This window comes from Pontibacter sp. HSC-14F20 (assembly GCF_019599265.1).
Classification (GTDB): Bacteria; Bacteroidota; Bacteroidia; order Cytophagales; family Hymenobacteraceae; genus Pontibacter.
Map to the genome: position 1 here is coordinate 1 of NZ_JAHZTC010000028.1, position 45,495 is coordinate 45,495.

A 45,495-nucleotide genomic window follows, 5' to 3' on the forward strand; every position below is an offset into this window, starting at 1 on the left:
ATACAAGTGATCGTTCGGTTGGCCAGCACGACTTCTGATAATAAGAGAAGCGATCAGGTAAAAACATGGTTTTACCTGATCGCTTCTAAGGGTTGCTCCTAAATGAGGGACTTTTTCAGTGCCCTCCACAGGGCACGGGGGCTCTTTCAGGAAAAGCAGGCAGTCAGAGTGCCTGCCCCTTCCGACGGGACTGTCGCTTTTCAGCGTCCTCCCGTAAAGCAGTAGCTTTCTCCTTCACCTGGCGCCTCCCTGGTAATTCTTGCTGCTCCTGTCGCTGAATCGACTCCCGCATCACCGCGTGGCGCTGCTCATTGTAGACATTGATGGTCTTGAACTGGGGGCTGGCCTCCACATAGCGCCTGACCTCCTGCCCGTTTTCCAGGGCCGTGACCAGGTGCTGGTTTCCCTTGCGGAGGGAGTGGAGCAGCATCTCTTTTTGCTGCGGGTCCTGCAGTTCCCTGATGTGAAACCGCTGCAGGGTCTTTTCCATGTCAAAACCGTAGTTGTCGTGGTACTGCTTCAACTTATAGTTGCCCGACGGTTCCCGCGTCTTCAGGTCCAGCTGTACCCAGGCTTTATAGGGCTGTTCTTCGGCATTGAGCAGTTCTTTGTAAACGGAGCGGCCCTGCAGGAGATTATAAGCCTCTTTGGTGGTGATGGTGCCGTTGCGATTGATGTAGAAGGTGTGGCTTCGGTCCTGGTCCAGGTCAGGCGACCGCAGGACCGCCTCATACTTGTTGAAAAAGTACCTGTCCGTCTGGTCGGAGCGGCGAAAGAGCAGGGTATGGTCTACCGTGCTGTTGTGATAAGAGAGCTGCAGCTGGAGCTGGAACTGCGGGTCCTGCTGCCGGAGGTGCTGCTCCAAGGCGCTGTAGAGTTGCTGGCCAAAGCCCGTGTACTTGAGCTCGTCTTTCAGGTAATCGAGGTTTTTTGTGTTCATACGAGTAATTGGGTTAAACTATGGAAAATGAAAGGAAACACGACCGCTACTCCAAGAGCAGGGAACAGGCCCGGGCCAGGTGCCTGTCCCGCAGCCGGAGCGTGAGATGCCGGGAGCCGTTGCGCTCATAGAGCTCGATGACCTGCTCTTTCCCGCGGCCAAGGGGGAAGCGTTCCAGGGCAAAGAAGAAGACCCTGGCTGTGGCGGCTTCCGTAAGGGTTTCATTTGGGTCCGGGGCATAGTATGGCAGCAGTTCGACCTCCTGGGAGGCCGTGCGCCGGGCCTGCCGCCTGTCCCGCGTGGCAAAGCGCACGGTCTCCGGTTCGAAGGGAAGGGAGGAGGCATTGTGGAGCACGAGCCGGTAAAAGAGCGTGTTCCCGTTCGTGTAGAGCCCTGCCAGGGTGAGGCGCATGCCACCTGCCTTATCCTGGATACCGTGGTAAAACCGATCGTCACCGGCCAGTTGGCGGGCGATGTTGTCCAGTTGCGCTTCGTTCAGCCGGCCTCCCGGCAGCAGCACCGGCGTCCCGCCAGCGGCAGGCGTGTCCAGGGAGAGCAGGAGCGCGGCCGGAGCGGCGGCATAGCCTACCGGGAAACTGTAGAGTCTGCCGTTTGTGGTGATCACGGTCAGGTTGGTGCGGGGGAAGTGCTCGCGCGCCCCTTTGACCTGAAGCACATTGGCTGTCTGCTCGGGCACCTGCGCCAGGATATCACCGCTGCCCCGGTCCACGCTCAGGATGGGGTAAGGAAAGACCAGGCTGGTGGTCTGGCGAACACTGAGCTCCAGCAGGGGCTGCGTGCCGGTCTGGGCAGAAAGGGGCGCCTGCAGCAGCAGGCACAGGAGGAAAAGGAAGCTGTTTTTTTTCATGGTAGGATCTGTTTAGAAGTGGGGAAAAGTTTAGCTGCTTGGTTAGCGGTTGCGCAACAGCAGGCGGTGGCCGGCTTTCACCGTCACTTTCGCCTGCCGGGTCTGGCGGCGGAGCATATCCCTGGCCGCGGCAATGCCGGCGCTGGTCGCCTGACCGCCCAGCGATGGGGAAAGGGTGGGGAACTGCAGGTTTTGCTGCAGCGCGCGGCCTGCTTCCTGCCGGGCCGCCTCCTGCACATGGGGCCCCGGCAGGTAAAGCCCTTCCTGCCCGTCCAGGTCGTAGGCAGACAGGGCAACGGCCAGGCTTGCCTTGCCGGATAGAACCGAACTGATCTCAATGGCAAGACGCTCCCCGCGCAGGCGGCAGGTGCCGTACACGAAGCTGCCCCGGGGGATGCGCCCGCCCTCCAGTTGCAGATCCTCGAGCAGGCGCAGCCTGACAAGAGCGCCCGGCTGCAGCGTTTGCGTGGTGGGAATCACGGCTTCGACCATGTTGCCGCCGGCCACAAGCGGGGACTGCAGGGGCTGCAGCGGGTGAAAGCCGGTTGCTGTCCCCGCGTGCCCAGTTGCCTCGGCTGGCTGCACGCGGGCATAGGGCGGAGGCGGTTCCAGCAAGGTGACGGCCTCCTGCCGGTCGCTTCCCTGCAGCAGGGTGGAAGGGGGGGGCAGTGGCGCAGGCTCCTGGCTTTGTCCTCTCACACGCTCGGGGTGCTGAATGTCGAGGATGCGCTCGAGCAGGGCTTCCATCTGCTGCATTTCCGGGCTTGGGGCGGCGGGGCTGCCCATGCGCTGCATCATTGCCTCCAGCCGGCTCACATCCTCGCTGAAACGGCTTTCCGGTTGGGCGGAAGGCGCAGCAGCAGGAAGGGGGCGAAGTGACGGGTCTGGTGTTGTTCCGGCTGCCAGCGCGGAGAGCTGCGCGAGCCGCTGGTTTATTTCCGCTTCTTTTGGATCAGCGGGAAGCAGGCCACTTTCGGCCGCTGGGCCATCCGGTAGCGCGGCCGTATGGCCCAGGGGATCGGGTGTCGCCAGGGCATGCGGTTCCGGGGCAGTTGCCGGTGCCTCGCCCTCTGGGGCGGTGGCCGGTTTTGAAAGGCCGCGACGGGCCTGCTCGTAGAGGCTGAGCTTGTCCATCGCCTTTACCTTCCGGAACTGCGGGTCCGGCAGCGTCAGGCTGAGCCCGCTGCTGCCGGTTGCGGCAGGAAGGGCAAAAGGGGTGCCCCGGCCGCCTCCGAGTGCCCAGAAGGCCAGGGTCAGGAAAGGAAGCACGAGCAGGGGCAGCACCAGGAAGAATTTCCGTTGGCGGAGCGTCGTGTCGGTTGGTGTGTGCATGGTTTACTATGTTTAAGGTGGATGATCGTGACAGGAGGCTTCCGGTACCGGGTTTCCGCTGCGTTAGCGCGGTTTTGTGTGCAGGTGCTTGTTTTCCAGGGTGGTCCAGCGCTCAATCAGAAAGCCGTGGGGGTTGTTGTCGGAGCGGGACACCGGGCGCAGGAAGCCTTCGGTGATGAGGTTGCGCGTCATCACCGAGGTGGTGCGCACCAGCTTTTGGTGGGCATAGCAGCGGAAGCGGTAGGGCGTTTGCCCCGTGTCCACCCGCACGCTGTCAATGGTGATCTCCTGGCTGATGTTGGCCGTGATCAGGTTATAAAAGTAGCCGCTCTCCCGCAGGTTGTCATACACCTGCTTGGCCGAGTGGTCTGCCAGGTACAGGGCCCGCGCCACCGTCGCCTCAATGGCCTTGTCATCAGGCGCCAGCGTGAAAAAGTGCTGGTGGAACTGGCGCACGTGTTCCCGCGCCTCTACCGGCCGGTTCTCTCTTCCGCCGGCGGCGAACGCCTCCAGGGCTTTTCCGCCCGCCAGGATGTAGACGCGTTCCTGCGCGTGCCGGACCTGCCGGTAACTGTAGTAAAGGGACAGGCCGCTGACGGCGGCGCAGACGAGCACCAGCACAAGGCTGAAAGTGCGGATGTGGCGAAAGGCGGTGTCGATGTGCTGGAATTTTCTAAACATGGTGCTGGTAGTTAGGGGTTGGATTTTCCGGAAAGCCGATCCTGCTGGTAACTGCCGGGCATGGGGTTACCGGACGGGGCCGTGCCGGGCTGGCCGGGACCATAGAAGCCGGCGATGCCCTGGGCCAGGTGCCTGGTTCCGGCCGCGAGCGTACCGGCCGCATAGCCGGTTGCTGTGCCGCCGGCCGAGACGGTGGTGTGGCTGGTGCTGCTCAGCAGGTGGGTGACTTTGTAGAGCAGGGTATTGCCGCCGCCGGCATGGACGATGTAGTTGGCCACGTTGGGCACGGTGAAATAGCCCACGATGCCCATGAGCAGGAAAATGAGGTAGGCCGTGTCCGTAGCGCTGAAGAAGGTGTCGCCACTCGCCTCCACCTGGCTGATGTCGAGCAGGAGCATGTGCTCCTGTATCTTGCCGATGATGGCGCCGAAAAGGTTGGCTATCGGGAGCCACAGAAAGACATTGATGTAGCGGGCAATCCACACGGTGAGAGTGTGGTGGAGCCCGTCAAAGACGGAGAGGCCGAACACCAGGGGGCCGAGCACCGCGAGCACCACCAGGTAAAAGGTGCGGATGGTGTTGATGCACAGGGCGGCCGCCTGGAAGAGGACCTCGAGCACCTCGGACATCCACTGCTTGATGGAGTGGCGGAAGCTGAAGGAGGCCCGGGCCATGGCAAACTTCATGTCATTGCCGATACTCTCAAGCAGGCCTTCCCCTTCCCCGAGCGGATCCTCGGGGTGCGCATAGCGGTACCACTCGGCCCGGTCGCCTGCCCCGTCCAGGCCCACATACATGTGCCAGGCATCGGATTGCTGCATGGCGGCCTGTTTTTGCTGCAGGAGACGGGCAATGGCCTGGTCCGAATCGGCCACCATGGCGCCGGTCGCCTGGACGGTGGGTTGCAGTACCCCGTTGAGCACTGCCAGCACGGAAGGAAAGAGCAGGATGGCCAGTCCCAGGGCAAAGGGGCGGAGCAGGGGGTAGAACTCCACCGGCTCGGCATGGGCCAGGTGGCGCCAGACGCGGGAGGCGATGTACCACAGGGCGGCAAAGCCGGCCAGGCCGCGCCCGACGCCGATGAGCTGCTCGCAGAGGGGCAGCATCTCTTCGTGGAGCTGGGCCAGCACCTGGTGCAGGGACTGCATCCGGTCCGGGAGTCCCTGCGCCCGGGAGAGGGTGGGTCGGAGCAGGCCCAGGACCAGCATCAAGGAAAGGGAGAGGAATTTTTTCATATGCTTTGAAAGGTTAGGGGCTTGGGAGCAGCAGGCGCTGCACTGTCTGCACGTCGTTTCGTTCCCGGGCCCGTTGAAGGGCCAGCCGGGAGGTCTGGCGGTTAAAGTGCCGGAGGAAGGCCAGCTTGTCGGTTGTCGCTTCATAGAGGCGGTCAATGGCTTCCAGCCGCTCGGCCTCGGCCATGCGCAGTTCCCCTGAAGTGAGGACAAGCACCAGTTCCTCCAGGTGCCGGAGGCTCTCGGCCAGGAGCTGGTCGTAGACGGCGGACAGGTAGGCCAGTTCCCCCGGCGTGAACGTGCCGGCCTCCCGGAAGCGGCGGTAGGCGCTGCGGTATTCGGCGACCAGGCGCTGCTGCAGGGCGATCGTTTCACCCACGCGCCGGTAGTGGCGGACGGTCGGGCTCACTTCCAGGAGGCCTGCCAGAAAGGCGTCGTGCAGGCTGAAGCTCCCTTCGGAGATGTCGCGGACAGTGCCGTACCCCCGGTGGAGGATGTCATAGCCCTGTTTCATATCGGTGAGGATGCTTTTCAGCTGCCGGAGCTTTTCCACGTTGAGCAGCAGCTGCTGGATCTCGTCCGCCTGCGCCTTGGCGCGCTGCGGCAGTCCGGCTCCCAGGAACAGGAGCAGCAGGGTGGCGTACAGGTATTTCATTATCTTTTCGTTGAGGGTAAACCATGTGTCTGGCGCAGCCGCGCAGCCTCAGCTTCCTGCCGCGCGCGCAGCAGGGCCAGTTGCCGCACCTCCGCCAGGAAGGCCTGCGCGAAGGCAACCTTTTCGCGGGTGCCGGCCTGCAGGCGGTGGATCCTTTCCAGCCGCGCCGCATCGCTGAGTTCCTGCTCACCGGCCGTGAGCGTTTGGAGGATGGCTTCCAGATCTGCTGCAAGCCCTGTCAGCACGGTGGCGCGCACCTGCTCGAGGTAGGCACGCTCGCCGGCCTGCAGCAGGGGCAGGGAGCGCGCCTGGGTAAAGGCCTTTTCCACCAGCAGCTGCCCGGCCGCCAGGTCCTGTAGCTCCGGTACCCGGGCCAGGGCGGGATTCACTGTCTGGAGAGATAAAAAGAAGGCCTGGTGCAGGCCAAGGTCGCCCGTTTTGATCGTGTGCACGGTCTGGAGTCCCTCGCGCACAAGTGCATAGCCTTGCTGCAGGGTACCGGCGTAAGCCTGTAAGGCGGCGATCTGCTGCACCAGGTATTCTTTCTGGGTCTTTTTCTGGCGGAACCACTCCTCAAAGGTCTGTGCCCGGAGCGTGTGGCCTGCCAGCAGGAGCAGGGGGAGGAGGAGGAGCTGCTTCATGTCAGTTGTTTGTGATGATGCCGTATAGTCGCTGCACCGCCTCCAGGTCCCCCTGCTCCCGGGCGCGCTGCAGGCACAGCTGGAGCTGGCCGGCATTGAAGCGCCGCAGGTCGCTGTAGTGCTGCCGGATGCCCGCAGCGGCGGCCTCCAGGCGCGAAAGGCGCTCGCCATCGCTCATCTGCGTGGCAAAGGAGCTGGTCACCAGCAGGGCCTGGTCCAGGTGCTGGATGCTCTCGGACAGGATACCGGCGTACACGCGGTAGAGGTACTCCAGCTCAGCCGGGGAGAGGTGGCCGTCCTGGCGGAACAGTCCGTAGGCCCGCCTGTACTCGGAGACCAGCGCCGCCTGCAGGGTGATGATCTCCCGGACCTGGCGGTAGGTGGCGATGGCCTGCTTGACCTGCCAGAGCTCATCGTAGTAGTCGGCGTACAGGCGGCGCTGCCGCTCGCTCCACTCCGATATTTCGGTGAGGCGGAGCTCGGAGAGCTTGTTCTCGAGCACCTTCTGGGCGTTCTGCAGCCAGATGGTCTCGTTCTGGATGCGTTGGACCTGCAGGTCGAGCGCCACGATCACCTTCTTGACGCCGGCCTTGATGGCCTCGGCGACAGGATCCTGTGCGTAGGCCGGTTTCAGGCCGGCGGCGGTGCTGAGCAATAGGGTCAGCAGGAGGACGCTATGGGATGCTTTCATGGGAGGATTCTTTTTGGGTTCGGATGTGTTGGGCCAGCTCCGCAATGCCCTTGGCGATGTCCCCGCCCCAGCGGGCGGCGTAGGCCTGCACCTGCAGCTTCTCCTTTTCCTCCGTGGTGTAGGCCAGGTACTCTTCCAGGGATACTTCGGTGCGGTAGACCTTGGAGAGGATGCCCCCTAGACTGATGAAGACCTCCTTGTAGGTGCGCAGTGGGTCGTTGGCTCTGTTAACGGAGAGCACCAGCGCCTTTTCCTTCTCGGTGAGGCCCAGCAGCTGCTGGATGCCCTCGAACTGCTGCAGGTACTTGCGCTGGTCGAGCAGGATCTTGCAGTCGGAGTTGTTGATGATCGCCTGCTTGACGATGGGAGAGGAGATGATGTCCTCCACCTCCTGGGTGACGACGATGGCCTCGCCGTAGAACTTGCGCACCGTCTTGAATAGGTAGCGGATGTACTCGGCCATGCCTTCGCGGGCAATGGCCTTCCAGGCCTCTTCGATCAGGATCACCTTGCGCACGCCCTGGAGCTTGCGCATCTTGGAGATAAAGACTTCCATGATGATGATGGTGACCACCGGGAAGAGGATGGGGTGGTCCTTGATGTTGTCGAGCTCAAAGACGATGAAGCGCTCCTGCAGCAGCTCCAGGTGCTGGCGCGCGTTGAGCAGGAAGTCAAACTCGCCTCCGCGGTAGTAGGGACGGAGCACGTACAGGAAGTTGTCCAGGTCAAAGTCCTTCTCCTTCACGCCGTCTGCCAGCAGTTGTGCCCGGAAGCTGTCCCGGACAAAGTCATAAAAGGTGTCGAAGCAGGGAAACAGCGCCGGCTGCGCTGCCAGCTGCCGGTAGTAGAGTTCCAGGGCGTTGGACAGGGCCACGTACTCGGCACGTGTGAAGGTTTCGCTGTCTTTCTTCCACAGTGCCAGTAGCAGGGTTTTGATGCTTTCCTTTTTCTCGGTGTCGGGCACGGCCTCCTCTCCCAGGTAAAAGGGGTTGAAGCGGAGCGGGTGCCGGGCATCGTAGGTGAAGTAATAGCCGCCGACCAGCTCACACAGGCCCTTGTAGGAGTGCCCCACGTCCACCAGCACGATGTGGGATCCCTGCTCGTGGTAGCTGCGCACCAGGTGGTTGGTGAAAAAGGACTTGCCGCTGCCCGAGGGGCCCAGGATGAACTTGTTGCGATTGGTGCAGACACCCTGCTTCACGGGCTCGTCGGAGATGTCCACGTGCACGGGCCGGCCGGTGAGGCGGTCCCCCAGGCGCAGGCCGACCGGGCTGCGGGAGGAGCGGTAGGCCGTCTCCAGGTTCAGAAAGCAGCAGGCCTGCTCGAGGAACGTGTCAAAGGTCTCGTTCAGGGGAAAGTCACCGGCATTGCCGGGCAGGCCGGCCCAGAAGAGCTGCGGGGCTCCTTCCGTCTCCAGCCGGGGGGTGGCGTCCAGCTGGGCGATGGCCGAGGAGACCATGTTACGCAGTTCTTTCCGCCTGCCGGCCTCTTCTGTCCAGGCCAGGATGTTGAAGTGCGCCTTCACCGGCAGCCGTTGCTGGCCGACGGCCTCCTGCAAAAACTCCTGGGCCGCCTCGCAGGCCAGCGCATTCCCGCGGGAATAGGCTGCCAGGGACTGCAGCCGCAGCCGCTTGCTTTCCAGGCGCTCAAGTGTCCTGGGGGCGTCCCCCAGGAAGATGTACTGGTTGAACAGGTGGTTGCAGGGCAGCAGCTGCCCCAGCGGGGAGGCAAAGCCCGTGCTGCACCGGGAGCGCTCGGTGGAGTAGCGGTCGTAGTTGACCCGGGACCCGCACAGGGCCGGCAGGTCGGCCGCGTCCGCCAGCGAGAAGAGCTGGCAATGCTTGTCTCCGATGCGGAGGCCTTCTCGGAAGTGTATGTCCTGCAGCAGGGGGGCACTGCCGGCGGGAAGCAGCCCGCAATAGCGCTCGAGCAGGCCCGCCCGCTCCGAAGTGCCGGCCAGCTCGTCATCCGGCAGGCGGCGGAGCGAGACGAACCCGCTGTCCTCGAGCACCCGCACAAACTGCCCTGCCTGGTCCACAAACTCCTGGTAGAGCTGGGGCTGCAGGGTCTGCTGCGGGGCGAGTGACCGGCGGAGCAGGCTGGAGAGCAGCGAGGAGGAGGGTTTGACGTCCTCGGGCAGTTTGGTGAGCAGCATATAGCAGCGGTGCTCGAAGAAAGGACGCTCGTGAAAGAAACGCTCGCTCGCCCGGGAAAGAAAGCCCAGTCCTTCCTGCTGGAAGTCCGCTTGGTAGGCGCTCTCCACAAACCAGTCCTGTTTGTGCAGCACGCAGTGGCGCGGCAGCAGGCGAATCGCTTTGACCAGGGTCTGGTGAAAAGCCTCATACTCCTGGTCCGAGAGGGTGAAGATCTCCGGCAGGGTGAGCTCAAAGGCCAGGGTGGTGTCTCCCCGGCGGGAGAGGATGCTGTCTCGCTCTACCCCGTAGATCGGCAGCAGGCGCTCCAGGTCAGTGGCGGTGGCCATGGCGGGGCTCCTTTCTGCTGAGGTGGAGGAAGAGGGCGCGCGAGCGCAGGCGCAAAAAGTCCGGGATGCGGCGGCGGGCAAGCCGCTTGCCGAGCCCGTGCTCTCCGAACGTTTTGTTCAGGTGGTAGACGCCTGCAAACAGCGCGCCTCCCAGGAGCAGAATGACCGGCAGGCAAACCAGCAGGGGCGTTCCCAGCAGGTAGAGCAACGTGAAGAGCAGCAGCAGCCCGACCAGCCCCACGGCCAGGTAGGCGATGTACTGGGCGCGCAGCCCCCTGAACTCAAGGGGCCGGTTGATGCCTTTGTTGATGCGGTAGACACTGGTAGCCATCGGATCAGTTTTAAACACCAAAGAAGGATTTGAGGACGGTGGCCACGATCACCAGGAAGATGCAGCTGCCAAACCAGGCGGCGGCCACCTTGCCTGTGTCAGGCTCCCCGGCGTTCCACTTCTGATAGACTTTCACGGCCCCCACCAGGCCGACGATGGCGCCGATGGCATACATCAGGCTGGTGCCCGTGTCAAAATAGCCGCTGATCATATTGGTGGCCTGCTGGATGCCGGCCTGGCCGTCGCCTGTCTGGCCGTGGGCTGCCAGCGTGGAGAGGAGTAGTGCCATGGTCAGCAGTGCAGGGCCGGCCCCCTGGGGAGGGCATGCGCGGAAAGAGAAGAGATTTTTCATAGGTTGCATTTTTATGTTAAGAATGTGTTGCTGTTTCAGTGTGGGGGGCCGGACGGTGCTCCGTAGGAGAAAGGTCGGCGGCGGTGAGGGAAAAGGAGAGCTTGTCAGGGCCGTGCTCGAGCAGGTAGCGCTGCACGGCCAGCCTGTCCTCCGCTGCAGGCAGATGGCACTCGTCCAACAGGCGCAGGAGCGAGAGCAACTCCGCTTTGCCCATGCGCGTTTCGGCGGCAGTCTCCAGTAGGGAGCCCACCTCCGCCAGGAGCGCGGCTCCGGCAGGGGAGAGCGCCACCTGCAGGTTGCTGGCCGATGAGAGGGAGGGAACCGCCTCGGGGAAGGCGGCTCCCAGGATGGACGCCTGCGGGTGGGATGGCCGATCGGCCGGCAGGCCTGCCCGATGAAAGGTGCGGGTAAGCTGTCGCTTGATGTCGTGTCGGTAGAAGCGCAGCAGGACGGCCAGGTAGTAGAGCGCCAGGGCCGCGCCGGCTGTAAGAAAGAACTGAGACCAGGAGATGTCGGTAAGCATAACTGTTTTGGTTTAACCCGGCGCCCCGTGCGGCGGGCTTGGTGAGACAAATGTGGGGAGGGCCGTTGCCCCTTTTTCACAAGGCTTTCCTGACTTGGGAAATTTTTCTGGAAAATTAAATTTCAAACCCCCTTACCCTACAACCCTACCACTACATGGGGGTGGGTATGTGGGAAAGTCCGCCGGGCTTTTCCATATAGCCACGCCCTTTGCGTCAGGCACCGTCCAGCGCATCCATGCGGTGCAGCAGGCGCTCGCGCATCAGGTCCAGGAATTTGGTGCGGCTGTCCTTCTTGCGCTGGCGCACTTCCTGGAAGGTGCGGTAGACGTTGCCCAGCTTCACCCCGAAGCAGGTTTCCAGCTGCTCGGTGATCCCGCACAGGTCAGCCGTGCCATTGTTGATCTGGCCGGACTCATACAACCCATAGGCCAGCTCGATCAGGTAGACCTTGGAACCGGTCCAGTTCAGGACGGGCCCGTGCTGCGGTGCGGCGAAGTCCATTTGCCCCTGCTCCAGCCGGTTGATGGTCTGGATCAGGTATTCCCCCAGGCGGCGGTTGGCCTCCAGGCGCGCGACGATGTAGTCATAGTGTGTGCTGAAACGGGTGTCGGTATCCATCGAGGAGGTGGAGTACTGGTAGGGCAGGTCCGCTTTCCCCCGCACAAAGAGGCGGCTGTCCAGGTAGGTGGACCCGGAGAGCAGGTACTGGTAGAGCTGCACGTGGTGGTCGTAGAAGACGCGGATGAGCAGCAGTTCGTTCTCGTAATGCCGCCGCAGGTCCTGCAGGCTTCCCAGGGGCTTTTTGAGTTCGATCAGGGCCAGCCGGGCATGGTAGATGAGCAGGCTGGTGAACTTGGGCTTAATCTCCTTGAAGAAGAGGATTTCTTCGGCCTCATCCGGGAAGGTGTGGGCGATCACCTGTTGCTTGAGTACCTCGATAACCTGGCGGATGTGCTGCAGGAGATGCTCCCGGCGCTGGGCCGGCGAAGAGGAGGGAAGTGCCTCCGTTTCCCGGAGCTGCTGTGTCAGCCCCTCGTAGAGTTGGTTGGCTTGCTGTATCATATCGGTTTGCTGTGTTGGTGTACCAAGGTCGGATGGCGCCGGTCACCTGCCCAGGGACCGACATCGGGAAAGCCGTTAAGAGGGGATAAGAAATCAGCGCGGGGAGGTTGGCAAATTTTGATGAATCAAACCAACTGACAGCATGCAGGTAATGGTAAGTTATTGACTAATAAGTAGATGCATTTTTCACAAAAGGTTAAGGATGTGATGAACCTTTGGTAAGGAGGCAGGCAACGATGACCTGCACCTCCTGCTTTACCTGCCGGTACCGGCGCTGCACCGCGTCCGAATCCACCTGCCGGATTTCGGGGATGGGACGGTAACCTGCTTCCTCGCGGGCAATGGCCTGGTGGTCGTTGCGGATGGACGCGTGAAAGGCCTTTAGCCGGATGGGGCAGGAAGGCTCATCGGCCACGATGCCGACAAACTCCCCAGAGGAGAGGGAGGCAATGGTGGCAGGCGGCACGGCCGCTTCCAGCTGGGTGGAGCGGCTAACAGAGGTGCCGCTGCTGTTGATCGAGAGGCTCTGCCGCTCCTGCACGATCTTGCCAAAGCGCTCGGACAGCTGACGCGCCGTCTCCCCGGAGACCTGCCCGCTGATGATGTTGCCCACAATGTTCATCACCACCTCTGCCTGCTCGCGGCCATAGTCTTTCTTGAGCTGGCTGTAATCCTGGACGACCAGGGTGGTGGCTACCCGGTTCGAGCGGGCCGTGGCGATCAGGCTGTCGATGCCGTTGGAGTAAATGGTGGGGAACTCATCAAAGACCAGGCTGCTGGGAAGGCGTCCTTTCTGGTTGGCCAGCTTGATGGCCCGCGACACATACAGGGAGAGCACGGCCCCGTAAACCTGCTGCTTCTGCGGGTTGCCGGCCAGGCAGATGACTTTGGGGGCCTCGGGGTTGTTGAGGTCCAGCGTGAAATCGTTGCCCGAGAGCACGTAATAGAGCTGGGGGGAGGCCAGGCGCGCCATGCTGATCTTAGCGCTGGCCACCTGCCCCTCCAGCTGCTCCATGGCCTCATGCTCGAAGGCCGAGACAAAGGGGGTGATGAGCACCTCGATCTCAGGTTCGGTGCGCAGCACGGCAAAGAGCTCGGCGTAGTCCGTCTGCATGAGCTCGATCACGTGCGGTAGCGTGCAGTACTTACCCCCCTGGTACTTCCGCAGAAACCAGATGATGGCCGTGACAAAATTGATGGGGGACTCCACAAAAAAGTCGCCCTGCTTTTTGATCCACTCCCGGTTCAGCCCCAGCATGATGGTGCGCGAGGCCTCGGTGGCGTCGGTGATGTCGGTCATGGAAGCCGGGTCCAGCGGGTTGCAGCGGTGGGTGCGCGCCAGGTCATCGAAGTTGATGAGGTAAAATTTCCGCTTATCGTCTTTTTGCCGGAGCAGCGCATGGTAGGCGATGCGGGTCAGGTCATCATACTTGAAATCGTAGAGAAACAGGGCAAAGCCCTTGGCGATGTGCTGCGTGATCACATGGCGGATGACAAAGTAGGACTTGCCGGCCCCGGGCGTGCCGATCACCAGCAGCGCCCGGAAGGGGTTGATAATATTGATCCAGCTGCGGCGCACTTTGCCCTTGAGGGTATACCGGGCCGGCAGGTTCACGGAATACGGGTTTTCCAGCAGCCGCTCCTCCTGCGGGAAGGATTGGTTGTGGCGGTTGAAAATATCGGTGGAAAGGCGCTGCCGCAGCAGGCGCGAGCAGCGCGTGCCCCCGGCCAGCAGGAGCAGGTAGCCCAGCAGCGTGGCGCCCAGGTAAGCGGCGGCGACCGGTGGGGCGGCGCTGTAGAGCAGCAGGTGACTGGCACTGTAAAGCAGTGCCCCCGGCAGCAGGTAGGCCAGGAGCTGGCCGTAGCCCAGCTGCTCATCCTTTTTGCCGCGGGCGCCCAGCAGGGAAACTCCCAGCAGGAGTCCGGCGGCGACCCTGGCGCGCCAGGGCTCCTGGAAGATTGCTGCCGGAGCCGCATTCCACACCACCCGCTCCACCAGCGGATGGGTGAGTCCCCACTGCTCGAAAGCGGCATAGCAGGTGATGTAGCTGTGCAGGAGCAGCACCGCCAGGCTCAGCAGGCGTGTAAAGTCCAGGACCTGGCGCAGTCCCTGTAAGTTTTCCCCGGTGTTCATGCAGTTTACAACTTTGGTCTTCGACGTTTGCGTTTCTTCTTTTGCGTTCGCAGGTCATATGCCAGCCCCTCCGCCGGTGGGTCCGCCTGGAGCAGCGTGTGCAGGAAGGCCGGGGCCTGGAAGTCCCCGGGTGACGAAGGGGCTGGCCTCTCGGCAGGCGCCTGGAGTGGCGCTTGCTGAAGTTTACCGGCCGGCCGGACGGCACCTTCACCGGTCCCAGGCGGGCCAGCAGCGCTTTGGCGCTATAGGACTTTCCCAGCTCACTGCCGTTGAAAACCGCCCGTTGCCCGTGATCCAGGAAGGTCACCCCATACACCTGCTCCTGGGCGCTTTCCCGGAAAAGGACCTGCACCTGCGCCCGCTCCAGGCAGGCGCCCGGCAAAGCCGATGCGGGCGATGTAGTCGGTGGCAATGCGCTGCAGGGTCTCGGCCGGCAGCTCCCCCCCCGGGCAAAGTTCAGGGAGATAGGCACGCAGTTGGTCCGCACCCGCGGGTTTTTCTCGGTCAGCCGCTCAAAGCGCCGCAGCTTGTCCTCCCAGCGCAGGCTCTGAGGCTCCTGCAGGAAGCGGTGGGCCAGCAAAAGCGTGGCTTGCTCCTCGGCCACTTTGTGCTCGTTGTAGCGCAGGGCGCCCCGGATGCTCCTGCCGGTGCGCACTACCATCGCCGGGCCTGTTGGGAGAGGAGCGTGAGCAGCGTGTTGGCTTTATGGCCGACCTGCCCGTACTGCTCCAGGGCCTGTTGCGCCAGGAATACGCGCTTGTGGGCCTGGGTGGAGGCGTTGAAATAGCGCGTGATCTGGTTGATGTTCACGCCGATGGCCCGCAGCTCTTCGCGGATGCCCGCCAGCTCTTCCACCACCCCGTCCAGGGAGGTGTCCCTGTGAAAAAGCAGGATGCGCCTGTTTTCCAGGATGCGGCGAACCACCTCCCCCACGGAGCGGCAGTCGCTCTGCTGCGCCAGGTGGAGGAGCTGCTCATACTCCTGCTGCCTGACCCGGAAGAGGATGTTTATGGAAAGCAGCGCTGCGGTGTCTGTTTTTTTTCTGGGTGTCATAGTTATGCCTGTTTTAGCGAAGCCAGACACCCAGTTCCGAGGTGCGCGGGGAAGGGATTGCATGCAAACGTACATCTTGCTCGCTGCACCAGACCGCAGCGTGTTTTCCTTGCTGCCTGGGCAGGCAAATCCTTGCTGCATGAACGGTTCCGGGGTGTCATCGCTTCTTGTTTTTTTGCGTGAAGATGGGCAGGCGGCGGCAGCAGCTTTCACAAGCCGGGCCGGAGTGGGGAGATAAAAAGAGCGCGAATTTTTTCCCCTCTTGGGGCTTGCTTGTGAAGGGGGACGCCGCGGTTCCCCCACTTTAGCGGCCTAGCCAAAACCATAACCGCTATGTCCGTAGAACTTATCACCAAGGAAGACCTGCAGCTCTTTCGCAGGCAACTGCTCGAAGACCTGCAACAGCTGCTGGGCAAACCGCAGCGCCAGGCGCTCCTGCCCGTGCTCAAATCCGCCGAGGTGCGCCGGCTGCTGCAGATCTCGCCTGCGCATCAAGGGAACACTGCCCTTCGTGAAGGTGGGCGGCACGCTTTACTACCGGACAGAGGACATCAACCGATTGCTGCAGGGAAAGGGGAAACCCTCATGAACTATATCTCCCACGTGAACGGCTTTCTCGGGCGTGTCTCCCGGGACTACCGCCTCAACCCCACGCACATCAGCCTCTACCTGGCCCTGTTTCAGCAGTGGAACCTGCACCGCTTCCGCAACCCCATCTCCATTGCCCGGGAGGAGGTGATGGCCACCTCGCGCATCCATTCCCGCGTGACCTACCACAAATGCCTGCGGGAGCTGCATGCCTGGGGGTTCCTGCACTACATGCCCTCCTACAACCACTACCGGGGAAGCCTGGTCTACCTGCTGGACTTTTCGGAAGGACAGGGCGGCGGGCAGCTGGCTGTTTTTTGTACCGGAACTGAACGCGGGCTGTACCGGAAGTGGACAGGAGTTGGACCCTTCCCTAAACAGGATAAACCCTTTAAACCGCTTAGACAAGCTAAGGGGAGAGCGCGCGCGCAGGTGAAAGCGGCAAAGCGGATGGGCAGAAGCCCGAAAGCAGTGAAAGAAAAGAAAAAGGTGGCGCCGAAAAAGAAAAGAAAGGGGCTCCGGCGCTCACGCCCCCGACCTGGAGGCGGTGCGGCACTTTTTCTGGGTGAGTGCCTACCGGGAGGTGGAGGCCCTGCGCTTCTTTCACCACTACAGCGCCAACGGGTGGCGGGTGGTCAGCCAGCCCATGCAGGACTGGCAGGCGGCGGCCTGCAAATGGGCCTGCAACGCCTTCAGCCAGCCGGAAGCAGGTGTGGTGGTGCCATCACCAAAAGCGGTAAAAGACTATGCAGCGCCCCTCTGACCCGGCGGAAGGCAAGCCCGAAAAGCGCCTGCTGCACTGGCTCGAGAAACAGGGGAAGCGGCTGTACGGGGAGCACTTTCGGGTGTACGAGGAGGACCAGGCACTGCTGGGCAGGCTGCTGGCCTACTTCAATGCAGACCGGACGGCGGCAGAAGCGGCGGGGCTATGTCTTCGGAAAGGCATCCTGCTCACAGGGCCCGTCGGCTGCGGCAAGACCTGCCTGATGACCCTGCTGCGGCTCCTGTTGCCCCCGGCCCAGCGGTACCGGATCCAATCCTGCCGGCAGGTAAGCTTTGTCTTTCAGCGGGACGGCTTTGAGGTAATCGGGCGCTACAGCCACAGGGGCGGCAAGCCGGCCGTTTACTGCTTTGATGACCTGGGCGCGGAGCAGGTACAGCGGCACTATGGGAGTTCCTGCCAGGTGATGGGGGAGGTCCTGCTCAGCCGCTATGATTTGTTTGTCTCCACCGGGCTGATAACCCATCTCACTACCAACCTGACCAGCGATGAGATCGAGCAGGTGTACGGCCTGCGGGTGCGGTCCCGGATGCGGGAGATGTTCAACCTGGTCCACTTTCCGGCGCAGGCGCCCGACAAACGAAACTAAGCGGGTAAACAGCGGCTGCTGCAGGCCTTTTTAAGACGAGAAAAACAGGCTAGGAGGACATGGTGGCATCCATATACAGGGAGATCAGCCAATTTAGGGGAGTTCTTACAAATACAGACAGTACGGCGTTGCTTACCAGTGGAAAGCTGAAAAGACGCCAAATTCGATTTGAAATAACGTTGGCTCATGTGGCGCAACAGGCCAGCTTCAGCACACCCAAATGGTTGAGGCGCTTCAATCTCAGACCCGATGTACTTGCATTTGAATCGCCTGCTGGTGGATCAGCCGGGGCAGCAGGAACTGGTGCTGTATTACTGTCTCTGGAGGCATTACGAATCAGTTGACGCCAAGATGAAGCAGGGACAATAGTACACTATGTTACGCTAGCGGCATATTCGCTCAATTTTTCAGATGGTGGGCGATGTCGTGCATGGTGATCCAGCCGGTTGTAGTAGTCAAGCAATTGATTTAATGCTTTCCGAGCAACGCGCACTAGTCCAGGAAATGTTGATGCGCAAGCTTTGCGTTGCTGCTTTATGTAGGGCCGTATGATGTACCGTTAAAGGTTTTCACGGATTCTTGCTCCACGAGTATTATCTGGATGATGAAGAGAAGGGTTAAAGCCTACTAACAGCAGCTTTGGATCACAGATTTATCATAGCCAATATCGCTCCTGGTATTTCATAATCAGGTAGGCAGTGCGCATTGATCTAATTTTCTCTGCTGGCAGCTGCTCGCCGTAGTCGTGGCAGGAGTGGTTGTTTTGGTCTGGACACTGGGGTACTGTTTTACGCTTTCATCTAGGAATCTAAACATCCTTATTATATACGTATAGTTACGTTTACAAACGCAATAATGTGTTTCAGGAAAGCGGTGCGCAATAAACTGGATTCACCTTTTTTCATAGTAGCATCCAGTTTATGCAGAAGATTTAACATTCGACCCAAATCTAATTATACAGAATAGAGGCTAAAGATATGCTTATTAGAAGGGCATTAATTGGTGGATAGAATGTGCAATGTATTTTAAAGATCGACAGTAAGGTCAACAATACCCCCCAATCGCTGTGCCATGCATCTGTGCTACATCCAGTTGCTGATGGGGCTCAAAAGCAGTAAGACTTTTGGGATTTACACCCACATCACCACCCATGCCCTGGATAAAATCATCAGCCCATTGGATAATATTTAGCAATCACCTATATTAGCTTAACGATATAAGCTCATGCGCACTTCAGCATCATGTATCAAATCCAGTAAGCAAATGAGCGCGAAAGCGCGCTGTAGCAACTTTGCATATAGTGTAGCTTAACGTAATAGACTTCCGTTAAGCTACTAGTTGTGCTTCATGTAAAGTATGAATAAACAAGAATACTAAGATAGCTTAGAAAATATTGTCCATGACAGTATCTACCTGACAAGCAGGACTGATGAGCTGCAACGGGAAATCCAGACTAACCATTGGTCAATTGGAATCGATTCGGTTACTGCAAAATCTGTTAAAGCAGAAGACTTGGTCATCTTTCTGAATAGGGTATGCGAAAACAGGGTTGAACAGTTAGGGCTTTCTACCGTTAATGCTGACCTTCTGTTTTACTTGTGGTTTGACGAACAGTCAGGAAATCTTCACTTCAATTTTATTAACTCAAATCATCAAAAGCTCCCTTTCAATTCAGAAATAGAGTTAGTCGCTAATGAAGCATCAATTGTAGAAGAATTTCTTTGCTCTACCTCAGTTGATGGCATTGAATGGGAAGAGTTGCAGGACTTAGATGATTCTTTCGAAGGAACTATGAAAGTGCATAGGGTAAATGTTTATAAGAAAGTACTGAAAAGAAAAACCACGGTAGCACAACAAAAGCTATAGTACATAAAAGCACCATAGCCCAAACGTTAGAAGAGATTTAGAATAAAATTTCATCTTTAAGTTACCATAACGGTAACTTTTTTCTTTATATTTGAGTTCTACATTAAAGAAGTGAGAGTAATAGCAAAACGGACACTGCGGGATTTTTGGAAAAAGCATGCCGATAGTGAGCAGCAGCTAAAAGCTTGGTATAACGAGGCAGAGCAGGCTGACTGGAAGTCCCCGAACGACATTAAGAAAGACTACCCATCAGCTAGTATACTGGAGGATAACAGAATGGTCTTCAACATAAAGGGGAACAACTATAGGTTAATCGTCCGAATCAACTACAACTATGGCGTTGTCTGGATACGGTTCATCGGTACACATGCTGAATACGACAAGGTTGACGCTACTAAAATTTAAAGAAAAAGAAATGAATATTAAGCTGATAAAAACAGACGAAGATTACCAATTGGCCCTGCAAAGGCTGGAGGAGATATTTGACGCAGAACTGAACACCCAGGAGGGCGATGAACTGGAGGTACTCTCTTTCCTGATTGACTCTTACGAAAAGGAGCATTTCCCGATTGAGGCACCAGACCCGATAGAAGCAGTAAAGTTCAGAATGGAGCAGCTTGGAATAAAGCAGAAAGACTTAGCCGAAGTGCTGGGGTTCAAGAGTAGGGTAAGTGAAGTGTTGAACAGAAAAAGGAAACTCACACTCGAAATGATAAGGAATCTGCATAAGACCTTGAATATTCCGACAAACGTGCTCATTCAGGAATACTAAAAGAAAAACACCTTTCTAACACTGTATTTACAAATCCCTTGCTACGCAGCGGGCTATGCATATACCAACCGTTGGGCGTAAGCAAAATTATAGATGACAGAGCAAGAAATCATTGAAAGCACAGGAGCAAAAGCCTCCTTATCCTTAGGCTTACCTATAGGAATCGCTGCGATGGTGCTTTTTGCAATGGTAGCTGTCATCATCACAGGGGAAAGCCTTTTCCTGTTTGGGTGGTTCTTTACAAATGGAATCTCAACCTTAGGATTGCTGATTTCCTTTGCCTTGGTGCTCTGGTATGCAGGGAAGCTGTTGGCAAGAGACATCAATGCGAACAAGAATAGGTTCCGGTCAATCATGAAATATTCTACCCTTGTAAATTTTGTTATTTGGTCAGTGTTTATGTTGGTGCATCTAATCACGAATAAGGGATTCGATACATATTTTGGACTTGAGATTCCTCTGACATTAGCTGTGATTTCTATCCTTTTTACACCTTTTACTGTTGGGCTTTGGATTTACAATGCAGTAGCCAAAAAATTAAAAAATGCCTTCGCCCGACAGAGTTCATAATTTAGGTTCGGCTACGCCTTTCCACATTATAGCACGAACACGTTAGCCTTGACTGTTATGAACCTAACACAGATGTATAGAATCATTTTACTTCTAATTCTAATTTCTTCTACGATGTCAGCTTTTGGGCAGGCAAGCAGGCAGGAAAAGAAAAATGGCAGCAAGCCTTATATACTTGGGCTGATTGATGAAGTTCACTCCAAGGTACTTGGTGAAAAGAGAATTTTAAACATTTACCTTCCCGAAGGATACAACCAAAAGGACACGGTGCGATATCCTGTTATTTATCTCCTTGATGGATCGGCAGACGAGGATTTTATTCACGTAGTAGGCCTCGTGCAATTCAACAGTTTCGAATGGGTCAACCAGGTTCCCAGATCCATTGTTGTTGGCATCGCTACTGTTGACAGGAGAAGAGACTTCACATTCCCAACAAGTATAAAAGAAGATCAAAAAAAATATCCAACTTCAGGCCACTCCGATAAATTTATCTCGTTTTTAGAAACTGAGCTGCAGCCTTTTATTGAGAAGAAGTATAAAACGAATGGTTCTCAAACGATTATCGGGCAATCATTAGGCGGGCTTTTAATAACAGAGATATTATTGAAGAAGCCGACCTCATTCAACAAGTACGTTATCATCAGCCCGAGTCTGTGGTGGGACAATGGTTCTTTGCTTGATCAGAAGCCCAAGGCTCAGGAAGGGGGCTTTACCCAACAGACAGATGTTTATATTGGCGTAGGGAAGGAAGGGCTTACACCCACTGCTCTTCCCAGGGTAATGGAAGTAGATGCAAACGTACTGGCAGAGAAACTGAAAGGGATGAAGAGCAAAAGCCTACACGTGCACTTTGACTATTTGCCTCAGGAAAACCATGCCACCATTATGCATCAGGCTGTTTCTAATTCGTTTAGATTACTATACCCAAAGGTGCGTGAAAAACAGAGTAGCGGAAGGTAGTCACAATATCCCCGAAGAAGTAATCCGCAGAAGATATAAGAAGGGGGTTAAAAATCTTTTTGAGTTGTTCATTCCTGTTTGTGACTATTGGATAGTGATGGATAACTCACAAACACCCTATAGCCTAGTGGCACTTCGGATTGGTTGCTTTCCATAAAAAGCAGGTGTGTTTATCAAGCACCTGCGTGCGCTCTCCCTCTCGGAAATACCTGGCTAAGCGAATGAAATTAGTATCTTTCAGGACAGAGAATCACATGGCAGCCTATGGATCATTTCTACCCGCAATTACTGCTCCGCACGCCGGTCTACCCGCACCAGGCCTATCAGGAAAACAGCCTTTCAGATCGTCTTGACAGCGTTTTTTTCAAAGCCGCCATTCAATTGGCCAGTCCGGCCCTGTACCGGGAGCTGGAGAAACAGGCCTTCCAACCGGAGTCCCTATCGCCCAAGGCCCTGCTGGCCGTCCGGAAATACCTGAACCGGATGTGTTATCGTCCCACACCCTTCGGGCTTTTCTCCTCATTCGCAGTGGCGGACTGGGCGGATGAACCAAACACAAATCTACTGCTGGATAGTGAGCGGCTGCAGGCACATGCCCAACTGAGTTTCCGGCATGCCCAATCACTGGCCGGGGAGCTCCTGCAGAGTTGGGAGCATTCCATTGAAACCTACCAGGTAAACGGTGCCCGCTATCATGTCGCGGGGGCCTGCCGATTTCTCCGCTTCGAAGAGGATCCGGAGAAGGGGGACAGGACCTTTTTTGTGGATGCGGTGGAGACGCAGGCGATGTTGCGGGAGCTGCTGGACTTTTGCCGGGAGCCCCGCTCCGGGGAAGCTATCCTGGCCCGGCTGATGCAGAACACAGGCGCCACAGCAACGGAAGGGGAGACCTTTCTGGAGCAGCTCATCGCACAGCAACTGCTTGTATCGGTTTGGCAACCGGCTCTCACCGGAGATGATCTCCTGACCCGTATCTGGCAGTACGGAAAGCACCAGCTGGCAGAGACGCCGGCTGGTGCTTACACCGCCTCGCTTCTCCAACGACTGCTGCAGATTTCAGAGACTGCCCGGGCAGAAGAGTTAGGGGCGCTCATGTTATCGGAGAACCTGGTACCGTCAGGGGCGACTGCCGGTTCCCCGTTTTACCTGAACCTGGAACGGCGGGTAGCGACAGGCGGAGTGTCCAGCTGCTGGCAGGAGCCTTTACGCCAGGGATTGGCGGCGATCGGGCGGCTGGTCCCTTCCCAGCAACCGGCCGGGTTGCGGCAGTTCCGGCAGGCCTTCAGTCACAAGTTCGACCGAAGGGCCATTCCCTTGCTCGAGGCGCTTGACCCGGAGGTGGGCGTAGGGTACGCGGAGCTGGCCGGCAGCTTTCAGGTGCCCCTTCTGCTGGAGGGCCTCGCGTTTGACACCGGGCAAAGGCAGCAGGAGCAAACCCTTAACTGGACGCCGGCGCACACCCTGCTGCTGGAAACCTGGCAGGCCCAGGGGAATGTCCACACCTTAGAGCTCGACATGGAACAGGTCCGGCAGTTGCCGGCACCCGAGGGGGAAGTGGCACCCAGCCTGTCAATACTCTTCCGGGTACTGGGAGGGCAGGTTTACCTGGAGCAGGCGGGCGGGGCCAGCGCCACAGCGCTGCTGGGGCGCTTCACACCCTTGAGCCAGGCTATCCGCGAGATGGCGGAAGGGATCGCAGCGGTGGAGCAGGATACCAACCCGGAGGTTGTCTTTGCTGAGATCGTCCATCTGAGTGAGGCCCACACGGCTAACATTGACCGCCGCTGCGCGGTTCGGGCCTACGAGATCCCGGTGCTGGTGGCCTCGGGTGTGGCGCCGGAAGGGCAGTTGCCACTGGAGGACCTGCTGGTGTGGGTGGAAAACGAAGAGATTATCCTCTGGTCCCGCAAGCTGGCAAAGCGGGTGATTCCGCGGATGGGCTCGGCCTATAACTACACGCGCAATGACCTGGCCGTTTTCCGGTTTTTATGTGATTTGCAGTACCAGGGGATACGGGCCAATTTCAACTTTGATCTGAGCGCCTTTTTCCCGGACCTGCGCTATTATCCGCGTGTCAGCTGTGGAAAGGCGATTCTCTCCCTGGCCTCCTGGCACCTGCGACGGGAGGAACTGGCCGAAGTACTGGACACCGATCCCGGCCGGCAGGTAGCACGGCTGCAAGCGCTGGCGGCCGCGCGGAACTGGCCGCGCCATGTGGCCCTGACTGTGCACGATCACCAGCTGGTCTTTGACCTGAAGCAAGCCGGGGAGGTCCGTTTATTACTGGATACCGTTGGGCAGGAAAAAATGTTCACCCTGCGCGAGTTTCCCTTTGCCGGGGAGGATGCGGCGTTGGTGCGCGACGAAAAGGGGCAGGTGTATGTACACCAGTTGCTGGCGGCCGTTTTCCACCGGCACGTGGTGTACCAAAGGCCCGCCAGGGAAGTGGCGTGCTTTGCCCCGGCCCTGGAGCGGAAACGCAGCATGACGCCGGGAGGGGAGTGGCTCTACTGGAAGCTTTACTGCCACCCGGTGCGGGCCAATGAGCTGCTGATCAGGTTGCATCCCCTGCTTGCCCGCCTGGAAAAGCAAGGGCTGGTGCGGCAGTGGTATTTTGTGCGGTACCAGGATCCTGGGTATCACCTGCGTCTCCGGGTGCAGCCGGGCATTGCATGGGCCGCTGCCTTTGAGCGCCTGAACAAATTCCTGGGAAGCCTGGTGCGGGCATCGGCCGTACAGGACCTGGTGCTGGCCGTTTACGAGCGGGAACTGGAGCGCTATGCGCCCACACCAGGCATGCTGGAAGCAGTCGAGGCCTTTTTCTGCGCTGACAGCGCCCTGGTATCGGGATTTCTGCGAGCCACCGGCTGGCAGGAGACTGAGCCGGCTTACTACCGGTTCACGGTGGTGACGCTGGACTTGCTGCTAACAGCCTTCGGGCTGTCACTGGCCCAAAATGAATCGTTGCTGGACGCGCTTTTCCAGACTTTTTACCGGGAGCATGGGAGCAGTAAAGCGCTGAGGCAGCAACTCGGCAGGCGCTACCGTACCTTATGCCAGGAAGCCGTTTTCGGGACGGATGCGGCGCAGCGCCATGCCAGCCTTTCCTTCAGAGGGAGTGACCGGCTGCTGGCTAATTTCGAGGAGGCACTGGCATCGTTAAGGCAGCGGACAAAGGGACTGCCTGAGCCGCGGCTCCAACAGTTGCTGGCGGATCTGGTGCACATGCATCTGAACCGGCTGTTGGTGGACAATGCCCGGAAGCAGGAACTGGTGCTCTACTACGGCCTGCAGCGCACCTACCAGTCCACCCGCGCCCGTCATCAAAAGCAAATCAGTCAGGTAAAACCCGGGCCCTGACCAGCGGCCCCGGGTGAATGCCATCAGGGCAGTCGCTTGCTTTTTATCAGGCGGGCGTTGATGTTTTGCAGGAAGGGATCCCGGTAGGCAGGCCCAAGGGGGACGACGGCCTTGTTTTCCAGGATGATCTGGTTGCCTTCCACGGTGTGCACCTTGGCATAGGGCACGATATAGGATTTGTGCACCCGGGTAAAGCCGCTGGCAGGCAAGCGCTCCTCCAGTTCCTGCAGGGTCAGGTAGGTGATGAGCTTTTTATCCCGGAGATGCAGGATGAGGTAGTTCTGCATGGCCTGTATGTACTGGATGTGGCGCAGGACCACGCGGACCAACTTGCCCCTGCTCTCCCCCTTCACATAGCAGTAAGCCTCCTCCTTTCCCGTGAAAGAAAAGTAGGCGTTACGGCGCTCGCGGATACGGGTGACGGATACCAGGAAACGCTCATAGAGAATGGGCTTGAGCAGGTAGTCCACCGCGTTCCTGTCAAAGGCATCCAGCGCAAAGCCGGAGAAGGCGGTAGTAAACACAACCCGGGTATGCGGCGCGAGCAGCTCCGCCAGTTTCACGCCTGAGAGCTGGGGCATTTCCACATCGGCAAAGACAATGTCGGGTTGGTGGAGGCCGCGCGTGATGGCGTCCAGGGCAAGGAGCGGGTTTTCCTCAGAGCCGAGCAGCAGCAGGCCCGGCGTCTGCTGGATGTAGCGCGTGAGCACCTGAATGGCATGGGCCTCATCATCGACGATATAGCATGTGATCATAACAGTTTGAGTTGAAAATTTAGCTTGTATTGCGCAGCGTCTTCCCCGACGTCGAGCTGGTACTCGTAGGGTAGGTAGAAGCGCTCCAGACGCGTCCGTACGTTCCGGAGGCCGATGCCAAAGCCCTGCATGGGAGGATAGGGCCTTTTCTTATTTTGCGTGGTCACATGGAGCCAGCCGTCGCGGCAGGCCACCTGCACGGTGGCCGGGATAGCGGGATCGGTCAGGTCCCCGTGCTTGAAAATGTTTTCGACAAAGGTGAGCAGCAGCAGGGGCGGCAGGCGGTGGCCACCCGTGTCACCCTGTACGTCCAGTTGGATATAGAGCGGGTAGCTGTAGCGCAGCTGGTTGAGGCTGACATAGTGCCGGAGGTGGCTGACCTCGGCCGAGAGGCTCGTCTTGCCGTCCGGCTGGGCCCCTGTCAGGGCATGGCGCATCACTTCGGCGAGCAGCAACACGCTTTCCGAAGCCTTGGGCGCTCCCTCCTGCACCTGGTTAAAGATGAAGTTGAGCGTGTTAAACAGGAAGTGTGGGTTGATCTGGGCCTGGAGGTAGGCGCTCTGTGTCGTGGCCAGGTCTTTTTCCAGTTCGGCCCGGGCCTTGGCGTCGGCCAGCTGGCGGAGTTCCAGGCGGCTGATGCGCTGCTGGTGCTGGAAGGTGCGCCAGACAAACCAGAAGGTGGTGCTGAGGCCGATAAAGTAGGTGCCCCGCCAGATAAAGCTGACCACAAAACGCTGGTTGAGGGCCGCCTCCCGCGGGAAGGCCCGGAAGTAGTTGTATAGCTGCTCCAAACCGTACTCCAGCAGGATATAGGCGCCCAACTGCAGCGGTACCAGCAAAAGGAGCAGGTAGCTGCTGCCCTTTGTGCGGAAGGCAAGCGGGAGCACCAGTTGGGAGGTGGAATAAAAGAGCAGCATATTGAGTGCATAGTAGCCGATGTACTCCCAGGCATGGTCTAGCCGTGTGTCCGAGGCATAAAAAACAATGGAGAGTTCATAAAGGATGAAGCCTGCCCAGGCGAGGGCGTGGTAGCCCAGGCTACGTGGGCTAAAGGCGGGTCGGGTGATGTGGGTAGGCTGATCCATGATCCTTCATGTAAATTATGCCGGCTTGTATCACGGGCATGGGGCGCTTGATGTAATAATTTTTTAGGAGGAAGCCCGATATTCTATCTTCAGGTAAAATAAAACCTAGCCCTCTTATGAAAAAGAAAGCAATCCAGCCCCTCCGGGTACAGGCACTGTTCCAGTTCAGCACCGGGCAACGCCAGACGGGTACCACGTTCGACCCGACGCTCACCACCATCACCATCACCACCACCGGGCTGCCCCACTGGCAGGCACCCAGGAAAAAAAGGCCCGCGGCCAGCGTTAGGGCATGCGTTGCGGTATAGAACATGCACCGGCTCGGGGAGCAGCGGCATGATCCGTCAGGCAGAGGACCTGTGGCAGGCACTCCATGCCTTCCACCCGCTGGATGCCCCCCTGAAGCAGCGGCTGCAGCGCATCTTCACCCAGAAGCACTATGCCCGGAATCATTTCCTGACCAAGCCCGGCAGCCCGGCGCGTCACGCCTGGTTTGTGCGCAAAGGCGCGGTAAGGGCCTACCTGCTGGACAGGGCGCGGGGCACGGAGGTTATTTCCTGGCTCTGGCTGGACGGGGACCTGGTCTGGGCCTCTGACAGCTTCTGCCGCCGCCTGCCCACCCGGCTCACCATTCAGCTGCTGGAGGACAGCGTGCTGCAGGTGGTTTGCCGGCAGGACCTGGACCACACACTGGAACATTTCCCACAGTACCGGCACCTGGAAAGGGCCGTTGCCGAAAGCTTCCATCACCGCCTGCACCAGCACTACCACCGTCGGGTCAGCCTGCCGGCCATGGCGCGCTACCAGCACCTGCTGCAAACACGGCCCCAGCTCTTTCTGCGGGTGCCGGTCAAAGACATTGCGTCTTTCCTGGGCATGTTCCCCGATACCCTGAGCCGCCTGCGCGGCAGACGTTAGGGCGGGGCAACACGCCAAAAAGAGCCCTGCTACGGCAGGGCTCTTGTGTTATGGCAGACAGGGCCTGCTACTGGTAGAGGTATCTTAAAGCTGTTCTGTCGTTTGCGTTGAAGTAGCGGTTCACGCCAGAGCCGATGCAGGCCAGCATCCAGGAGTTCGGATCGGCACCGGTTGGTGTGCCCGGGATGTGCACAGCACCTACACTAGAGGCCCCCTCGTTGTAATAAGAACCACCGCAGCTATACGCTCTGTTCATGTAATCGGTGTGGCGGAAGCCGATGGTGTGCCCGATCTCGTGTGCCAGGATGGTGGCCAGGTAGTTGGTGCCCGGGTTGGTGCCCAGGTAGGCTGAGTTCACCTTTACAGAGTTGTAGGGATTGCCACCAGACGGGAAGCCGGCAGAGGCCAGGTAAGAAGAGCCAGTCGGTGCCTTCGATACCAGGATGTTGTAGCCGGAAGATACGCGGCGGAACTTGAGGCGCAGGTTCTCGGCATTGAAGCGGCGGATAGCCTCGTCCAGTGCCGTTACATAGGAAGATGGCAGGCTGGTGGTGATGGCCACATTGATGGTGCGGCTGGAGCCTACGCTTACCAGGTTGTTGGTGCGGTACTGCTCCTCTTCACCCACGCGCAGGGCGGTGGTTTCAGGAGAAGACTGCAAATCGCTTTCAGAGAAGAAGATGTCACCCTCTACAATGTAGCCACCCTCGGTGCGCTGCACATTGTCAGTGTTGAAACCCATCTCTGAAATTTTAGCCATGGTGAGGGGTGAGATCTCATTGGCTGTTACATCGGCCTCTTCTTTCTGGCAAGAGGAGAAACCAAACAGGGCCGCCAGGGCCAGGAGCGAAAGTAAGCGTGTTGTTTTCATAATATAACTTGTTTTAAGTGAGATGATGAATTGATTACGAGAAAGTTATGTGAAAATTTACCATGCTGAAAACTTGTTACACCGACGCTTGTGTTACCGGGACAGACAGGCATGTAGTGTTGCCTAACCCCGGTATGCCGACTCAATGGCCATACCGGCTGCCGTAATGATGGCAGGAGGTGGACAAAAAGCGTATCCCGGACAGCCGATACAGGCAGGTGCAGGAGAGCGGTCCTGTCCAGGTGAAATAAGGAGAAGGTGGTGTTGTAGTCAGGTCAGGTCGTGACGCGTAACCGGGTGTGGAAGTAGCCGGCCTCATCTGTCCAGGCTTCAAATGAGGCGCGGTCCGGGTAAGCATGCTGCAACCGCTTTCGGATGTTGTCCAGGCCGATGCCGTGGCCCCCGGCGCGTACATCCAGGCAACGGTTCACAGTCGTGATTTTCAGCTCGTCTGCCTGGTACGTGACCGTGATCGCTGCAGGTTCACCTGCGCCGTTCAGGTCACCGTGTTTGAACATGTTCTCCACCAGGGTGATCAGTACCAGGGGGATAAACCGGATGCCTGCCAGGTTAGGGCCGTAGTGCAGCGCGACGCGGAGCCGGCTCTCCTGCCGGATCCGGTGGATGTGAAGCAGGTGTTCAACCTGCTGGATTTCCTCGAGAAGCTCCGCCTGCTGGTGCTCATCCTCGCTTTGCAGGGCATAGCGCATCATGTGCGAGAGGGAGAGAATCGCTTCCGCCGCCCGACCGGAGGTCTTCCGCACACTGTTGTAGACGTAGTTGAGCGTGTTGAACAGGAAATGGGGATTGATTTGCGCTTTCAGGAAGGCGTTCTGGGAGCGGATCAGCGCCGTCTGGAGGTGCTGCTTGTCGATGATGTCAAGCAGCTGCTGCTTTTCGATCTGCTCCACGCGCGTTCGCTCGCTCAGGTATTTGGTAAGGAAATAGTAGGCCGTCGCAAAGCCAAGGAAATAAATGGCCCGCCAGGCGGATCGGAGGAGATAAGCAGAGTCCAGGTCCGGGGAGCGGGTCATGCGCACCTGGAAAACACCGATAGCCAGACGCTCCATGGCGTAGGTGAAAAGGATGTAGGCAATGACCTCCACCAGCACCAGGGTGGGTATCAGCCAGAAGCGGTGGCCATCCGGACGGAATCCCCGGGGCATCACAAAGTGCGCATGCACATAAAAGAGCGCAATGTTGATGCTGTAGTGCAGGGCATAGTCCCAGAAGGAGCTCAACCTGCCATAAATGATCCCGGCCACGGTAATCTCATAGAGCATAAACAGCCCCCAGGCCATCAGGTGGATCCTGTGGTGCCGGATTGTATTGGTAATATAATTTCTCAAAGACATTTTTATGTCTGTCTAGTGTACAGGGTAGTTTGTGTAATATTTTAGCAGAGCAGGAGGCCAGATCATACTTTCATAATAAAAAACGATATGGCAACGCAACCGAAAACGAAACTGACACTCAAAAACAAACGCATCTTCTCATTTAAAGGCGCCAGTCAGAAAAACGGATTCAGTACGGATCCGACCATTCTGCCCACCACCTCCATGCTCACCTTTATCAAATAGCACCCCAAAGAGCTAGCGCTGCGAGAAGAGGGAGTTGTCGGCGATATAGGTGTCAAAGGATTTTTTGTACAGCTCGCCGACAGGTACCTCCAGTCCCCCTTTCAACCGGATCGTGCGCCCGTGTACGGCGGTGATCTGGTTTTTGGCGATGATGAAGGAACGGTGAACCCGGAGGAAACGTGTTGTTTCCCGCAGGGCATCCTCTGTCTCCTTCATGGTCAGGTAGGCGATGTGCTTCTGTGTGGGGGTATAGATCTGCACGTAATTTTTCAGGCCTTCCACGGCGATGATCTCGTCAAAGCAGATGCGGATCAGCTTGTTCTTCTGGTCGCTCCTGATGAAAAAGGTGCTGTCCGGGCTGCCTCCGCGCTGGCTGGCCGCCTCCCGGCTTTTGAGGAGCTCGTTGACGATGAGGGCAAATTTGTTCATGCCGATGGGCTTGAGCAGGAAATGGTCGGCGCGGATGTCGAAGGCATCCACGGCGTACCTGGGGTGGGCGGTCGTGAAAACCAGGAAACTGGTCAGCGGGCGCAGCACTCTGGCCAGTTCTATGCCCGAGAGCCGGGGCATGTCCACATCCAGAAAGATGAAATCATAGCGCTCCCCCGAGTCGCTTTCCATCAGCGCCGCTACCGGGTCCAGGTAAGATTTGGCCAGGTAGAGCTGTGGTACCGCTTCAATGTAATCTGTTAAAAGTTCAATGGCGTGACGCTCATCGTCAATCACCAGGCATTTGTAACGTTGTAGCGTTGACATGCTGCTATTGTTTTAAGTTGGTTTTATAGTCAGGTTTGGTGCTGGGTAGCAGGCAAACGGCAGGATTACGCCTTGTCTATGCCTGTCCTGCCGCCGCTGGAAGAAGCCGGCGGCAGGAATGAAGAAGATTCCGCGCTGACCCTGTGTTTCCTGTGTTACAGGGCTGGCTGTGACCTTTCTCCCTGCTGGCGGCCATAAGCCCCAGGCAATTACTGCCAGGCTGTTTAAAGGAGCAAATCATGCCACACGATGCGCATCCGCACCCTGCTTAGGTAAATGTAAAATTTATATTTTAAATAATCCAATCCGGCGCGGGGATATTTGGCATGAGTGTTTTATGACAATTTGCTTTTCGTTCAGACATTGTCCACCCGCTTGCCTCATCCCGACAGCACCCTTGTGCCCCTGCGTCATTCTTCTGAATTGATAGGCGCCTGAATTTATAAGAGCTGACAAATTCCTGTAACAAAAGACAGGCATATGAAGCCAGGGGAAGCGATTACAGGGAGGCCTTCCATTCTTTATCACCCATCGGCACCTGCCGGGCGCCTCTGCTGCGGCCGGGCAGAACACCCCAAGCTCTTCCAGTTTGCCGCCATTAAACACCTTGCTTCTTTCCTGGGCTTGTTCCCGGGACCCTATGACATCGAAGGTCGGGGAAGTACGGCAGCGGCTTACGTGCTTCCAGGCAATTAAGTTTCCAGTAAGGCAGTTTGCTCCCTGTTCTGGAACAGAAAAAATGCTGAACGCTCTGCCGACCTTTACCACATACCAGGACAGCACGATAAAGCTATCCATTTTGGACAACACGATGAAAAGAGAAAGCAAAATACAAGCAATAGTGGCGATGCTGGTGCTGCTGTTTGGCTATGCCGCACTGTCAAAACTAAAGGACTGGGATGAGTCCCTGCAGCAATGGGCTTTGCAGCCGGTAGCGCGGGAAGCCGTGACATGGTTTGCCTGGGGTATCCCGGCCATGGAGCTCCTCTGCTGCCTGTTGCTGGTGTTTGACAGGACACAGCGCTATGGCCTGTACCTGGCGCTGGCCTTAATGGTGCTGTTTACCGGCTACGTGGGCTTGGCGCTGCTAGGAGCCTGGGAGCAGGTGCCCTGCAGTTGCGGGGGCGTGATCAGTGGCCTGGGGTGGGGGGAACACTTGTTGTTCAACCTCTTTTTTACGGCCCTGACAGGAGCGGGGCTCTATCTAGAGAAGAAGCAGAAAAGGAGGAGGGGTGTCGGGAGGACTTCTTCTACGGGTGAGGCCGCCTACCCCAGTGGCGGCAGATAAATTATTTTTTTACCTTATTATTTTTTTATCATGAAGAATCTTAAAACAAATGCCATGGCCCTCGCAGCGTTGGTGGTGGCAGCCGGAACCGTTGCATTCACCTCTCCTGCCAACCAGGAATGGGTGTTTACCGGCAGCAGTGACTCGCAGATCATGGATGCTACGCACTATTCGTTGTCGGCGCCCCAGCCTTCGAACTGTGAAGAAGTGGCATCGCTTCCATGCAGCATCATCGTGGCGGCAACCAATCAAAGTCAGCTTCAGACTTACCTGAATGGAAAGGATGCCGACCAGATTTTGGCTGAAGCCACGGGACAGCGCAACTAGTCCCCCACAGGGAAAAGCCCGAGAGGAACATCGTTCCTTCCGGGCTTTTTTGTTACCTGGGGTTTTGCTGCATACCCGACTGCTCGATCACATCCTCGGGGATGGCCAGGGCAAACCGCGGGTCACCTGGGGGCAGTAGGTACGTATTGCCGTTCAGGACCCGCTGGAGGGCAATGCCGGCGCCCTCCCTGTTCAACCGTTTGATATCCATCCACCGCAGCCCCCGGAACAGGAGTTCTTTCCGCCTCTCCTGGAGGATAAGTTCCAATGCCCCGGCAGCGTTGTCTGCAGCATATTCCTGGAAGGTGTCCGTTTTCCAGCGTGTGCGAAGCAGTTTGTTCAGGCTCTCCATCGCGCCGGTGACATCGCCTGTGCGTGCCCGGGCTTCCGCCTGAATCAGGTATACCTCGTTGGTGGCAGCCCCCGCAAAATAGCTTGAGCTACCGGCATAGCTTCCCCTGAAGGCGTTCGTGCCGTCGGCATTTCGGCGGAAGAACAAGGTGCGCCTGAGGTCATCCGCTGCATAGGAAGCGTAGAGGAGCGTATCGACCCGTGCGTTACCGATGGTCAGTGATTGCACACCGCCGAAGATATTGTGATGCAATACCTCTGCATTGAAGGCGGGGAGGGGGTAAGTGGGCGTGGCGGAGAGTTGGTTATAGTCCAGTAAGCCATCGTATAAGGCCAGGCTGCTATCTGCATAGGCACCGGCTTCGACATACTTTCGCATCGAAAGGCAGGCTCTGGCCAGCACGGCGTAAGCCGCCGGTTTAGAGGGCCTGACGGGGTGCTGTGTGCCGGCGGGAAGCAGCGTTGCCGCTTCCCGCAGATCACGCATCACCTGTTCATAGGTGTCCCGGACACTGGCTCGCACGAGTTGCTCATGGAAACTGGTTCCCAGCCGCAGGGGTAGTCCCAGGTCAGTCGATGCGGTGGCCTCGTCATAGGCAAGTGCCCAGACATAGGCTGCAGCCAGCAGCGCCTCCCCCCTGTAGAAGGAAGCCTGCCCCTTGACATCATCCCAGGTGGACGCATTGGCCGCTGTCCGGGGGATGCCGGACAGTGACTCCAGTACCGTGTTTGCGTGATAAATGGGTTGGAAGACGTTGTACCAGTGGTTGGGACGATAGCCCATTCTGAATAAGTTATCCTTTTCCCAGGTATACTTCCGGCGCTCGCTCTCGTTGCTCATGGCGTTCCAGGTAACTGACGGAAGATAAATATTATCGGCACTCGTCACCGATGAGCCCGCGGGGCTGTTCTGGTTCATCACGCTGTGGTTGTCAAGCAGTGCCTGCATGTCCTGCAGGGTGGAAGGAAGTGCCAGTTTCTTGTCCGGGCTCTCGTCCAGGAAGCTATCACAGCTGCCGAACAGGAAGGTGATCAGCAGCAGCAAGCCGTACAGGCTTGGTCGAAGTATAATTGGTTTCATGGGATTCATAAAGAAAGGTTATACAGTTAGAGGGTAGCTTTCAGACCAAGGGAAACACTGGGGGGCTGGGGCAATGCGTTTAAGGCCGAAACATCCGGATCAAGTCCCCTGCGGTTGGCCCGCCACAGAATGCCCAGGTTACCCAGGTTCAGGTAAGCCTGCATGTTTTTAAAGGATTTGCGGCCCGTATCCGGGCGCAGCAGGTCGTAGGAGGCGCTGATGTATTGCAGGCGCACGTGATCCCCTTTTTCCACCAGTACTTCAGAACCGGCATAAAACACATCCCGCGCCGAGTCGTTGGGATAGGTGAGCGAAGGGACATGCGTTGTCCGTTCATCTCCGGGCTGCTGCCACCTCCTGGCAAAATCAGCGTGCCCTCCCCAGGCATCGAATAGAGAACCGTACTGGATGGAAGGTGCGCGGAAGTAGTACCCGAGTTTCCAGCTGATCCGCGCTGTCAGGGAAAGACGCTTCCAGGAGAGGGTGTTCCCCAGTGATCCGAAGGCGGTGGGGAGGGCGGAGCCATGGTACTGCAACTCGTCCGGCTTCGCCTCGCCATAGACGATCGCAAAGTAGTCCTGGCTCACCTCCCCATCCACAAAACCCTGCGGATTTCCTGTTTGGGGATCAAGTCCAGCCCACTTATAGGAGTAAACGGCATGCAGGGGCTTTCCCGTTTCACCCGTGATGCGATACCCCGGGGTCACATACTGGTAGGCAGCCGATTCGCCCAGGTAGTAATCGGTTACTTTCTCCCGGTTCAGGCTCAGGTTCAGCTGGCTGGTCCACTGCAGGGCACGGTCTATGTTGCGGCTCCTGATCTCCAGGTCGGCGCCGCGTCCGGCCATTGACGCCACATTCCGCATCACCTGACTGCCCACACCGGTGGTATAGTCAACGGGGTACAGGGCCAGCAGGTCAAAGGCTCGTTTGCGGTAGTATTCCAGGCTACCTGTCAGCCTGTTGTCTTTGGTACCGAAGTCCAGGCCGATGTTCCACATGCCCACCGTTTCCCAGGACAAATCCGGGTTGGCATAATTGGAGAAGCGGGCATAGGTGTTCTGGGTGTAGGGAGAGGTGGCTACATAGAACAGGGTGGAAACCGCCGTGAACGCCGGGTTCGTGCTCCCGCTGTAGCCATAGGTGGAACGCAGTTTGAGAAAGGGCAGGAACCCACTACGGTAGAAAGGCTCTTTGGATAGCTCCCAGCTGAGGCCCGAGGACCAGAGCGGATTCCAGCGATCATTTGTTTTCAGCCCAAACAGGTTGGAGGCATCGCGCCGTGCGCTGAGCGAGACCGTGTAACGGTCGCGGAAGGTATAGGCCGCGTTGGCGTACTGGGACAGGAAGCGATCGGTCCTGTGGTCCCGGTTGCTGTTGTCAGGAATAAAGAGCAGGCCGCCCGTCACCAGGTGGGGGTACCGCGTCGTGTAGTCCACCTCGCCAAAGGTCAGCCGCTCAGGATCATACCCATACAGCCTGGTGCGGGAGCCGGTGACACGGGCATGGCGCATCTCGGCCCCGATGATAGCGGTTACGGTATGGTTTCCCCAGCTTCTGTCCAGGTTCAGCTGCCCCCGCAGGTTCTGGGAGGCAAGGAGGGTCCCCGTCTGGTCCAGGATGCCGCCTTCCGGCACCACATAGCGGATAGCGCCTGTTCCCGGAGGCAGCTGCGCGTAGCGGTTCACAAAGTCGCGCGCAAAATAGCTCTCTTCCCCGTACAGTTGCTGCCCTTCGGTCTGTTGGCGTTCGTACTGGTATTTCACATCACCACTCAGCCCGTGGCGCCAGGTATACTGCAGCCCGAAATTAGCGGTGACATCCTGCAGGGTGGTGGCAGAGTGGGCATGGCGGTAATCCTCCAGGGGGTAATAGTTCCAGTCTTTTAACCGGCCGCCTCCGACAGTGTCTTTATAGGCCTGGGTATAGTCCTTGTGCAGCGGCAGGGGAGTGCCGTTCTCGTCGGCAAAGCGGGCATAGGGGTACAGGTTGTTGTTCCAGTTTCCGATCTGGCCGTAGCCCGGTTTGCCGCTGCCGCTTTCACGCTGGGTATAGAAGGCCCCTGTGGAGAGTGCCAGGTTGCGGTGCGGGCGCAGCGTATTCTGAAACCGAAGGCTGAGCCGGTTATAGGTGGCAGCCAGCTCGTCGGTGTTGCGGTCGTAGCCGGCTGCCAAGCTCCAGGCCAGCACGTCAGAACCACTGCGCAGGTGCAGGGCATACTGCTGGCGCACGGCCTGCTGGTACATGTGCCGGTCGAATTCATCGCGCACATCCACCTGCCGCAAAGCATTAATTTGTGCGTCGGCCTGTTCAGGTGACAGGGTGCCGTTTTTTTTGCGGGCAAGGATCTCGACTACCGGGGAGAGCTCCGGGCGGCTCACTGCATTCAGCTGGCTGTCAAAGTACCCTTTCTCAAACAGTGCCTGCTCCACATCAATAAAATCAGAGGCACTGATAGGCCGGAGGTAGGAGAGGTCGGGTTTGGCGACTGCCGTCACGTTGACATTGATCTCGGCTGACAGGGGCTGATGGTAGCGCCCTTTTTTGGTCGTGATCACGATCACGCCGTTCCCGGCCCGGGCACCCCAGATGGATGCCGCAGCGGCATCGCGCAGGATCGTAATGCTTTCCACATCGTTGGGATTGATGTTGGTGATGTCCCCTTCGTATGGGAAGTTGTCCACCACGATAAGCGGGGACTGGGCGCCGTTGATTGAGCTCAGGCCACGTACCAGGAGCTGCGGTTCAAAGCCCGCCCGGTTGACTGTCAGACCGTTTGCCACAGCCTCCAGCCGGCTGAGCACATCGGGACCCACCTGCTCGTTGAAGGTGGCCTTGTCCACCTGGGCAAAGGAGCCGGTGGCGCGCTCGCGGGGGAGTTGCTGGTAGCCTGTGGAGATGACCACTTCCTGCAGGCCCTGGTGGGCGGGTGCCAGGACAAGGACCAGGGGCTCCGGTAAGGGTAGCGTATAGGCGTATTCCTGGGACACAAAGCCAAGGAAGGAAACCTGGAGCACCCCTGTCTGTTGGGTGACGGGCAGCGTAAAATACCCCTCGTGATTCGTGATGGCGCCGGTGGCGGCGTCTTTCAGCCGGACGCTGGCGCCCGGCAGGGGGCTGTTGTCGGCCGCCGAGACCACCCGGCCGCTGAGCGCTTGTTGGGCCACAGCCGGGGCAAGGCCCCCCAGCAGGCAAAAAAGAAAGAAAAGTTTTTTCATAAAATATATAGTGGTTTAAAGTAAAGAATGGAGGGATTGGTGGTGGAAAGTCGTTGGAGGAGGCGGTGTACGGTTGCGGCAAGAGCGAAGACTGCAGGCCCTGACTCATGTGCAGCAGCTGTTCTCATGTGCAGACCCTGTTCCGGGGCCTGCAGCACCGGCTTGTATCAGAGCGGATCCTTATCCCGGACCACCAGCATGTCGAGGGTCCGTTCCGCCTCCACCAGTTCTAGGTTGTAGCGCTTTAATTCCCGGCGCAGGGCCGGCAGGTCCTGCAGCTCTGCCCGGATGGTCATGTCCACATGACCGGAAAATCCGGTTTCATCCAGCAGGGGGTAGGGGTATGCTTTCACACTGCGCAGTTGATTTATCAGGTAGCTAACGGGGGCATTGCGCAGGTTCTTCGTGCCGGGCTTAAACAGGGTGCTTTCTGTCCGGCCTCCCTTTGTCCGCAACTTTTTGTCGCTCCCGTTCAGTACCAGCACCAGGCACTTGACCTGCCTTTTCTCAATGGACGCCCGGTAGTCAGTATAGGTGTTCAGGTCCTGCAGCATGCGTTCCTTTAAGCGTCCTGCCTCCGAGGTAGGCGTCATCACATCATAACTGTAGAGGTGTTTGCTCCGCCAGGCGATCGGGTTGTCGGGCGATTTTTCGGGGCGCAGGGGGCCTTCGTCCCGCACCTCGAGCAGGATGCGGTTCGGGGTGTAATCCGGGATGAGGTCCAGGGCGACGGCCAGGTACAGGTCCAGCAGCGGCTTATTGGTGTAGTATCTGCCGACCACTTCGCCCTGGTGATAGCGCACGTTGGTGCCGCTGGGCAGCCCGTCGACTTTCCCTTTCAGCAGCATGGCATAATGCACCAGGTTGCCCCGTGGCAGTTCGGGTGTTGTGAAAAGCGGGTGCTGCAGGTTGATGTCCCTTTTCACCCGTTCCGGCACGGCCTGCCCGCGCAGGACCAGGCGGATGTTCTCGGCTGTCACATGCTCATTGGTCGTGATGGCTTTGACAATGCCGTTTGCCCCGATCCAGACCACATGGGGCACCAGGCGGTAGGGAAAGAGCTGGTCCAGGGTGGAGTCGCCTACCGCGGTGGGCAGGCTGTAGGGTTTGCCGTCTGTGTTTTTCCACTTCAGGTAAGTTTCCCTCACGCGTTCCTCCCCGTCCCGGGTCACCAGGAGGATCTTCAGTTCCTCGGGGAATTCCTGCTGGAGCGCCTCGTATTTAGGCATCACCGCCTTGCAGGTGCCGCACCAGGAAGACCAGAATTCCAGCAGCAGAAGTTTGCCCCGGAAGTCAGACAGCCGGGCAGAAGGGACGGGGCTGTTCAGGATACTGGTCACGGTAATGTCGGGCAAGGGCTGCCCGATGGAAAGCGCCGGTGGCGGTGCCTGCGCCCTGGCAAGGGGGAGCAGGAAGCCTGGCAGGAGCTGGAGCAGGATAGCCAGCAAGAGGAAAAGTATACGCATGAAGGGGCCCGGAAGCCATTTTTTGAGAAACATGGACTTATATGATTTAGGTAAAACAATGAGAGAAAAGGGACCTGCTCCGCTGGTAGTAGCTGACGGTTCAGCCTGGTGCAGCGGGCAGACTAAAGCGTCCATCGGCATCCGTGATGACGCCGGTGCCTTTAATGGCTACGCCTGCACCGGGCAGGGAGGCTTATCTTTGGCAGAGGTCACCTTTCCGCGTACCTGCTGCGCCCTACCCGTGAAGGAGCAGTGCGACAGGAGTAAGAGAAGTACATTTATCCTCATTTTGCTTATTGGTTTAAGTGATTAAAAATTTTTTAAGGTAGAAAATGAATAGGGTGACCGGCGGGGCATGGGCAAAGGCCCAAGCCCCGGGGGGATCCGCTTAGGAAACCTTAACTATCCTTACCTAATCTATAGCGCGGACCACCCCTCCTGAACAGCCTAAACAGGCCCGGTCCCTATTCATGTTTCCTTTTGCTTCTTGTAGCCTTATCCCGGATCACGAAGTCAGGTATCCGCCTGCTCACCGGCTATAGGTCCAGGCCGTACGGCTGCAGCTGCTTCTGCAAGACGGGGAGGTCTGAAGGGTTTCCGTTCAGTTGGCTGTCTACGGCGCCGCTGACGCGGGGCAAAGGGCACTGTGACAGGTTTATTCAGGGGGTGAAATCAGCAGCACCCAACTGCCGTCGACGGAGGTGTGCAGCAGGTCCAGGGCCTCGGCCAGGGGTGTAGCTGCTAAGGAAGATGCTGTTTTTTGGGGCCGGGGCGGCAGCATTTCTCCCGGCAGGTCATGTAATTGATATAGAGCCGAAACAAGCGTTTTAAGGTCTTCATAGAAAGTGATCAGTTCTTTGTTTTGGGGACAGGTGACGGCGGCGCAGCTGTCTTTCAGAGCCAGGATAAACCATTTCCAGAGGCGCTGCTGCGCTTCATGCTTTGGGTGGCGGGCACAGAAGTCCAGCAGGGCCTGGTCGGGTTCGGAGAGTTTGAATTCAGGTAAGGTATAGGGCATGGTTTCCATAGGTGTAATCGGTTAAAGTTTGGAAATGAAGGTTCCTGCCAGCTGCTAAGCAGTGCTGGTCATGCCGGGGAGGGGAAAGAAGACAGCTGCACGACAACACGGGCTAGCTGGTGTTAGCGGGGCAGCGACGGGGAATAATCAGTTCACTCCGGGGGGCACACGAGCAGTACCCAGTTCTGGAGAAGCTGCAGGGGGATAAGCGGCGCAAGGGTGCTGAAAGCCGCCAGTGGAGAAGCAAAAGAGCGGGAATTCAGACTGAATGATGTATGCTGCATAAATCCTAAGCTTTGAATACCAGTGTTGGCGTACGTCCTCTTGCCTTTCTGCTCAAACAACCAGTGTTGCGGCAGCTCAGCCGTATCCCTGTCCGGGAAAACCGAAACCGAGCGCTTTCAGCAAACGTTTGCTTTTACGCTGTTAGCATTGAGCTGGAAAGCATGGTCTTTTGCGAATATGGAGAATACCTAATATCTTTAAGGTATGGAATACGCCTTCCAAGCTGAGCCTTTCGGTAAGACGAAATTGAGGGAAAAGGCACTTGTATCAAATGTGGTATACTTGTATTTAACAAGGGCTGCACTTGTAAAAAACAATGAATTTAAATGGATAAAAAAGATATTTTTTGTAAATTATGCCTATGGAAACAGCAGCCAGAAGAAGACCACTTCACTTGGGCGACCATGTGAGAAGAATGCGCACCGCTTTGGGAGTGAAGTAATCTGCCTTAGCCACGGAGCTGGGCATGACCCAGCAGAACATCTCCCGCATTGAGCAGGAAGAGGAGGTGGATGATGTGACGTTGGATAGGATTGGTAAGGCTCTTGGAGTCACGGCTGAGGCCATAAAGAATTTTACTGAGGAGGGGCCCGTTTTTCATATACAAAACATGAATGATAACTCTGGTAATTTTAATCAATATAACTTCAATCCTATTGAAAAAATAGTGGAGCTTTATGATGCTTTGCTGAAGAGTGAAAGGGAGAAAGTGGAGTTGTTGGAGCGAATGCTAAAGGATCAAAAGCTTTAGGAGTGCAGATTTCAATAGCTTTCTAATGCGTTCTGAGCAGCAGGTCTTTGGTTCGAATCCAAACGGGATCACAAACACATTGTCTAAAAAACCTCTTTACAGCCTTGTAGAGAGGGTTTTTCATTTTTAGAATATAGGCATGTAGAACAGTTTGTTCTACACGTCTTAATTTTCATTCTCATCAAAAGTTTATAGTTAGATTAAGTCACTATCTCACATAAACAGTCTGAATCTCACTTAATCTGGTGGAATAGCATGGCGACTTGAACTCGCTTTTTAGCTGCCATGAATTATCAATGTCTTGGGTAGCCACCCCCACTCTGCCTCTGCCGAATCTGTCGGTTAGTCCATCCATGACAGATATCAGCCTCGCATGCTTTTCTCTGTCCACCGTATCCAACAGGTCAAGCTGTATTTGGTTCTCTGTCACAATTTCGGACACAATCACACCTGACTTTTTATACCAGTAGCCATCCCGATAGATTTCTTTCAAAGCGATGCTGGCGTAGTGGATTAGCTCGATGTCGAAGTTGGTGGCGACAGGCAGGGCGACAGTTTTGCTGTTGTAGTACTGCATGTCGTTCTCTGAAAAGCGGTTGGTATGGATAAACACGGTAATAAGATTGGCGCAACTCTTCTGCTGGCGCAGTTTCTTGGCGCACTTGGCTGCGTAGGAAGCCGTAGATTCTCGCAACTCATCGAATGTGTTTACTTTCTTTCCGAAGCTTCTGGATGTGCAGATGTTCTGCTTCGGTGGAGCAACCTCGTCCAGTTCCAAGCAAGACTCGCCACGCAGTTCTTTCAGCAGCCGAACGCCCACGATGGTCATATGCTGCTTCACCCAATGCTCCGATAGCTTGGTGAAGTCGTGAGCGGTGTTGATGTTACGCTTATTGAGGAACTTGGCGTATTGCCTACCGATACCCCAGACATCCTCGATTTTGGTCGCTTCTAATGCTTTCTGGATATGATAAGGGTCTGTTAGTACCAGAACTCCATTCGCTTTAGTGGACTTCTTAGCGAGCCTGTTAGCCACCTTTGAAAGAGCCTTGGTTGGTGCCACCCCTAAGCTGACAGGAATACCAGTCCACTGCTGCACCATGCGATTTATCTCCCAAGCGTAGTTGTTTAAGTCGATGTCGTAGAAATCACCCAAATCCAGAAAGCACTCGTCGATGGAGTAAACCTCTACATTGGGGGTAAACAGGGAGAGCGTTTGCATCACCCGGTCCGACATGTCGCCGTACAGCACGTAGTTCGATGAGAAAGCATGCAGGTGCCCCCGCTCCACCAGGTGCCGGATTTTGAAGTACGGCTCGCCCAAGGGGATGCCCAGGGCTTTGGCCTCGTTGCTCCGGGCGATCACGCAGCCATCGTTGTTGGAGAGTACCACCACCGGCCTGCCGTTCAGCACCGGGTCGAATACGCGCTCACAGGAGGCATAGAAGTTGTTGCAGTCGCACAAGGCGTACAGGGTGCTCATTGCCTGACCGGTTTGTGCAGGATCCAGACCACCACACCCCATACACGCAGGTCCATCTCCTCGGTTACTTCGATGGGTTTGTATGCGGGGTTAGCCGGTGCCAGGAAAACCTGTTGGCCTATCTTTTTGAAGGTTTTGAGGGTGAATTCTCCATCCAGAAAGCAGACCACGGGCATGCCATCCGACGCTTTGAGGGACTTGTCTATCACCAGAATATCGCCGTCGCGGATATTGGCATCTGTCATGGAGTTTCCCTTTACACGCATCATAAAGGTAGAGGTCGGGTTCTGGATTAAGTACTTTCCCAGGTCAATGCGCCCCTCCAGGTAATCATCCGCGGGAGAGGGGAATCCGGCAGAGACGGAGTAGGCGAAAAGAGGAAGCTGGAGCTCCTCCAGGTACTCGAAACATAGCTGCTCCAACAGGCACGACTCGAGGGGAATAATTTTAGCGCTGCACATAGTAACGGTAATCTGAATTACAAATACTAATAAAGTTAGCAAATAACTAAACAAACAATCAATAAGCTAAATATATTAGTTTTATTTATGCACAGCGTTCTGCAGCGAAGTAATAGCGGTATACTTTGGAAGGGAATATCTTTGGAAGAAAAATGATAGCAGCCCACCATGGCTAACCACTGGCTGTGTCGCAGCTAGCCCGGGCGGTATAAAACTGGACATATTTGTACGCCGGAAGCTTTAATTTATTTAGGCTAATAGCTGATTACATGGCATCTACAGGAGGTGGGTTTTTAAGTAAAGTTGTCTTCACCCATAGAGACTTTAGATCACAGGTGAACAGGAAGCGATCAGTCATGAAAACGCTGCTGACCTTCTCATTTGTTCTGTGTGCGACCCTGAATCTGAGGGCACAGCGCCTGTTCTCTGTTCTACACCTGAATGGGGAAACTGCCGTGCGCAAGGGGCTGCCCAGGCATCTATCCGAAACCCGTACATTTTACAACACGGATGGGGTTGACATCAAGCAGGATATCACGGAGTTCGATAGGCTGGGCCTGCCTGTATCGCTGAAAGTGCTGGACGAGCGCAATCAAGTCGCCTCGGTGACCACCTTCCGGTACGACAGGGTGAATCGGGTCCTACTGGAGAAGCACCTGAGTCAGCTGAAGAAAAGGTTTCCGACAAACAAAGTCCGCACGGGCTACACCTATGATGCTTTTGGGCATTTGGTGAACAGCACCCATTATAACCAGGAAGGGAATGTTGTAACACACGTGCATCTGACGGATGATTTAAGTGACGAATGATTTAAAAGGCCTGCCCACTGAATTGAGGCTGTATGAGCCGCCCGGCAATCTGGTAGGAGTCGAGTTGGGTACGTACAGGCCAAGCGAGCATAAAGCCATCGTGCAGGTGGCCCATAGCAGGGGGGAGGTTCTATCCACCGATACATTGAAAATAAGCTTTAAAAACGCGCATCACTTCAAGTTCCCAGCCACGACAAGGTATAATCAACAGGGGGATGTGATCGTGTCCCAGAGCAGATGGCGCGACGGGAGTATCCACCACAAGGTGGAACTGCTACATTTGAGTGGACAGAGAGTTAAGCGAAAAATCAATACCTTAACGCTATGTCACAAGAGAGAAGAAAATTCGACAAAGAATTCAAGCTGATGGCTATAGAACTCAGCAAGACCAGAGAGAATATACAGGAGCTGGCCAAAGAGTTGGGCATTCGCCCTGAGCTGATCTACCGGTGGCGCTCAGAGCATCTGGAAAAGCCAGAAGGCAGTTTCACAGGCCACGGCAAAGCCAGGCACACGCCGGAGGAAGCCGAGATAGCCAGGCTCAAGAAACAGCTCCGCGATGTGGAGCTGGAACGCGACATCCTAAAAAAGGCCATCAGCATCTTCTCCAGGGGAGACGGGAAATCTACGGGTTTATAAGCTCCCATAGTTCTAGGTTTCCCGTTGAGAAGATGTGTGAGGTGTTCAAAGTCAGCAGGAGCGGTTACTATAACTCTTTGAAAGGGACTGTGTCAAAAAGAGCCCGCGAGAACCAGCGGCTACTGTCCCTGATCAAGCAGGAGCACCAGAAGAGCAGGCAGCGTTACGGCAGCCCCAGGATAAATGAGGCCCTGAAAGCCAAAGAAGTCCGGGTTTCAAGACCCCGAGTAGCCCGGCTGATGAAACAGGCTCAAATCAAGGCCAAGACGGTAAGAAGATTCAGGATGGGCACAGATTCAAGGCACAGTTTTGCCGTGAGCGGGAACCTGCTGAACCGAAACTTCTCGCCTGCGGCCCCTGGCCAGGCATGGGTGTCGGACATTACTTACATCAGAACCTTAGCGGGGTGGCTTTACCTGACAGTGGTGCTGGATTTGGCCGACAGGAAAGTAATTGGCTGGGCCCTGAGTGAGACGATGAGGGCAAAGGACACGACAGTGGCGGCTTTGAGGATGGCCATCAGCAACAGGCCTGTGCTGGGGGAGCTCATCTTTCACTCTGACCGGGGCGTGCAATACGCCTGTGACGAGTTCAGAAAAGAGCTTCGGGCTTACCCCTTGATTCGCCAGAGCATGAGCCGCAGAGCCAACTGCTGGGACAACGCAGTGGCCGAGAGTTTCTTCAAGAGCCTGAAAACAGAGGTGGTTTACGGTACCAGGTTTATAGATCAGAGAGTGGCGGCAGTAGAGATCTTCGAGTACATCGAGATCTTCTACAACAGAGAAAGGCTCCATTCTAGCCTGGGATACCGTACACCTAGGCAAATGGAAGAACTGTTAAACTGTAAACCTAGAGCAGCTTAACCTTTTGTCCTCTTTTTTGTTGCAAGTCCAAGGAGTTCGATTACAAGTATGACGGGATGGGCAATTGGGTGGAGCAGCAGGCTTACGAGGTGACTTTCAAAAAGAGAGGGAAAAAGAACAGGAAATTGAAGTCGCTATTCCGAAGAGATATTAACTACTGGAATAGCTAGTATGGTGTGTCCGTATGGCTATGACACGCTCGATATGGCCTAGTAGTGTAATTGTTTTACAGTAACGATGCCTTTCACTAACCTTTTTACAGTGCTTTCTAATGTATTTACTGTTGCCTCTCCGAACTTTTTCACTCCCGGGAATGCTTCATGCGCCAAACACGGCAGCACAAAAGAAGCTCCAGGAAAAGAAGTTTCTTAATGGCTTTTGTTGTTACGCTGGTCCCGCTTTCAGTGGGAGGGGTGAGGACAGCAATAGGTAGACGCATGAGATTGGCAAAGGCGGACCTTAGGCTTGTCTTCCTGCGTGAGGAAGGGTGCCCGTAAGTTCTGAACAACTGGAACGGCGTTCCTCACAGGAGGTGTTATGCAGCTTGCTTGCCTCGGTGAGGTAAAAAACAAAAAAAAATTTAGAGGATTTACAGTCTGATGCAGAAGCAGTTGTGCTTTTGGAATGCTTGATTTGCGGGGGAGGAGCGTGTGAACAGGAGAATAAAACTTGCATGCCGTTTGCAAAATGAAATAGAATTCCTACCTTTGCATCCCCTTAGAGAAACACACGAAACGGTTTATTATAACATTTTGGTGATAGGCCTGGGGTGAGCGCCAGCTGGTGCGCTACGGAAAGGAAAGCTGTTCCTTTTCAAAAGTTCTTTGAAAGATTGATTGAGACAGAAATTTAAGGTAATCCGAGCGGGAGATAACAACATCAACTGCGTCAATTCAAGAGAATTAAAAAGGAAAAGGCCGGGGTCGAACAGACACATTGGTTATCGTAAGATGACCTGAAGAGTAACACTACAATGGAGAGTTTGATCCTGGCTCAGGATGAACGCTAGCGGCAGGCCTAATACAT

Annotated in this window: 47 protein-coding genes; 18 read left to right on the forward strand and 29 right to left on the reverse strand. The window is 56.8% G+C overall.

All coding sequences use genetic code 11. From position 1 onward, the window contains the following. Window positions 1-163: 163 nt before the first annotated feature. The 12 genes from K3G39_RS19145 to K3G39_RS19200 all read right to left on the reverse strand — a co-directional run bounded on the left by K3G39_RS19145 (window position 164) and on the right by K3G39_RS19200 (window position 10,494). A complete protein-coding gene (locus tag K3G39_RS19145; RefSeq protein WP_220627788.1) occupies window positions 164-940 on the reverse strand; it encodes a hypothetical protein in 777 nt (258 codons plus the stop codon). Window positions 941-986: 46 nt separating this feature from the next. Then, window positions 987-1,808, reverse strand: coding sequence for a conjugative transposon protein TraN (gene traN, locus K3G39_RS19150; RefSeq protein WP_220627789.1), 822 nt, complete (start codon window positions 1,806-1,808; stop codon window positions 987-989). Between the two features lie 42 nt (window positions 1,809-1,850). Continuing rightward, on the reverse strand, window positions 1,851-3,140 hold the full coding sequence (gene traM / locus K3G39_RS19155; RefSeq protein ID WP_220627790.1) for a conjugative transposon protein TraM: 1,290 nt from the start codon (window positions 3,138-3,140) through the stop codon (window positions 1,851-1,853). Window positions 3,141-3,203: 63 nt separating this feature from the next. Beyond that, the gene (gene traK / locus K3G39_RS19160; protein ID WP_220627791.1) at window positions 3,204-3,821 is read right to left on the reverse strand and encodes a conjugative transposon protein TraK; all 618 of its coding nucleotides are present in this window, start codon (window positions 3,819-3,821) and stop codon (window positions 3,204-3,206) included. Window positions 3,822-3,832: 11 nt separating this feature from the next. Beyond that, window positions 3,833-5,056 carry a conjugative transposon protein TraJ gene (gene traJ / locus K3G39_RS19165; protein ID WP_220627792.1) on the reverse strand — a complete coding sequence of 408 codons (1,224 nt, stop codon included), beginning with the start codon at window positions 5,054-5,056 and terminating at the stop codon, window positions 3,833-3,835. A gap of 13 nt (window positions 5,057-5,069) precedes the next feature. Further along, complete coding sequence (locus K3G39_RS19170; RefSeq protein WP_220627793.1) at window positions 5,070-5,708, reverse strand: TerB family tellurite resistance protein; 639 nt, start codon at window positions 5,706-5,708, stop codon at window positions 5,070-5,072. Further along, window positions 5,708-6,349 (reverse strand): hypothetical protein, encoded by a 642-nt coding sequence (locus K3G39_RS19175; protein ID WP_220627794.1) that lies wholly within the window; start codon window positions 6,347-6,349, stop codon window positions 5,708-5,710. The genes K3G39_RS19170 and K3G39_RS19175 overlap by 1 nt, the downstream gene beginning before the upstream one ends. A 1-nt stretch (window position 6,350) precedes the next feature. Then, entirely contained in the window at window positions 6,351-7,040 is a 690-nt protein-coding gene (locus tag K3G39_RS19180) for a conjugal transfer protein TraI (protein WP_220627795.1), read from the reverse strand. Further along, entirely contained in the window at window positions 7,024-9,522 is a 2,499-nt protein-coding gene (locus K3G39_RS19185) for a TraG family conjugative transposon ATPase (RefSeq protein ID WP_220627796.1), read from the reverse strand. The genes K3G39_RS19180 and K3G39_RS19185 overlap by 17 nt, the downstream gene beginning before the upstream one ends. After that, window positions 9,506-9,853, reverse strand: coding sequence for a DUF4133 domain-containing protein (locus K3G39_RS19190; RefSeq protein WP_220627797.1), 348 nt, complete (start codon window positions 9,851-9,853; stop codon window positions 9,506-9,508). The genes K3G39_RS19185 and K3G39_RS19190 overlap by 17 nt, the downstream gene beginning before the upstream one ends. Before the next feature lie 10 nt (window positions 9,854-9,863). Next, window positions 9,864-10,142, reverse strand: a complete 279-nt coding sequence (locus K3G39_RS19195) for a DUF4134 domain-containing protein (RefSeq protein ID WP_255594533.1) — start codon at window positions 10,140-10,142, stop codon at window positions 9,864-9,866. A gap of 79 nt (window positions 10,143-10,221) precedes the next feature. Then, entirely contained in the window at window positions 10,222-10,494 is a 273-nt protein-coding gene (locus K3G39_RS19200) for a hypothetical protein (RefSeq protein WP_220627799.1), read from the reverse strand. Between the two features lie 72 nt (window positions 10,495-10,566). Between K3G39_RS19200 and K3G39_RS19205 the strand changes: the two genes are divergently transcribed. Further along, window positions 10,567-10,773, forward strand: a complete 207-nt coding sequence (locus K3G39_RS19205) for a hypothetical protein (protein WP_220627800.1) — start codon at window positions 10,567-10,569, stop codon at window positions 10,771-10,773. A gap of 169 nt (window positions 10,774-10,942) precedes the next feature. Here K3G39_RS19205 and K3G39_RS19210 read toward each other — a convergent pair whose 3' ends face one another. The 3 genes from K3G39_RS19210 to mobC (K3G39_RS19220) form a co-directional block, all read right to left on the reverse strand. Further along, a complete protein-coding gene (locus K3G39_RS19210; RefSeq protein WP_220627801.1) occupies window positions 10,943-11,791 on the reverse strand; it encodes an RteC domain-containing protein in 849 nt (282 codons plus the stop codon). A 196-nt stretch (window positions 11,792-11,987) separates the two neighbouring features. After that, the gene (mobC, locus tag K3G39_RS19215) at window positions 11,988-13,925 is read right to left on the reverse strand and encodes a conjugal transfer protein MobC (RefSeq protein WP_220627802.1); all 1,938 of its coding nucleotides are present in this window, start codon (window positions 13,923-13,925) and stop codon (window positions 11,988-11,990) included. Between the two features lie 654 nt (window positions 13,926-14,579). After that, on the reverse strand, window positions 14,580-14,978 hold the full coding sequence (mobC, locus tag K3G39_RS19220) for a plasmid mobilization relaxosome protein MobC (RefSeq protein WP_220627803.1): 399 nt from the start codon (window positions 14,976-14,978) through the stop codon (window positions 14,580-14,582). Between the two features lie 333 nt (window positions 14,979-15,311). Here mobC (K3G39_RS19220) and K3G39_RS19230 point away from each other — a divergent pair, with 333 nt between their 5' ends. Further along, window positions 15,312-16,553 carry a hypothetical protein gene (locus K3G39_RS19230; protein ID WP_255594529.1) on the forward strand — a complete coding sequence of 414 codons (1,242 nt, stop codon included), beginning with the start codon at window positions 15,312-15,314 and terminating at the stop codon, window positions 16,551-16,553. Here the strand turns inward: K3G39_RS19230 and K3G39_RS19235 are convergent. Further along, the gene (locus K3G39_RS19235) at window positions 16,493-16,903 is read right to left on the reverse strand and encodes a hypothetical protein (RefSeq protein WP_220627805.1); all 411 of its coding nucleotides are present in this window, start codon (window positions 16,901-16,903) and stop codon (window positions 16,493-16,495) included. The two genes, K3G39_RS19230 and K3G39_RS19235, sit on opposite strands and share 61 nt — an antisense overlap. 1,545 nt (window positions 16,904-18,448) lie before the next feature. Between K3G39_RS19235 and K3G39_RS19240 the strand changes: the two genes are divergently transcribed. The 6 genes from K3G39_RS19240 to K3G39_RS19265 all read left to right on the forward strand — a co-directional run bounded on the left by K3G39_RS19240 (window position 18,449) and on the right by K3G39_RS19265 (window position 24,464). Beyond that, entirely contained in the window at window positions 18,449-18,802 is a 354-nt protein-coding gene (locus K3G39_RS19240) for a hypothetical protein (RefSeq protein WP_220627806.1), read from the forward strand. Between the two features lie 111 nt (window positions 18,803-18,913). Continuing rightward, a complete protein-coding gene (locus K3G39_RS19245) occupies window positions 18,914-19,207 on the forward strand; it encodes a type II toxin-antitoxin system HigB family toxin (protein WP_220627807.1) in 294 nt (97 codons plus the stop codon). 10 nt (window positions 19,208-19,217) lie between these two features. Next, the gene (locus K3G39_RS19250; protein ID WP_220627808.1) at window positions 19,218-19,574 is read left to right on the forward strand and encodes a type II toxin-antitoxin system HigA family antitoxin; all 357 of its coding nucleotides are present in this window, start codon (window positions 19,218-19,220) and stop codon (window positions 19,572-19,574) included. A gap of 93 nt (window positions 19,575-19,667) precedes the next feature. Continuing rightward, window positions 19,668-20,144: a hypothetical protein gene (locus K3G39_RS19255; RefSeq protein ID WP_220627809.1), complete on the forward strand. Its 477-nt coding sequence runs from the start codon at window positions 19,668-19,670 to the stop codon at window positions 20,142-20,144. Window positions 20,145-20,201: 57 nt separating this feature from the next. Continuing rightward, complete coding sequence (locus tag K3G39_RS19260; RefSeq protein WP_255594530.1) at window positions 20,202-21,104, forward strand: alpha/beta hydrolase; 903 nt, start codon at window positions 20,202-20,204, stop codon at window positions 21,102-21,104. A 264-nt stretch (window positions 21,105-21,368) separates the two neighbouring features. After that, entirely contained in the window at window positions 21,369-24,464 is a 3,096-nt protein-coding gene (locus K3G39_RS19265) for a lantibiotic dehydratase (RefSeq protein ID WP_220627810.1), read from the forward strand. A gap of 23 nt (window positions 24,465-24,487) precedes the next feature. On the opposite strand, the gene K3G39_RS19270 is transcribed toward K3G39_RS19265, so the two are convergent. From K3G39_RS19270 to K3G39_RS19280, 3 genes are read right to left on the reverse strand one after another with little or no spacing between them, the layout of a single operon-like run. Further along, on the reverse strand, window positions 24,488-25,219 hold the full coding sequence (locus K3G39_RS19270) for a LytTR family DNA-binding domain-containing protein (RefSeq protein ID WP_220627811.1): 732 nt from the start codon (window positions 25,217-25,219) through the stop codon (window positions 24,488-24,490). After that, complete coding sequence (locus tag K3G39_RS19275; protein WP_220627812.1) at window positions 25,216-26,304, reverse strand: sensor histidine kinase; 1,089 nt, start codon at window positions 26,302-26,304, stop codon at window positions 25,216-25,218. The genes K3G39_RS19270 and K3G39_RS19275 overlap by 4 nt, the downstream gene beginning before the upstream one ends. Further along, the gene (locus K3G39_RS19280) at window positions 26,267-26,617 is read right to left on the reverse strand and encodes a hypothetical protein (RefSeq protein ID WP_220627813.1); all 351 of its coding nucleotides are present in this window, start codon (window positions 26,615-26,617) and stop codon (window positions 26,267-26,269) included. Before K3G39_RS19280 ends, K3G39_RS19275 begins: the two co-directional genes overlap by 38 nt. Window positions 26,618-26,640: 23 nt before the next feature. On the opposite strand from K3G39_RS19280, the gene K3G39_RS21240 reads away from it, so the two are divergent. Further along, on the forward strand, window positions 26,641-27,222 hold the full coding sequence (locus tag K3G39_RS21240; RefSeq protein WP_370627288.1) for a Crp/Fnr family transcriptional regulator: 582 nt from the start codon (window positions 26,641-26,643) through the stop codon (window positions 27,220-27,222). A gap of 67 nt (window positions 27,223-27,289) precedes the next feature. Here K3G39_RS21240 and K3G39_RS19290 read toward each other — a convergent pair whose 3' ends face one another. Both K3G39_RS19290 and K3G39_RS19295 read right to left on the reverse strand, forming a co-directional pair. Beyond that, a complete protein-coding gene (locus tag K3G39_RS19290; RefSeq protein ID WP_220627815.1) occupies window positions 27,290-28,093 on the reverse strand; it encodes a M57 family metalloprotease in 804 nt (267 codons plus the stop codon). 275 nt (window positions 28,094-28,368) lie between these two features. Further along, a complete protein-coding gene (locus tag K3G39_RS19295) occupies window positions 28,369-29,448 on the reverse strand; it encodes a sensor histidine kinase (RefSeq protein WP_220627816.1) in 1,080 nt (359 codons plus the stop codon). Window positions 29,449-29,535: 87 nt separating this feature from the next. Here K3G39_RS19295 and K3G39_RS19300 point away from each other — a divergent pair, with 87 nt between their 5' ends. Further along, the gene (locus tag K3G39_RS19300) at window positions 29,536-29,673 is read left to right on the forward strand and encodes a hypothetical protein (RefSeq protein ID WP_220627817.1); all 138 of its coding nucleotides are present in this window, start codon (window positions 29,536-29,538) and stop codon (window positions 29,671-29,673) included. Between the two features lie 12 nt (window positions 29,674-29,685). On the opposite strand, the gene K3G39_RS19305 is transcribed toward K3G39_RS19300, so the two are convergent. Beyond that, on the reverse strand, window positions 29,686-30,429 hold the full coding sequence (locus K3G39_RS19305; protein WP_220627818.1) for a LytTR family DNA-binding domain-containing protein: 744 nt from the start codon (window positions 30,427-30,429) through the stop codon (window positions 29,686-29,688). Between the two features lie 480 nt (window positions 30,430-30,909). On the opposite strand from K3G39_RS19305, the gene K3G39_RS19310 reads away from it, so the two are divergent. The 3 genes from K3G39_RS19310 to K3G39_RS19320 are packed head-to-tail and all read left to right on the forward strand — an operon-like array spanning window position 30,910 to window position 32,044. After that, complete coding sequence (locus K3G39_RS19310; protein ID WP_220627819.1) at window positions 30,910-31,125, forward strand: hypothetical protein; 216 nt, start codon at window positions 30,910-30,912, stop codon at window positions 31,123-31,125. Between the two features lie 43 nt (window positions 31,126-31,168). After that, window positions 31,169-31,717 (forward strand): MauE/DoxX family redox-associated membrane protein, encoded by a 549-nt coding sequence (locus K3G39_RS19315; protein WP_220627820.1) that lies wholly within the window; start codon window positions 31,169-31,171, stop codon window positions 31,715-31,717. A 54-nt stretch (window positions 31,718-31,771) separates the two neighbouring features. After that, on the forward strand, window positions 31,772-32,044 hold the full coding sequence (locus K3G39_RS19320) for a hypothetical protein (protein WP_220627821.1): 273 nt from the start codon (window positions 31,772-31,774) through the stop codon (window positions 32,042-32,044). 52 nt (window positions 32,045-32,096) lie between these two features. On the opposite strand, the gene K3G39_RS19325 is transcribed toward K3G39_RS19320, so the two are convergent. The 3 genes from K3G39_RS19325 to K3G39_RS19335 all read right to left on the reverse strand — a co-directional run bounded on the left by K3G39_RS19325 (window position 32,097) and on the right by K3G39_RS19335 (window position 38,193). After that, complete coding sequence (locus K3G39_RS19325; protein WP_220627822.1) at window positions 32,097-33,476, reverse strand: RagB/SusD family nutrient uptake outer membrane protein; 1,380 nt, start codon at window positions 33,474-33,476, stop codon at window positions 32,097-32,099. Window positions 33,477-33,502: 26 nt separating this feature from the next. Continuing rightward, on the reverse strand, window positions 33,503-36,694 hold the full coding sequence (locus K3G39_RS19330) for a SusC/RagA family TonB-linked outer membrane protein (RefSeq protein ID WP_220627823.1): 3,192 nt from the start codon (window positions 36,692-36,694) through the stop codon (window positions 33,503-33,505). Window positions 36,695-36,861: 167 nt separating this feature from the next. Continuing rightward, the gene (locus K3G39_RS19335; protein WP_220627824.1) at window positions 36,862-38,193 is read right to left on the reverse strand and encodes a TlpA disulfide reductase family protein; all 1,332 of its coding nucleotides are present in this window, start codon (window positions 38,191-38,193) and stop codon (window positions 36,862-36,864) included. A 25-nt stretch (window positions 38,194-38,218) separates the two neighbouring features. Here K3G39_RS19335 and K3G39_RS19340 point away from each other — a divergent pair, with 25 nt between their 5' ends. Next, window positions 38,219-38,473 carry a hypothetical protein gene (locus K3G39_RS19340; protein WP_220627825.1) on the forward strand — a complete coding sequence of 85 codons (255 nt, stop codon included), beginning with the start codon at window positions 38,219-38,221 and terminating at the stop codon, window positions 38,471-38,473. Between the two features lie 342 nt (window positions 38,474-38,815). Here the strand turns inward: K3G39_RS19340 and K3G39_RS19345 are convergent, their stop codons facing one another. Then, the gene (locus K3G39_RS19345; protein ID WP_220627826.1) at window positions 38,816-39,187 is read right to left on the reverse strand and encodes a hypothetical protein; all 372 of its coding nucleotides are present in this window, start codon (window positions 39,185-39,187) and stop codon (window positions 38,816-38,818) included. A gap of 143 nt (window positions 39,188-39,330) precedes the next feature. Continuing rightward, entirely contained in the window at window positions 39,331-39,462 is a 132-nt protein-coding gene (locus K3G39_RS21030; RefSeq protein ID WP_255594424.1) for a hypothetical protein, read from the reverse strand. A gap of 205 nt (window positions 39,463-39,667) precedes the next feature. Here K3G39_RS21030 and K3G39_RS21035 point away from each other — a divergent pair, with 205 nt between their 5' ends. Together K3G39_RS21035 and K3G39_RS19350 are read left to right on the forward strand one after the other, a co-directional pair. After that, entirely contained in the window at window positions 39,668-39,958 is a 291-nt protein-coding gene (locus tag K3G39_RS21035) for a hypothetical protein (RefSeq protein WP_255594426.1), read from the forward strand. Beyond that, window positions 39,930-40,214: a transcriptional regulator gene (locus K3G39_RS19350; protein WP_255594531.1), complete on the forward strand. Its 285-nt coding sequence runs from the start codon at window positions 39,930-39,932 to the stop codon at window positions 40,212-40,214. The genes K3G39_RS21035 and K3G39_RS19350 overlap by 29 nt, the downstream gene beginning before the upstream one ends. Before the next feature lie 208 nt (window positions 40,215-40,422). On the opposite strand, the gene K3G39_RS19355 is transcribed toward K3G39_RS19350, so the two are convergent. Both K3G39_RS19355 and K3G39_RS19360 read right to left on the reverse strand, forming a co-directional pair. Then, complete coding sequence (locus K3G39_RS19355) at window positions 40,423-41,697, reverse strand: Y-family DNA polymerase (RefSeq protein WP_220627827.1); 1,275 nt, start codon at window positions 41,695-41,697, stop codon at window positions 40,423-40,425. Then, window positions 41,694-42,158, reverse strand: coding sequence for a LexA family transcriptional regulator (locus K3G39_RS19360; RefSeq protein WP_220627828.1), 465 nt, complete (start codon window positions 42,156-42,158; stop codon window positions 41,694-41,696). Before K3G39_RS19360 ends, K3G39_RS19355 begins: the two co-directional genes overlap by 4 nt. A gap of 356 nt (window positions 42,159-42,514) precedes the next feature. Here K3G39_RS19360 and K3G39_RS19365 point away from each other — a divergent pair, with 356 nt between their 5' ends. Next, complete coding sequence (locus K3G39_RS19365; RefSeq protein ID WP_220627829.1) at window positions 42,515-42,967, forward strand: hypothetical protein; 453 nt, start codon at window positions 42,515-42,517, stop codon at window positions 42,965-42,967. Window positions 42,968-43,291: 324 nt separating this feature from the next. Beyond that, window positions 43,292-44,469 (forward strand): IS3 family transposase gene (locus K3G39_RS19375; RefSeq protein WP_370627289.1). Its coding sequence is split into 2 segments (ribosomal slippage): window positions 43,292-43,550 and window positions 43,550-44,469, totalling 1,179 coding nucleotides; the frame shifts between segments, so codons are not numbered across the junction. The last annotated feature ends 1,026 nt before the right edge of the window (window positions 44,470-45,495 follow it).

What these genes read in the sequence shown, in the direction of transcription:
- K3G39_RS19145 (WP_220627788.1), bottom strand. Translation starts at nt 940, where the DNA reads ATGAACACAAAAAACCTCGATTACCTGAAAGACGAGCTCAAGTACACG.
- traN (WP_220627789.1), bottom strand. Translation starts at nt 1,808, where the DNA reads ATGAAAAAAAACAGCTTCCTTTTCCTCCTGTGCCTGCTGCTGCAGGCG.
- traM (WP_220627790.1), bottom strand. Translation starts at nt 3,140, where the DNA reads ATGCACACACCAACCGACACGACGCTCCGCCAACGGAAATTCTTCCTG.
- traK (WP_220627791.1), bottom strand. Translation starts at nt 3,821, where the DNA reads ATGTTTAGAAAATTCCAGCACATCGACACCGCCTTTCGCCACATCCGC.
- traJ (WP_220627792.1), bottom strand. Translation starts at nt 5,056, where the DNA reads ATGAAAAAATTCCTCTCCCTTTCCTTGATGCTGGTCCTGGGCCTGCTC.
- K3G39_RS19170 (WP_220627793.1), bottom strand. Translation starts at nt 5,708, where the DNA reads ATGAAATACCTGTACGCCACCCTGCTGCTCCTGTTCCTGGGAGCCGGA.
- K3G39_RS19175 (WP_220627794.1), bottom strand. Translation starts at nt 6,349, where the DNA reads ATGAAGCAGCTCCTCCTCCTCCCCCTGCTCCTGCTGGCAGGCCACACG.
- K3G39_RS19180 (WP_220627795.1), bottom strand. Translation starts at nt 7,040, where the DNA reads ATGAAAGCATCCCATAGCGTCCTCCTGCTGACCCTATTGCTCAGCACC.
- K3G39_RS19185 (WP_220627796.1), bottom strand. Translation starts at nt 9,522, where the DNA reads ATGGCCACCGCCACTGACCTGGAGCGCCTGCTGCCGATCTACGGGGTA.
- K3G39_RS19190 (WP_220627797.1), bottom strand. Translation starts at nt 9,853, where the DNA reads ATGGCTACCAGTGTCTACCGCATCAACAAAGGCATCAACCGGCCCCTT.
- K3G39_RS19195 (WP_255594533.1), bottom strand. Translation starts at nt 10,142, where the DNA reads ATGGCACTACTCCTCTCCACGCTGGCAGCCCACGGCCAGACAGGCGAC.
- K3G39_RS19210 (WP_220627801.1), bottom strand. Translation starts at nt 11,791, where the DNA reads ATGATACAGCAAGCCAACCAACTCTACGAGGGGCTGACACAGCAGCTC.
- mobC (WP_220627802.1), bottom strand. Translation starts at nt 13,925, where the DNA reads ATGAACACCGGGGAAAACTTACAGGGACTGCGCCAGGTCCTGGACTTT.
- mobC (WP_220627803.1), bottom strand. Translation starts at nt 14,978, where the DNA reads ATGACACCCAGAAAAAAAACAGACACCGCAGCGCTGCTTTCCATAAAC.
- K3G39_RS19230 (WP_255594529.1), top strand. Translation starts at nt 15,312, where the DNA reads ATGTCCGTAGAACTTATCACCAAGGAAGACCTGCAGCTCTTTCGCAGG.
- K3G39_RS19250 (WP_220627808.1), top strand. Translation starts at nt 19,218, where the DNA reads ATGAATATTAAGCTGATAAAAACAGACGAAGATTACCAATTGGCCCTG.
- K3G39_RS19255 (WP_220627809.1), top strand. Translation starts at nt 19,668, where the DNA reads ATGACAGAGCAAGAAATCATTGAAAGCACAGGAGCAAAAGCCTCCTTA.
- K3G39_RS19260 (WP_255594530.1), top strand. Translation starts at nt 20,202, where the DNA reads ATGAACCTAACACAGATGTATAGAATCATTTTACTTCTAATTCTAATT.
- K3G39_RS19265 (WP_220627810.1), top strand. Translation starts at nt 21,369, where the DNA reads ATGGATCATTTCTACCCGCAATTACTGCTCCGCACGCCGGTCTACCCG.
- K3G39_RS19270 (WP_220627811.1), bottom strand. Translation starts at nt 25,219, where the DNA reads ATGATCACATGCTATATCGTCGATGATGAGGCCCATGCCATTCAGGTG.
- K3G39_RS19275 (WP_220627812.1), bottom strand. Translation starts at nt 26,304, where the DNA reads ATGGATCAGCCTACCCACATCACCCGACCCGCCTTTAGCCCACGTAGC.
- K3G39_RS19280 (WP_220627813.1), bottom strand. Translation starts at nt 26,617, where the DNA reads ATGTTCTATACCGCAACGCATGCCCTAACGCTGGCCGCGGGCCTTTTT.
- K3G39_RS21240 (WP_370627288.1), top strand. Translation starts at nt 26,641, where the DNA reads ATGATCCGTCAGGCAGAGGACCTGTGGCAGGCACTCCATGCCTTCCAC.
- K3G39_RS19290 (WP_220627815.1), bottom strand. Translation starts at nt 28,093, where the DNA reads ATGAAAACAACACGCTTACTTTCGCTCCTGGCCCTGGCGGCCCTGTTT.
- K3G39_RS19295 (WP_220627816.1), bottom strand. Translation starts at nt 29,448, where the DNA reads ATGTCTTTGAGAAATTATATTACCAATACAATCCGGCACCACAGGATC.
- K3G39_RS19300 (WP_220627817.1), top strand. Translation starts at nt 29,536, where the DNA reads ATGGCAACGCAACCGAAAACGAAACTGACACTCAAAAACAAACGCATC.
- K3G39_RS19305 (WP_220627818.1), bottom strand. Translation starts at nt 30,429, where the DNA reads ATGTCAACGCTACAACGTTACAAATGCCTGGTGATTGACGATGAGCGT.
- K3G39_RS19310 (WP_220627819.1), top strand. Translation starts at nt 30,910, where the DNA reads ATGAAGCCAGGGGAAGCGATTACAGGGAGGCCTTCCATTCTTTATCAC.
- K3G39_RS19315 (WP_220627820.1), top strand. Translation starts at nt 31,169, where the DNA reads ATGCTGAACGCTCTGCCGACCTTTACCACATACCAGGACAGCACGATA.
- K3G39_RS19320 (WP_220627821.1), top strand. Translation starts at nt 31,772, where the DNA reads ATGGCCCTCGCAGCGTTGGTGGTGGCAGCCGGAACCGTTGCATTCACC.
- K3G39_RS19325 (WP_220627822.1), bottom strand. Translation starts at nt 33,476, where the DNA reads ATGAAACCAATTATACTTCGACCAAGCCTGTACGGCTTGCTGCTGCTG.
- K3G39_RS19330 (WP_220627823.1), bottom strand. Translation starts at nt 36,694, where the DNA reads ATGAAAAAACTTTTCTTTCTTTTTTGCCTGCTGGGGGGCCTTGCCCCG.
- K3G39_RS19335 (WP_220627824.1), bottom strand. Translation starts at nt 38,193, where the DNA reads ATGTTTCTCAAAAAATGGCTTCCGGGCCCCTTCATGCGTATACTTTTC.
- K3G39_RS19340 (WP_220627825.1), top strand. Translation starts at nt 38,219, where the DNA reads ATGAGAGAAAAGGGACCTGCTCCGCTGGTAGTAGCTGACGGTTCAGCC.
- K3G39_RS19345 (WP_220627826.1), bottom strand. Translation starts at nt 39,187, where the DNA reads ATGGAAACCATGCCCTATACCTTACCTGAATTCAAACTCTCCGAACCC.
- K3G39_RS21030 (WP_255594424.1), bottom strand. Translation starts at nt 39,462, where the DNA reads ATGCAGCATACATCATTCAGTCTGAATTCCCGCTCTTTTGCTTCTCCA.
- K3G39_RS21035 (WP_255594426.1), top strand. Translation starts at nt 39,668, where the DNA reads ATGGAATACGCCTTCCAAGCTGAGCCTTTCGGTAAGACGAAATTGAGG.
- K3G39_RS19350 (WP_255594531.1), top strand. Translation starts at nt 39,930, where the DNA reads ATGACCCAGCAGAACATCTCCCGCATTGAGCAGGAAGAGGAGGTGGAT.
- K3G39_RS19355 (WP_220627827.1), bottom strand. Translation starts at nt 41,697, where the DNA reads ATGAGCACCCTGTACGCCTTGTGCGACTGCAACAACTTCTATGCCTCC.
- K3G39_RS19360 (WP_220627828.1), bottom strand. Translation starts at nt 42,158, where the DNA reads ATGTGCAGCGCTAAAATTATTCCCCTCGAGTCGTGCCTGTTGGAGCAG.
- K3G39_RS19365 (WP_220627829.1), top strand. Translation starts at nt 42,515, where the DNA reads ATGAAAACGCTGCTGACCTTCTCATTTGTTCTGTGTGCGACCCTGAAT.